This is a genomic window from Polaromonas sp. P1_E3 (assembly GCF_056405935.1).
Map to the genome: position 1 here is coordinate 56,901 of NZ_JBFUBD010000002.1, position 54,000 is coordinate 110,900.

59 protein-coding genes and 1 riboswitch (1 of these 60 cut by a window edge) are annotated in these 54,000 nt (G+C 64.4%); of the genes, 27 read left to right on the forward strand and 32 right to left on the reverse strand.

The features are described from left to right. A protein-coding gene (locus AC1D0Z_RS00810; RefSeq protein ID WP_477656345.1) for a hypothetical protein crosses the window boundary here: on the reverse strand, positions 1 to 54 show its 5' portion. 297 nt of this gene lie to the left of the window's left edge; only the first 54 of its 351 coding nucleotides appear in the window; it begins with the start codon at positions 52 to 54; the stop codon falls past the left edge of the window. Between the two features lie 201 nt (positions 55 to 255). Beyond that, positions 256 to 1,560 (reverse strand): hypothetical protein, encoded by a 1,305-nt coding sequence (locus AC1D0Z_RS00815; RefSeq protein ID WP_477656346.1) that lies wholly within the window; start codon positions 1,558 to 1,560, stop codon positions 256 to 258. Between the two features lie 177 nt (positions 1,561 to 1,737). On the opposite strand from AC1D0Z_RS00815, the gene AC1D0Z_RS00820 reads away from it, so the two are divergent. After that, on the forward strand, positions 1,738 to 2,160 hold the full coding sequence (locus tag AC1D0Z_RS00820) for a hotdog fold thioesterase (RefSeq protein WP_477656347.1): 423 nt from the start codon (positions 1,738 to 1,740) through the stop codon (positions 2,158 to 2,160). A gap of 98 nt (positions 2,161 to 2,258) precedes the next feature. Here AC1D0Z_RS00820 and AC1D0Z_RS00825 read toward each other — a convergent pair whose 3' ends face one another. Beyond that, positions 2,259 to 2,828 carry a cob(I)yrinic acid a,c-diamide adenosyltransferase gene (locus tag AC1D0Z_RS00825; protein WP_477656348.1) on the reverse strand — a complete coding sequence of 190 codons (570 nt, stop codon included), beginning with the start codon at positions 2,826 to 2,828 and terminating at the stop codon, positions 2,259 to 2,261. Between the two features lie 178 nt (positions 2,829 to 3,006). Here AC1D0Z_RS00825 and AC1D0Z_RS00830 point away from each other — a divergent pair, with 178 nt between their 5' ends. Next, entirely contained in the window at positions 3,007 to 3,411 is a 405-nt protein-coding gene (locus AC1D0Z_RS00830) for an EF-hand domain-containing protein (RefSeq protein WP_477656349.1), read from the forward strand. Between the two features lie 126 nt (positions 3,412 to 3,537). Then, on the forward strand, positions 3,538 to 4,959 hold the full coding sequence (locus AC1D0Z_RS00835) for an FAD-binding oxidoreductase (RefSeq protein WP_477656350.1): 1,422 nt from the start codon (positions 3,538 to 3,540) through the stop codon (positions 4,957 to 4,959). Between the two features lie 330 nt (positions 4,960 to 5,289). On the opposite strand, the gene AC1D0Z_RS00840 is transcribed toward AC1D0Z_RS00835, so the two are convergent. The 9 genes from AC1D0Z_RS00840 to mnmG all read right to left on the reverse strand — a co-directional run bounded on the left by AC1D0Z_RS00840 (position 5,290) and on the right by mnmG (position 13,923). Next, a complete protein-coding gene (locus AC1D0Z_RS00840; RefSeq protein ID WP_477656351.1) occupies positions 5,290 to 5,802 on the reverse strand; it encodes a hypothetical protein in 513 nt (170 codons plus the stop codon). Positions 5,803 to 5,865: 63 nt separating this feature from the next. Next, a complete protein-coding gene (locus tag AC1D0Z_RS00845; protein WP_477656352.1) occupies positions 5,866 to 6,420 on the reverse strand; it encodes a hypothetical protein in 555 nt (184 codons plus the stop codon). 305 nt (positions 6,421 to 6,725) lie between these two features. Continuing rightward, positions 6,726 to 7,664 carry a ParB/RepB/Spo0J family partition protein gene (locus AC1D0Z_RS00850; RefSeq protein WP_477656353.1) on the reverse strand — a complete coding sequence of 313 codons (939 nt, stop codon included), beginning with the start codon at positions 7,662 to 7,664 and terminating at the stop codon, positions 6,726 to 6,728. Between the two features lie 22 nt (positions 7,665 to 7,686). Beyond that, entirely contained in the window at positions 7,687 to 9,000 is a 1,314-nt protein-coding gene (locus AC1D0Z_RS00855; protein ID WP_477656354.1) for a serine hydrolase domain-containing protein, read from the reverse strand. Continuing rightward, complete coding sequence (locus AC1D0Z_RS00860) at positions 8,997 to 9,581, reverse strand: RBBP9/YdeN family alpha/beta hydrolase (RefSeq protein WP_477656355.1); 585 nt, start codon at positions 9,579 to 9,581, stop codon at positions 8,997 to 8,999. The genes AC1D0Z_RS00855 and AC1D0Z_RS00860 overlap by 4 nt, the downstream gene beginning before the upstream one ends. Positions 9,582 to 9,676: 95 nt before the next feature. Next, entirely contained in the window at positions 9,677 to 10,447 is a 771-nt protein-coding gene (locus tag AC1D0Z_RS00865; RefSeq protein WP_477656356.1) for a ParA family protein, read from the reverse strand. Positions 10,448 to 10,474: 27 nt separating this feature from the next. Next, complete coding sequence (locus AC1D0Z_RS00870) at positions 10,475 to 11,101, reverse strand: LysE family transporter (protein WP_477656357.1); 627 nt, start codon at positions 11,099 to 11,101, stop codon at positions 10,475 to 10,477. 156 nt (positions 11,102 to 11,257) lie between these two features. Next, positions 11,258 to 11,926 (reverse strand): 16S rRNA (guanine(527)-N(7))-methyltransferase RsmG, encoded by a 669-nt coding sequence (gene rsmG / locus AC1D0Z_RS00875; RefSeq protein ID WP_477656358.1) that lies wholly within the window; start codon positions 11,924 to 11,926, stop codon positions 11,258 to 11,260. After that, positions 11,926 to 13,923 (reverse strand): tRNA uridine-5-carboxymethylaminomethyl(34) synthesis enzyme MnmG, encoded by a 1,998-nt coding sequence (gene mnmG / locus AC1D0Z_RS00880; RefSeq protein ID WP_477656359.1) that lies wholly within the window; start codon positions 13,921 to 13,923, stop codon positions 11,926 to 11,928. The genes rsmG and mnmG overlap by 1 nt, the downstream gene beginning before the upstream one ends. Before the next feature lie 336 nt (positions 13,924 to 14,259). Here mnmG and AC1D0Z_RS00885 point away from each other — a divergent pair, with 336 nt between their 5' ends. Then, positions 14,260 to 14,838: an NADPH-dependent FMN reductase gene (locus tag AC1D0Z_RS00885; RefSeq protein WP_477656360.1), complete on the forward strand. Its 579-nt coding sequence runs from the start codon at positions 14,260 to 14,262 to the stop codon at positions 14,836 to 14,838. Here AC1D0Z_RS00885 and AC1D0Z_RS00890 read toward each other — a convergent pair whose 3' ends face one another. Together AC1D0Z_RS00890 and AC1D0Z_RS00895 are read right to left on the reverse strand one after the other, a co-directional pair. Further along, positions 14,839 to 15,468, reverse strand: a complete 630-nt coding sequence (locus tag AC1D0Z_RS00890) for an FMN-dependent NADH-azoreductase (protein ID WP_477656361.1) — start codon at positions 15,466 to 15,468, stop codon at positions 14,839 to 14,841. A 25-nt stretch (positions 15,469 to 15,493) separates the two neighbouring features. Beyond that, the gene (locus tag AC1D0Z_RS00895; protein ID WP_122954660.1) at positions 15,494 to 15,817 is read right to left on the reverse strand and encodes a DMT family transporter; all 324 of its coding nucleotides are present in this window, start codon (positions 15,815 to 15,817) and stop codon (positions 15,494 to 15,496) included. 105 nt (positions 15,818 to 15,922) lie between these two features. Here AC1D0Z_RS00895 and AC1D0Z_RS00900 point away from each other — a divergent pair, with 105 nt between their 5' ends. The 3 genes from AC1D0Z_RS00900 (at position 15,923) to AC1D0Z_RS00910 (ending at position 17,792) form a co-directional block, all read left to right on the forward strand. Then, the gene (locus AC1D0Z_RS00900; RefSeq protein ID WP_477656362.1) at positions 15,923 to 16,309 is read left to right on the forward strand and encodes a winged helix-turn-helix transcriptional regulator; all 387 of its coding nucleotides are present in this window, start codon (positions 15,923 to 15,925) and stop codon (positions 16,307 to 16,309) included. Positions 16,310 to 16,428: 119 nt separating this feature from the next. Continuing rightward, positions 16,429 to 17,430 (forward strand): Bug family tripartite tricarboxylate transporter substrate binding protein, encoded by a 1,002-nt coding sequence (locus AC1D0Z_RS00905; protein ID WP_477656363.1) that lies wholly within the window; start codon positions 16,429 to 16,431, stop codon positions 17,428 to 17,430. A gap of 101 nt (positions 17,431 to 17,531) precedes the next feature. Continuing rightward, positions 17,532 to 17,792 carry a YkgJ family cysteine cluster protein gene (locus AC1D0Z_RS00910; RefSeq protein WP_477656364.1) on the forward strand — a complete coding sequence of 87 codons (261 nt, stop codon included), beginning with the start codon at positions 17,532 to 17,534 and terminating at the stop codon, positions 17,790 to 17,792. A gap of 15 nt (positions 17,793 to 17,807) precedes the next feature. On the opposite strand, the gene AC1D0Z_RS00915 is transcribed toward AC1D0Z_RS00910, so the two are convergent. Continuing rightward, entirely contained in the window at positions 17,808 to 18,533 is a 726-nt protein-coding gene (locus AC1D0Z_RS00915; protein WP_477656365.1) for a Crp/Fnr family transcriptional regulator, read from the reverse strand. A 108-nt stretch (positions 18,534 to 18,641) separates the two neighbouring features. Between AC1D0Z_RS00915 and AC1D0Z_RS00920 the strand changes: the two genes are divergently transcribed. Both AC1D0Z_RS00920 and AC1D0Z_RS00925 read left to right on the forward strand, forming a co-directional pair. Beyond that, entirely contained in the window at positions 18,642 to 19,412 is a 771-nt protein-coding gene (locus AC1D0Z_RS00920) for a class II aldolase/adducin family protein (RefSeq protein WP_477656366.1), read from the forward strand. Further along, complete coding sequence (locus tag AC1D0Z_RS00925) at positions 19,409 to 20,296, forward strand: bile acid:sodium symporter family protein (protein ID WP_477656367.1); 888 nt, start codon at positions 19,409 to 19,411, stop codon at positions 20,294 to 20,296. The genes AC1D0Z_RS00920 and AC1D0Z_RS00925 overlap by 4 nt, the downstream gene beginning before the upstream one ends. A 17-nt stretch (positions 20,297 to 20,313) precedes the next feature. Here AC1D0Z_RS00925 and AC1D0Z_RS00930 read toward each other — a convergent pair whose 3' ends face one another. The 4 genes from AC1D0Z_RS00930 to AC1D0Z_RS00945 all read right to left on the reverse strand — a co-directional run bounded on the left by AC1D0Z_RS00930 (position 20,314) and on the right by AC1D0Z_RS00945 (position 23,414). After that, positions 20,314 to 21,159 carry a transglutaminase-like domain-containing protein gene (locus tag AC1D0Z_RS00930; RefSeq protein ID WP_477656368.1) on the reverse strand — a complete coding sequence of 282 codons (846 nt, stop codon included), beginning with the start codon at positions 21,157 to 21,159 and terminating at the stop codon, positions 20,314 to 20,316. Positions 21,160 to 21,257: 98 nt separating this feature from the next. Further along, positions 21,258 to 21,569, reverse strand: coding sequence for a hypothetical protein (locus tag AC1D0Z_RS00935; RefSeq protein ID WP_477656369.1), 312 nt, complete (start codon positions 21,567 to 21,569; stop codon positions 21,258 to 21,260). Next, positions 21,570 to 21,755: a DUF1328 family protein gene (locus AC1D0Z_RS00940; protein WP_477656370.1), complete on the reverse strand. Its 186-nt coding sequence runs from the start codon at positions 21,753 to 21,755 to the stop codon at positions 21,570 to 21,572. Between the two features lie 255 nt (positions 21,756 to 22,010). After that, positions 22,011 to 23,414, reverse strand: a complete 1,404-nt coding sequence (locus AC1D0Z_RS00945; protein WP_477656371.1) for an AsmA family protein — start codon at positions 23,412 to 23,414, stop codon at positions 22,011 to 22,013. 118 nt (positions 23,415 to 23,532) lie between these two features. Here AC1D0Z_RS00945 and gstA point away from each other — a divergent pair, with 118 nt between their 5' ends. The 8 genes from gstA (at position 23,533) to AC1D0Z_RS00985 (ending at position 33,066) form a co-directional block, all read left to right on the forward strand. Beyond that, the gene (gstA, locus tag AC1D0Z_RS00950; protein ID WP_477656372.1) at positions 23,533 to 24,141 is read left to right on the forward strand and encodes a glutathione transferase GstA; all 609 of its coding nucleotides are present in this window, start codon (positions 23,533 to 23,535) and stop codon (positions 24,139 to 24,141) included. Between the two features lie 381 nt (positions 24,142 to 24,522). Beyond that, on the forward strand, positions 24,523 to 25,629 hold the full coding sequence (locus AC1D0Z_RS00955) for an alkene reductase (protein WP_477656373.1): 1,107 nt from the start codon (positions 24,523 to 24,525) through the stop codon (positions 25,627 to 25,629). 111 nt (positions 25,630 to 25,740) lie between these two features. After that, positions 25,741 to 26,487, forward strand: coding sequence for a two-component system response regulator CreB (creB, locus tag AC1D0Z_RS00960; RefSeq protein WP_477656374.1), 747 nt, complete (start codon positions 25,741 to 25,743; stop codon positions 26,485 to 26,487). Positions 26,488 to 26,563: 76 nt separating this feature from the next. Continuing rightward, a complete protein-coding gene (creC, locus tag AC1D0Z_RS00965; RefSeq protein ID WP_477656375.1) occupies positions 26,564 to 28,000 on the forward strand; it encodes a two-component system sensor histidine kinase CreC in 1,437 nt (478 codons plus the stop codon). Between the two features lie 150 nt (positions 28,001 to 28,150). Next, complete coding sequence (locus AC1D0Z_RS00970; protein ID WP_477656376.1) at positions 28,151 to 30,250, forward strand: VIT and vWA domain-containing protein; 2,100 nt, start codon at positions 28,151 to 28,153, stop codon at positions 30,248 to 30,250. A gap of 32 nt (positions 30,251 to 30,282) precedes the next feature. Further along, a complete protein-coding gene (gene xrtQ / locus AC1D0Z_RS00975; RefSeq protein WP_477656377.1) occupies positions 30,283 to 31,182 on the forward strand; it encodes an exosortase Q in 900 nt (299 codons plus the stop codon). Beyond that, positions 31,175 to 31,801 (forward strand): hypothetical protein, encoded by a 627-nt coding sequence (locus AC1D0Z_RS00980; RefSeq protein WP_477656378.1) that lies wholly within the window; start codon positions 31,175 to 31,177, stop codon positions 31,799 to 31,801. Before xrtQ ends, AC1D0Z_RS00980 begins: the two co-directional genes overlap by 8 nt. After that, positions 31,798 to 33,066 carry a biosynthetic peptidoglycan transglycosylase gene (locus AC1D0Z_RS00985; RefSeq protein ID WP_477656379.1) on the forward strand — a complete coding sequence of 423 codons (1,269 nt, stop codon included), beginning with the start codon at positions 31,798 to 31,800 and terminating at the stop codon, positions 33,064 to 33,066. The genes AC1D0Z_RS00980 and AC1D0Z_RS00985 overlap by 4 nt, the downstream gene beginning before the upstream one ends. A 76-nt stretch (positions 33,067 to 33,142) precedes the next feature. On the opposite strand, the gene thiE is transcribed toward AC1D0Z_RS00985, so the two are convergent. The 6 genes from thiE to AC1D0Z_RS01015 all read right to left on the reverse strand — a co-directional run bounded on the left by thiE (position 33,143) and on the right by AC1D0Z_RS01015 (position 38,909). Continuing rightward, positions 33,143 to 33,793: a thiamine phosphate synthase gene (thiE, locus tag AC1D0Z_RS00990; RefSeq protein ID WP_477656380.1), complete on the reverse strand. Its 651-nt coding sequence runs from the start codon at positions 33,791 to 33,793 to the stop codon at positions 33,143 to 33,145. 11 nt (positions 33,794 to 33,804) lie between these two features. Then, positions 33,805 to 34,623 (reverse strand): thiazole synthase, encoded by an 819-nt coding sequence (locus tag AC1D0Z_RS00995; protein ID WP_477656381.1) that lies wholly within the window; start codon positions 34,621 to 34,623, stop codon positions 33,805 to 33,807. Positions 34,624 to 34,749: 126 nt separating this feature from the next. After that, the gene (gene thiS, locus AC1D0Z_RS01000) at positions 34,750 to 34,974 is read right to left on the reverse strand and encodes a sulfur carrier protein ThiS (RefSeq protein ID WP_477656382.1); all 225 of its coding nucleotides are present in this window, start codon (positions 34,972 to 34,974) and stop codon (positions 34,750 to 34,752) included. After that, positions 34,967 to 36,028, reverse strand: a complete 1,062-nt coding sequence (gene thiO / locus AC1D0Z_RS01005) for a glycine oxidase ThiO (protein WP_477656383.1) — start codon at positions 36,026 to 36,028, stop codon at positions 34,967 to 34,969. The genes thiS and thiO overlap by 8 nt, the downstream gene beginning before the upstream one ends. A 23-nt stretch (positions 36,029 to 36,051) precedes the next feature. Beyond that, complete coding sequence (gene thiC / locus AC1D0Z_RS01010) at positions 36,052 to 37,971, reverse strand: phosphomethylpyrimidine synthase ThiC (RefSeq protein ID WP_477656384.1); 1,920 nt, start codon at positions 37,969 to 37,971, stop codon at positions 36,052 to 36,054. 79 nt (positions 37,972 to 38,050) lie between these two features. Further along, positions 38,051 to 38,174: riboswitch (TPP riboswitch) on the reverse strand. Positions 38,175 to 38,258: 84 nt separating this feature from the next. Next, entirely contained in the window at positions 38,259 to 38,909 is a 651-nt protein-coding gene (locus tag AC1D0Z_RS01015) for a hypothetical protein (protein ID WP_477656385.1), read from the reverse strand. Positions 38,910 to 39,176: 267 nt separating this feature from the next. On the opposite strand from AC1D0Z_RS01015, the gene AC1D0Z_RS01020 reads away from it, so the two are divergent. Continuing rightward, on the forward strand, positions 39,177 to 39,731 hold the full coding sequence (locus AC1D0Z_RS01020) for a Spy/CpxP family protein refolding chaperone (RefSeq protein ID WP_477656386.1): 555 nt from the start codon (positions 39,177 to 39,179) through the stop codon (positions 39,729 to 39,731). A 246-nt stretch (positions 39,732 to 39,977) separates the two neighbouring features. Next, entirely contained in the window at positions 39,978 to 41,048 is a 1,071-nt protein-coding gene (locus AC1D0Z_RS01025) for a flavodoxin family protein (protein ID WP_477656387.1), read from the forward strand. 94 nt (positions 41,049 to 41,142) lie between these two features. Here AC1D0Z_RS01025 and AC1D0Z_RS01030 read toward each other — a convergent pair whose 3' ends face one another. Together AC1D0Z_RS01030 and AC1D0Z_RS01035 are read right to left on the reverse strand one after the other, a co-directional pair. Beyond that, positions 41,143 to 41,616: a hypothetical protein gene (locus AC1D0Z_RS01030; protein WP_477656388.1), complete on the reverse strand. Its 474-nt coding sequence runs from the start codon at positions 41,614 to 41,616 to the stop codon at positions 41,143 to 41,145. A gap of 135 nt (positions 41,617 to 41,751) precedes the next feature. Further along, positions 41,752 to 42,186 carry a hypothetical protein gene (locus AC1D0Z_RS01035; RefSeq protein WP_477656389.1) on the reverse strand — a complete coding sequence of 145 codons (435 nt, stop codon included), beginning with the start codon at positions 42,184 to 42,186 and terminating at the stop codon, positions 41,752 to 41,754. Positions 42,187 to 42,689: 503 nt separating this feature from the next. Here AC1D0Z_RS01035 and AC1D0Z_RS01040 point away from each other — a divergent pair. The 5 genes from AC1D0Z_RS01040 to AC1D0Z_RS01060 all read left to right on the forward strand — a co-directional run bounded on the left by AC1D0Z_RS01040 (position 42,690) and on the right by AC1D0Z_RS01060 (position 47,922). After that, complete coding sequence (locus AC1D0Z_RS01040) at positions 42,690 to 43,493, forward strand: endonuclease/exonuclease/phosphatase family protein (RefSeq protein ID WP_477656403.1); 804 nt, start codon at positions 42,690 to 42,692, stop codon at positions 43,491 to 43,493. A gap of 2 nt (positions 43,494 to 43,495) precedes the next feature. After that, on the forward strand, positions 43,496 to 44,776 hold the full coding sequence (clsB, locus tag AC1D0Z_RS01045; protein ID WP_477656390.1) for a cardiolipin synthase ClsB: 1,281 nt from the start codon (positions 43,496 to 43,498) through the stop codon (positions 44,774 to 44,776). A gap of 7 nt (positions 44,777 to 44,783) precedes the next feature. Beyond that, entirely contained in the window at positions 44,784 to 45,824 is a 1,041-nt protein-coding gene (locus AC1D0Z_RS01050; RefSeq protein WP_477656391.1) for a lysylphosphatidylglycerol synthase domain-containing protein, read from the forward strand. A 309-nt stretch (positions 45,825 to 46,133) separates the two neighbouring features. After that, positions 46,134 to 47,105: a TIGR03915 family putative DNA repair protein gene (locus AC1D0Z_RS01055; protein WP_477656392.1), complete on the forward strand. Its 972-nt coding sequence runs from the start codon at positions 46,134 to 46,136 to the stop codon at positions 47,103 to 47,105. Positions 47,106 to 47,208: 103 nt separating this feature from the next. Beyond that, a complete protein-coding gene (locus tag AC1D0Z_RS01060; RefSeq protein ID WP_477656393.1) occupies positions 47,209 to 47,922 on the forward strand; it encodes a UdgX family uracil-DNA binding protein in 714 nt (237 codons plus the stop codon). Between the two features lie 47 nt (positions 47,923 to 47,969). Here the strand turns inward: AC1D0Z_RS01060 and AC1D0Z_RS01065 are convergent, their stop codons facing one another. The 5 genes from AC1D0Z_RS01065 to AC1D0Z_RS01085 all read right to left on the reverse strand — a co-directional run bounded on the left by AC1D0Z_RS01065 (position 47,970) and on the right by AC1D0Z_RS01085 (position 51,665). Then, positions 47,970 to 48,641 carry a hypothetical protein gene (locus tag AC1D0Z_RS01065; RefSeq protein ID WP_477656394.1) on the reverse strand — a complete coding sequence of 224 codons (672 nt, stop codon included), beginning with the start codon at positions 48,639 to 48,641 and terminating at the stop codon, positions 47,970 to 47,972. Beyond that, entirely contained in the window at positions 48,638 to 48,799 is a 162-nt protein-coding gene (locus AC1D0Z_RS01070; protein ID WP_477656395.1) for a hypothetical protein, read from the reverse strand. The genes AC1D0Z_RS01065 and AC1D0Z_RS01070 overlap by 4 nt, the downstream gene beginning before the upstream one ends. 175 nt (positions 48,800 to 48,974) lie before the next feature. Then, complete coding sequence (locus tag AC1D0Z_RS01075; protein ID WP_477656396.1) at positions 48,975 to 49,322, reverse strand: hypothetical protein; 348 nt, start codon at positions 49,320 to 49,322, stop codon at positions 48,975 to 48,977. Positions 49,323 to 49,456: 134 nt separating this feature from the next. Continuing rightward, entirely contained in the window at positions 49,457 to 49,870 is a 414-nt protein-coding gene (locus tag AC1D0Z_RS01080) for a PPC domain-containing DNA-binding protein (protein WP_477656397.1), read from the reverse strand. Between the two features lie 634 nt (positions 49,871 to 50,504). Beyond that, the gene (locus AC1D0Z_RS01085) at positions 50,505 to 51,665 is read right to left on the reverse strand and encodes a metallophosphoesterase (RefSeq protein ID WP_477656398.1); all 1,161 of its coding nucleotides are present in this window, start codon (positions 51,663 to 51,665) and stop codon (positions 50,505 to 50,507) included. 225 nt (positions 51,666 to 51,890) lie between these two features. Here AC1D0Z_RS01085 and minC point away from each other — a divergent pair, with 225 nt between their 5' ends. The 3 genes from minC to minE are packed head-to-tail and all read left to right on the forward strand — an operon-like array spanning position 51,891 to position 53,826. Further along, on the forward strand, positions 51,891 to 52,691 hold the full coding sequence (gene minC / locus AC1D0Z_RS01090; RefSeq protein ID WP_477656399.1) for a septum site-determining protein MinC: 801 nt from the start codon (positions 51,891 to 51,893) through the stop codon (positions 52,689 to 52,691). Between the two features lie 51 nt (positions 52,692 to 52,742). Beyond that, complete coding sequence (gene minD / locus AC1D0Z_RS01095) at positions 52,743 to 53,561, forward strand: septum site-determining protein MinD (protein ID WP_477656400.1); 819 nt, start codon at positions 52,743 to 52,745, stop codon at positions 53,559 to 53,561. 4 nt (positions 53,562 to 53,565) lie between these two features. Continuing rightward, entirely contained in the window at positions 53,566 to 53,826 is a 261-nt protein-coding gene (minE, locus tag AC1D0Z_RS01100; protein WP_477656401.1) for a cell division topological specificity factor MinE, read from the forward strand. The last annotated feature ends 174 nt before the right edge of the window (positions 53,827 to 54,000 follow it).

Consider the following 54,000-nt stretch of genomic DNA (forward strand, 5'->3'; position numbering starts at 1 on the left):
GCGCTCCAGGGGAGTCGATGCGGAGGGGGAAACGGCAGACTGCTGCTGTGGCATATCGGTGGCCTTGTGGTCGGTTTTATGCGGAGTCCGGAACGCCATGTCCGCAAATGGGTGCTGGCTTGCGCTGCTCCAGCGGCGATTTTAACCACCCGCGGCGATTTCAGGAGGCCAGAAGCTCAGCGCCGGGCGGGGGTATTCACGTCGGCCATATCAGGCAACGTATCAGCCATGTCACGGTTTGCCGGGTTGGCTTCCTCAGCGCGATTTGGCCGGTGCCGCAGGTGCCTTGCCACCGCGCGCTGCGCTGGCAGGCTGGGCCGGCCCGGGGCTGAAAATCTTGCCCAGTGTGGAGCCGATGCGGGCGCCAATGGCCGTGCCCACACCCGGCAATACGGCGGTGCCCACTACCGCGCCCGCAATGGCGCCGCCCGGCACGGAAAATTTCACGTCGTTGAGCGGACCGCTGACTTTCAGCGGGACGCCCACGATGCCGTCCACCAGGTCCACGGCAAACTCGCCCGCAATCTGCCGGTTGGCGATTCTGGCGTCGCCCGAAGCGGTGAGCGCACCGGAGCTGGCTTTCACGCCGGTGTAGGTCACCACCATACCCTCGGGCGTATTTTGCGTGTCGAGCTGGCCCGAGATGGAGTCCAGCGGTGTCTGCCCGCTGTGTTCTTTGCCTGCCGTGCGCACGGCTTTTTCCAGGTCAAAGCGCAGCAGCGTGGACTTGCCCACCGTAAAGGGAGTTTTGGTGTGTAGCGACTGCGCCAGCTCGGCCACCGTGTCGCCATTGGCCGACAGCGTGGTTTCGCCGGAGGCCCGGCCCGCGACGATAGAGCGGCGGTTAAAGGCAGCCAATGCACTTTCAACCTCGATCTCGCGGGGCTGAAGGGTGCCTTCCAGGTGCATGCGGCCGTTGGCGCGGTATTCGAGCCGGACCTCTCCGTCCGCCGTGCCGCCCCCCGCGCGTATGCGCGTATCCCAGCGGTCCTCCTGGCCCTGGCGCACCAGGTTCAGCTGCGTGACGGGTTTGACACCGGGACGCCGCAGCTCGGCCTTGCGCGGGCGCCAGCCGGGGTCAAAGTCGAGTTCACCTTCATACACCAGGGCAATGCCGCGGCGAGAAATCCAGGTGACGTCGCGAAACACGAAGCGCGCCAGCGGCAGCTCATCACCGGCCATCTCTTCTTTTTCACGGTGCTTCCCCAGGCCGCGCAGCGACAGCTGGGGCACCACGGCACCCTCCAGGTCGGCGCGATCAATTTTCACGCGGCGTTGCCACAGCGCAAGGATGTCCGGGTAAAGCGTGAGTTTTTTGACCACAATGGGCTGGGGTTGCTCGGTGCTGGCATCTTCAATGACTACTGCGGGAGAAGGCAGCAGGCGCCAGTGCAGCGCACCGACGCGGACCTTGACGCCCAGCCGCGCTTCCAGTTCGGCAGAGGCGCGCTGCGCGAGCTCCTCGTCACTTGGCACCAGCCTGAGCGCTGCCAGCCACAGCAAGCCCAGCGCCAACGCGACTCCCAACAACCCCAACAGCCATTTATGGGAGCGTGTCATGGGCGCTGCGCGCCGCGGCGGCTCTGGTCCCGATAGTTCGCGTTCACGCTGCCGTTGGATTTCATGCATCTCATGCAGCCAAGCTTAAATCCGGGCCACCCCTCCAGCCAAGCGACAAGCTCCCCAAGCGCTGTAGGCCGCAACCTTATAGTGGGGGTATCAGCCCTAGGAGTTCTCATGCGCATCTGGAAACAGCCCATCTCCGTCGAATTGCTCACGCACCACAATGCCGACAGTGCGGTCACCCATCTGGGCATTGAATTCCTGGAAGTCGGGGACGACTTCATCCGTGCGCGCGTGCCGGTGGACCGCCGCACGGTGCAGCCTTATGGCTTGCTGCATGGCGGCGTGTCGGTGGTGCTGGCTGAAACGCTGGGCTCCTGCGGCGCCGCATTTGCCGCGCCCGAAGGACACCGCGCCGTCGGGCTGGACATCAATGCCAATCACCTCAAGGGCACGACGGGGGGCTGGGTCACGGGTATCACGCGGCCGGTGCACATAGGCCGCAGCACCCAGGTATGGCAGATCGAGCTCACCAATGACGCGGGCGAGTTGACCTGCGTCTCGCGGATCACGATGGCGATGCTGCGGCCGCAGTAATGGCGCATGGCCGTTGAGGGCCGCACTCAACACCGGGGTTGCTGATAGCAGCCATGCTGCAAGCCGCTATTGCGGAAACACCACGCGGGCCGTTGCTGTTATTTCGTACCGGCGGCCTGCGCCATGCGCTCACTCTTCCAGTACACATCGTCGCCGCCGTTCATGCGGTTGAGCACGCGCGACAGAACAAAGAGCAGATCGCTCAGGCGGTTGAGGTAGTGGCGCGGCGACTCCTTGACCGGCTCGGCGGCGCCCAGTGCCACCACAGCGCGCTCGGCGCGGCGCGCCACGGTGCGGCACACATGCGCCTGCGAGGCTGCGCGAGAGCCCGCCGGCAAAATGAATTCCGCCAGGCGCGGCAGCTTCGCATTGTGCTCGGCCAGCGCTTCATCGAGCAGCGCTACGGCTTCAGGCTTGAGCAATTCAAATCCGGGAATGGAGAGTTCACCGCCCAGGTTAAACAGCTGGTGCTGCACTTCCACCAGCAGGTCGCGCACGCCAGCGGGCAGCTCTTCACATAGCAGCAGGCCGATGTGGGAATTCAGCTCATCGACATCGCCCATGGCATGCACACGCAGGCTGTCCTTGGACACACGCGTGTTGTCGCCCAGGCCGGTGGTGCCGTTGTCGCCGGTGCGCGTTGCGATCTGGGAGAGTCTGTTGGCCATGGTGTAAAGGCGCGATGAAGCGCGGTGAGGTGCATAAAGCCCCGGGCGTTACGCCGGGCAAGGAAATGTGTCGTCGTACGCCATCATGTGAGTGAGGAAACACCCTGCAAAACCGCTGGCCGCAGCGGGCAGGCTGGGTTGCAATGGATGCTTGTTCACTCTTTGAAAGACTCTTCGCATGACCATGCACACGACAGCAACACAGCATTCAAAACATTCTATTCCCGGCTTCGAGTTGCGCAGCGTGATCCTGGTGGCCGCGCTGGCAGCAGGCGCTGCCGGCGCCGTACGGGCCCAGACCGCCCCGCCCTCACCCTCCAGCCCCAACAGCCCGCCGTCCCAGATGGCGCCTTCCGGCAGTGCAGGCAACGCAGGCGCCCAGGGCGCCGTGCCGCAAAACCGCACCACCAGCAAGGACGTCGAGGCAGCCTTTGGCCGCGCCGATACCAACAAGGACGGCAAGCTCGATCGCCAGGAAGCAGAACACCTGCCGGCCGTGGCACAGCGTTTCGAGCAGATCGACACCAACCACGACACCTTTATTTCGCTGGCCGAGCTCACCAAGGCGGCCACCGGCTCCTGACGGCTCTCTCGCAGGGGGTGACTTGCTGCCCCGCTTCATGCTCTTCCGGGTTCGTGAGCGCGGTCTCCGGCCCATTGGCGGAAACAACGCACACGTCGTAAACTGTGCCACCGATCCGGAGACACCATGAACGCCCCCCTGCCCACCCACCTGCTTCCTGAAATCTGCCAGCGTGAAACCCCTGCCGCGCTGATAGATGCCCTGAAAACCCGCTTTGCCGAGCGCTGTTCTACCGCACTCGTGGTGCGCGAACAGCATGGCCGCGACGAATCCTCGTTTGCCGCACCGCCGCCTTCCGCCGTGGTGTTCGCCGAAAGCACGCAGGATGTGGCCGATGCAGTCAAACTCGCCAGCCAGTTCAACGTGCCGGTGATTCCCTTTGGCGTGGGCACTTCGCTCGAAGGCCACCTGCTGGCCGTTCAGGGCGGCATCAGCATCGACGTGAGCCGCATGAACAAGGTGCTGGCCGTCAATGCCGAAGACCTCACGGTCACGGTGCAGCCGGGCGTGACACGCAAGCAGCTCAATGAAGAAGTCAAAAGCACCGGCCTCTTCTTCCCCATCGACCCGGGCGCCGATGCAACCCTGGGCGGCATGAGCGCCACACGCGCCAGCGGCACGAACGCCGTGCGCTACGGCACCATGCGCGAGAACGTGCTGGCGCTGGAAGTCGTCACGGCCGACGGCAGCGTCATCCGGACCGGAACACGCGCCAAGAAATCATCGGCGGGCTACGACCTTACACGCCTGATGGTGGGCAGCGAGGGCACGCTGGGCGTGATCACCGAAGTCACCGTGAGGCTGTATCCCCTGCCTGAAGCCATCTCCGCCGCGGTGTGCTCCTTCCCGAGCATCGAGGCGGCTGTACGCACCACCATCGAGATCATCCAGCTGGGGGTGCCGATTGCACGCGTGGAGTTGATTGACCACAACACCGTGCGCATGGTCAATGCGCACTCCAAGCTCACGCTGCGCGAAGAGCCCATGCTGCTGATGGAGTTTCACGGCTCACCTGCCAGTGTGAAGGAGCAGGCCGAACTCGTGCAGGAACTCGCCAGCGGCCACGGCGGCAACGCGTTTGAGTGGGCCAGCACACCGGAAGAGCGCACCCGCCTCTGGACCGCCCGCCACAACGCCTATTTCGCGGCCATCCAGTCGCGGCCGGGTTGCCGCGCAATTTCCACCGACACCTGCGTGCCGATTTCGCGCCTGGCCGATTGCCTGCTGGAGTCGGTGGCCGAAGTCGACGCCAGCGGCATTCCTTACTTCCTCGTCGGCCATGTCGGCGACGGCAACTTCCACTTCGGCTACCTGATCGATCCGACGATTCCGAAGGAGCGCGAAGTGGCCGAAGCGCTGAACCACAAGCTGGTCACCCGCGCGCTGGCGCTTGAAGGCACCTGCACCGGCGAGCATGGCGTGGGCCTGCACAAGATGGACTTCCTGGTAACCGAAGCGGGTGACGGGGCGGTCGGCATGATGCGCACCATCAAGCGCGCGCTCGACCCGAAGAACATCATGAACCCGGGCAAGATTTTCTCGCTGTGAAGCGAGCTCTACTGCGCGTTTGCAGTGGATGTGAAAAGCCCGCTAAAAGCGGGCTGTTGATCCAGGGCCCTCTTCACCAGCTCGGGCCGTGCGATCTGTAACCACCCCCGTCCGGGCTCACTTCGTGTAGCCCGTTCCCCCCTCGAGGGGGCGGCGCCTTGGGCCGGCGAAGCCGGACCCTCGGCCCCCACTGGTGGAATACCCCGTTAGTTACTCCCATGGAACTCTTCAACCCAGCATGAGCCGCGGAACCGGCTTTGCCGGGCCGCAGGGGGGCGGCCCCCTCGGGGGGCAGGGCGCCACACGCAGTGGGCAACCGTGGGGGCTCCATTACTTCTGGATATCACCCATCTTGCAGCCCTTGGCGAGGAACATGCCGGTGAGGTGTTCCTTGCGGCCCTGTGCCTGCTGGCCCTGCAGGGCAACGGCCTGTTGCTGCGCGGCCGCGGCTTGCTGCTGGGCGACGCCACTGTTGGCGGCCTGCTGGGCCGAATTGCCTGCCAGCTGCTGCACGATGCCGCCGAACATGCCGCCCAGGCCGCCACCGAATCCGCCAAAGCTGCCGGCGTTTTGCGCCGCGGCATTGACCGCTGCGGAGGCCAATGCAGTTTGCACCGCCGCTCCGGCCACCTGACTACCTGCATCTGCGGGGGCCGCAGCGGCCGGCGCCGCAGTGTACTGGGCGGCGCGTGTGACCACGCTGTCCATCTGGCCGATCTCGCCATAAATCTGTTGGCACGTGAGGTCGTTGTCTGTCATCTTTACGCGCTCAATGGTTTGCGCAGATGCGGCGGCAGCCACCAGGGAAAGCGCCAGCGCGGCGGCAAGGGAGTGTTGTTTCATGACCGGTCCTGCAATGGGTGGGGTTGATGGAGGTTGGGGGAACGCGAGTAAAAATTTCGGAGGTTACTTCTGCACTTCCGAGAGCTTGCAGCCCCTGGAGAGGAACAAGCCCGTCAGGTGGTCCTTGCGTGCCCTGGCCTGGGCTCCCAGACTGACGCCGGCTGCCTGCGCTGGCGCCGGTGCTGTGGAGGGCACGGCTGCCGGGGCATTGGTGCCCGCCAGCAAGGAGCCCAGCATTCCTGCGCCCAGCGCACCGGCCAGGCCGCTGGCCTGGGCGGGCGATGGCACAGCGGAATGGCGGCCGTTCTGCTGGGCCGCCGCCATGTTGTTGGCAATTTGCTGCTGGTACTGAGCCGAAAGCCCCTGCTGCGTGGCCAGCGCGGCCGTCGGTGCATGCATTTGCGCCAGCGTGAGCGCGCCACCGGGCACGACGGCGGCGGGCACGGCGGTGGCGGAGGGCGTTGCTCCCACAACCGGCAGGCCCGGGCCAGCCAGGGCCATGGTGGTGTCCATCTGCTGCGCCTCGGCGTACATCTGCTGGCAGCTGAGGTCGTTGTCCGTCAGCTTGACGCGCTCAATGGTTTGCTGCGCCTTGCTGGCCTGAGGCGCCAGTGCCATTACCGCGGCTAGGGCAGCGCCAGCACCAAGACCGGCAAATCCTTTTCGCCAGCCCGGCTTGATCTGGCCCATCGCGACGGGCGCGGTAACACCGGCCCTTGAATGGTGAGCGCTACGGAAAGAACGGTTCGCCGAGTATTTCATACGCAAACACACAAATAATTACATGTAGTAACAATAAGCATGTGGGCGCCAACCGTCACCCGCTTTTTAAAGAAAGCGGCGTAAGAGTCGAGAAAGTCGTGAATTAGTTCACATTTGAAACGCAGTCACTTCGTCTTGCCAGAAAAATTAACCCGAACAGGCTACTTGTTGCCGCGCAAGCGTTCGATCAATCCGTTGAGTTCGTCCATCGAAGCGAACTGGATGGCCACCTCGCCCATGTCTTCGCGCCGGCCATTGCGTTTGACCTGTTTTTTGATGCGCACTTCCACGTTGGCCATCAGCAGGTCGGCGAGCTCTTCTTCCACACGGCGGGTGTCGCGGGACTTTTCCTTGGTGGCTTTTTGCGGCTTCAGCGAAAACTCGGCGCTGAGTTTTTTAACCAGGCTTTCGGCCTCGCGCACTGACATTTTTTTGGCCGATATCTGGTTGGCCGCGGTGATCTGCGCCGCACGGTCCAGGCCCAGCAAGGCACGCGCATGGCCCATGTCCAGGTCGCCCGCCATCAGCATGGTCTGCACCGGGTCGGCCAGGTTCAACAGGCGCAGCAGGTTGGAAGCCGCACTGCGCGAGCGGCCCACGGCCTGCGCGGCCAGCTCGTGCGTGAGGCCGAATTCCTTGACCAGGCGCTGCAGGCCGTGGGCTTCTTCGAGCGGGTTGAGGTCTTCTCGCTGGATGTTTTCGATCAGCGACATCGCGGCGGCCGACTCGTCAGGCACGTCGCGCACCAGCACCGGCACCTCGTCCAGCCCGGCCAGCCTGGCCGCGCGGAAACGCCGCTCGCCGGCGATGATTTCGTACTTGCCGTCGTTGGCGCCGCTGGTCAGCCGGCGGACCAGGATAGGCTGCATGATGCCCTGCACCTTGATGGATTCGGCCAGCTCGTAGAGCGCGCCTTCGTCCATGCGTGTGCGCGGCTGGTACTGGCCGGCGACCATGTCACTGAGGCGCAGCGAGGCCGGCAGGCCCGGGCTGTTGGCCGTGCTGCTGGCGTTCTCCGCGTCCGTCGCGCTTTCGCTGACCTTGGGGCCGAGCAGTGCTTCGAGCCCGCGGCCGAGGCCCTTGGGTTTTTTCGTGACCATGGTTTTTCTTTCTTTCAATTCGTCATTGCGGGCCGGGCGTGAGGTCCCCGCCCAGTGATTGCAGCACGCCGCGCCAGAGGGCGTCGCGCTCTTCATAAGGTTGCACGTCCTGTTTGCCGCTGGCCTGGTCCCACACTGAAGTGAGCACCATCACCGTGCCGGTGGACGGCTGCACATACACCGTCTGGCCGTGGATGCCCTGCATGGCAAACGTGCGTGCCCGCAGCGGCATGAGCCAGAACTGGTAGCCATAGCCGAAGTACGGCGTGGCCACGCGCGGCTTGAAGGCGGGCGGCTGGCGTGCCGGATCGGTAGCGTCCAGCAGGTAGTCCAGCGGCAAGACCTGCAATACGCCGGGCTTGCCGGTCGCCGTGTCGATCGCGCGGCCGTCATTGGCCAGCAATTGGCCCAGCCGAGCCCAGTCGCGCAGGCTGGCGTTGAAGCCGCCGAATGACTGTTCCTGCCCATCGCTGGAAACGCGCCAGAAGGCATCGTGCTCAGCGCCCATCGGCTTCCACAGCCAATCAGTGGTGAGCTCGCCCATGTTCTTGCCGGTGGCGGCTGTCAACACGCGGCCCAGCACATCGGTCTCGGCGCTGGCGTAAACAAATTTTTCGCCGGCGGGGGAATGCCGGTCGGTGATGCTGCGCAACACGTCCACCGGCTTGCCCGCACCGGGCGTACCGGCGCTGGCGCGCGACAACCGGGAGATGTCGTCCTTGAAGTCGTAGCGCTCGGTAAACGTCAGGCCCGAGCTCATGCGCAGCAGCTGACGGATCGTGGTGGCGCCGTAAGGGCTGCCGGTGAGATCCCTGGCGTACTTCTCGGCGGGGTCGTCGAGCGAAGCGATCAACCCCATCGAAAGCGCCTTACCGACGAGCAGCGAAGTCACGCTCTTGGCCATCGAGAACGACAGGAAGCGTGCATCGTCCTTGCGGCCGTAACGGTAATGCTCGGCGACGATCTCGCCGTTCTTCAGAATCAGCAGGCCGGTGACGCGTTGGCGGTCCAGGTAGTCGGCGAGTGAGTAATTCGCGCCCTTGTAGCGGTAGGTGACGGGCACCGGCCTGGCTGCCTGCGGCAGGGGGCTGGCCTGGGCCGGCCGCGCCACCACACGAACCTGCACGCCCGGCACCTTGTCCAGCGCGGACCAGGAGCCGACGCGGTAAGGGTTGTTGTACCAGGTGGYGGATGTGCCGATGGGATAGCCATTGGCCTTGTTCAGCACGGCCTCATCCGGTTCAGCATGCAGCGCCGGGCCGGCCCATAAAGCCACCAGTGCCAGCCCGATGCGCAGATGCTGCGGGCGGAGGCGAAGAAATGAGAGTGCGGTCATGGTTTGGGCGTGATATCAGGCGAAGGCTGGATCGCCGGCGAGGTCAGGTCCTTGAGCTGCAGCAGCCGCAGGTAGGCTTCGGGCCAGTCACCCAGGCCGCTCTCGGCGTTGAGGTGGCCACGCGGCCCGGCGTCCACAAAGGCAGACCCCCAGGCGGCGGCGAACTGCCGCGCCCGCTGGATTGCGCAAAAGGGATCGTCGCTGCTGGCAAACACCGCGCTCTCAAACGGCAGTTTGTTCATGGGTACCGGCGACCAGCTGGGGAGCATTTCGCGCACGTCCTCGCGGTCGATGTCGGGCGGGGCCGCCAGCAGCGCGCCTTTGACGCGGTGGATGTTTTTCGAATGACTGGCCCAGGCCGCCACCAGCATGCAGCCCAGGCTGTGCGCCACCAGCACCGCAGGTTCATCGCAGGACAGCAACACCTCTTCCAGGCGCGCCGTCCAGTCGCCGCGCAGAGGATGCATCCAGCTGTGCTGCTCCACGCGCGTGTAGCCGTCGGCCGCCTCCCAGAGCGTTTGCCAATGGCCAGGGCCGCTGCTTTTCCAGCCGGGAAGAATGAGGACGTTGTCGGGTTTCATGGAAAGAACTATCGGCTTGCTATGATTTTAATAGCTGCTTGCGCCCGTCCCTATTGGGCTGCGGGCACTTTTATCTGTCAAACAGGCTTGGGCGGTCACATCGCCTTGATGCGGCCAACCATTTCCTCGGCAAAGGTGACGAACGCCTGCGCGCCCCTGGAGGACGGGTCAAACACCACACCGGGCAGGCCGTAGCTGGGCGCCTCGGCCAGGCGCACGTTGCGCGGGATCACGGTGTTGAACACCTTGTCGGCAAAATGTTCCTTGAGCTGGTCGCTGACTTGCTGCTGCAAGGTGATGCGTGGGTCAAACATCACGCGCAGGAGACCGATGATCTGCAGGTCCTTGTTGAGGTTGGCGTGCACCTGCTTGATGGTGTTGACCAGGTCGGTCAGGCCTTCGAGCGCGAAGTACTCACACTGCATGGGCACGATCACACCGTGCGCGCAGCACAGGCCGTTGAGCGTCAGCATGCTGAGCGACGGCGGGCAGTCGATCAGCACGAAGTCGTACTGGCTGTCGACCTCGGCGAGCGCCAGCTTGAGGCGCTTTTCGCGGCGCTCGACATCGACCAGTTCGACCTCTGCGCCCGCCAGTTCGCGGTTGGCCCCCAACACGTCGTAGCCGCACTTCTCGCTGTGCACGCGCGCTTCAGCCACCGAGGCTGATTCGAGCAGCACGTCGTACACCGTCATTTCCAGCTTGCGTTTGTCGACGCCCGAACCCATGGTGGCATTGCCCTGCGGATCCAGGTCAATCATCAGCACACGCTGACCGACTTTGGCCAGGCCCGCCGCCAGATTGACCGTCGTTGTTGTCTTCCCTACCCCACCCTTTTGGTTGGCTACGCAGAATATTTTGGCCATCAGTTTCTTTTAGTTGTTGGGAGCAATTTACTTCGAGACAGCCAGCTTGAGGCCAAAGCCGATCAGGAACACGCCAGCCAACTTATTCAGGATGGACGTGATTTTGGGGTTGGCGCGGATGCGTTCAGCCAAGTGGTAGGTGATCATCACAGAGGTCAGGCCATACAGGAAAGTCAGCCCGGCAATGGTGGCTGCCATCACGGCAAAAGTCTTCAACCCCTGGTGCTGGGCCGGGTCAACAAACAGCGGGAAGAAGGCCATGTAGAACACGATGGCCTTGGGGTTCAGCAAGGTGATCATCATCGCCTGCTGAAAGTAGTGGCGCGGCTTGATGTTGAGCAGCGGCGCATCGCCGGGCTTGGCCATCAGCATCTTGATGCCCAGCCAGGCCAGGTAAATCGCGCCCGCCCACTGGACGAGATGAAAAGCCGTCGGGTAAGCCGCCATGATGGCCGACACGCCAGCCACCGCCGCCCACAGCAAGACCTGGTCGCCCGCGATTACGCCGAAGGTTGCACCCAAGCCGCCCGCGATGCCGCCCTTGCTGGTCGAGGTGATCAGCGCCAGGTTGCCCGGGCCGGGAATCAGCAAAAACACAATGATGGCGACGACAAAAGCACCGTAGTCAGCGATGCCAACAAATGAGCCCAACATGGAGGTTCTCCAGAAAGTAGAGAAAAATGAGAGAACCTGAGTTTACGACAGGGGTGTGCGGCAGAAGCGCCAAACCAGGCCGATCAAGGTCGATTCAGCGTTCGCTTGGGATTCTTTTTGTGCCCGAACAACGGGCTCACGCTCCCAGCCTTGGTTTCAGGCCGGGCCGGCGGCAGTTTTCGCCCGCATCCAGACAATACAGCGCTCGGCATTCAGCCCCGGAACCTGCAGTTGTTCCACGTGAAACACTTCAGCGCTGGCCGGCAAGGCGGCGATTTCGTCAGCCGGGTGCTTGCCTTTCAGGGCCATCCAGGCACCCTGCGGCGCCAAAGCATCGGTCGACCAGTTGGTGAAATCAACCAGGGACGCAAAAGCCCGGGAGCAAATCACGTCGAAAGAGGTGGTGATCGTTTCGACCCGGGCGTGCAGACCAGAGAGGTTGGGCAGCTTCAAAGCCAGCGCCGCCTGCTTGATGAACGCGGCCTTTTTGGCCACGGTGTCCACGCAAGTCACCGCCACAGTTGGGCAGCAAATCGCAATAACAACACCCGGGAGGCCGGCACCGGAACCCACATCCAGCAATTTTGCACCCTGCTCCAGTCCGGCTTTTTTCAAATACCGCTGTAGCGGTGGCACCGCCGCCAGGCTGTCCAGCAAATGATGGGTCAGCATTTCCGCCGGATCACGCACGGCCGTGAGGTTGTAAACCTTGGTCCATTTACCGATCAAGTCCTGGTAATCCAGCAGCTGGCTGACTTGTGCATCGCCCAAGTCCAGTTGCAGCGCCTTGAGCCCGGCGCGCAAATCCTGTTCACCGCTCCGCATCAGGCCTGGGCTTTTTCGGTGGAAGCCCCTGCCGCCTGGAGTGGCGTCGTGTTTTTCCAGAGGTTTTTCTTCAGGTGCACCAGTAGCAGGGAGATGGTCGCGGGCGTGATGCCGGAGATCCGGGAGGCCAGACCCAGGGTCTCGGGCCGGTGTTTGGCCAAGGTCTGGCGCGCCTCAAAACTCAAAGCAGAGACCTGCAGGTAATCCAGGTCGGCGGGCAATTTGAGGTTTTCGTAATGCGACGCCCGTTCGACTTCGGTCTTTTGCAAGTCGATATAGCCGGCGTACTTGGCCGTAATCTCGATCTGCTCGATCACGCTTTTGGCCATGTCGTCGCTGGCCGCTGCTTCGGCGGCCAGTTCAGGGTTGGCGTACTTGCCCTCCTCCAGCGACATCAACCCGGCGTAGTTCACATCCGGGCGGCGCAGCAAGTCCAGCAGGTTGTATTCCCGCTCGATGGATTTACCCAGAACCCGCTCGGCTTCAGCCACCGGCAAGTTGTTCGGATTGACCCAGATTGTCCGAAGCCGGGCTGTTTCACGTGAAACAGTGTCGCGCTTGCGGTTGAAGGCATCCCAGCGGGCGTCGTCCACCAGGCCCAGTTCCCGGCCTTTTTCAGTCAGGCGCATATCGGCGTTGTCCTCGCGCAGCATCAGGCGAAACTCGGCCCGGCTGGTGAACATGCGGTAGGGCTCAGTCACACCCTTGGTGATCAGGTCGTCGACCAGTACGCCCAGATAGGCTTCGTCTCGCCGCGGCAACCAGGCTTCTTTTTCCTGGCATTGCAGTGCAGCGTTGATTCCGGCAAACATGCCTTGGGCCGCCGCCTCTTCGTATCCGGTCGTGCCATTGATCTGCCCGGCAAAAAACAGGCCGCCAATGGCGCGGGTTTCAAAGCTGGACTTCAGCGCCCGCGGGTCAAAGTAGTCGTATTCGATGGCGTAGCCGGGCCGCAGGATATGGGCGTTTTCCATGCCGGCCATGGAACGGACCAGGTCGTACTGAATGTCAAAGGGCAGGCTGGTCGAGATGCCGTTGGGGTAAATCTCGTGGGTGGTCAGGCCTTCCGGCTCCAGAAAAATCTGGTGGCTGTCCTTGTCGGCAAAGCGGTTGATCTTGTCTTCCACGCTCGGGCAATAGCGCGGCCCCACGCCGTCGATCTTGCCGGTGAACATGGGGCTGCGGTCAAAACCGGAGCGGATGATCTCGTGGGTGCGCTCGTTGGTGTGGGTGATCCAGCACGGCATTTGCCTGGGGTGGGCGATGCCGCCACCCATAAAACTGAACACCGGCACCGGGCCTTCGGCACCGCCCGGCATGCCGTCGCCGGGTTGTTCGGTGCATTTGCTGAAGTCAATCGTGCGGCCGTCGATGCGCGGAGGCGTACCGGTTTTGAGCCGGCCCTGCGGCAGCTTGAGTTCCTTGAGCCGGGCCGAAAGGGACACGGCCGGTGGGTCGCCCGCCCTGCCCGCCGAGTAGTTGTTGAGCCCGACATGGATCTTGCCGTCCAGGAAAGTCCCGGCCGTCAGCACCACGGTACGCGAACGGAACCGAATGCCGACCTGGGTCACGGCGCCCACCACGCGGTCGCCCTCGACCATCAGGTCGTCAACCGCCTGCTGGAACAGCCACAGGTTGGGCTGGTTCTCCAGCTTGCGGCGAATCGCCGCCTTGTACAGAATGCGGTCGGCCTGCGCGCGGGTGGCGCGCACGGCCGGTCCCTTGGAGCTGTTCAGGATGCGGAACTGGATGCCGCCCTCGTCGGTGGCCAGCGCCATCGCCCCGCCCATGGCGTCCACCTCTTTGACCAGGTGGCCCTTGCCGATCCCGCCGATCGACGGGTTGCAACTCATCTGGCCCAAGGTCTCGATGTTATGGGTCAGCAGCAAAGTCTTGCAGCCCATGCGTGCGGAAGCCAGCGCGGCCTCGGTGCCGGCATGGCCGCCACCGACCACGATCACGTCAAATTCTTGCGGGTAAACATAAGGCGAGTGCATCACGCCTCCTTCGGGTAAAGCGGCTTTCAGGCTGGGGCGCCTGCAGGCCATGGAGCGGTCCGGTGTCGATGGTGGCCAGGCTTGCCGCAACCACACGGTGCGCCATGCAATGCCCTGACCCATCGGTCCCCACAGGACGAAGGCGTAATTTTATCAGGCGAGGCCTGATTTGTGCGGCTCGCCGAAGGGCATGGCCTTGTGCGGCCTCAGGATTTAGCTATCAATTTAATAGCTGCTCGCGCTTGTTCCCATTGGGCTGGAGGCCTGAAAGCCTTGTAAACGGGGATTTGGGGGGTGCCCAGCCCAAGCCGGCCCGCAACAGCCACAATAGCGGCCATGAAACTTCTTATCTTCGCCGGCAGCACCCGCCAAAACTCCTTCAACCGCAAACTCGCCCAGGCGGCCGCCGCACTGGCGCGCGCCAGCGGCGCCGAAGTCACCCACATCGAGCTGGCTGATTTCGACATTCCCATGTACAACGCCGACCTTGAAGCCCAAGGCACGCCGCCCGACGTGATGAAGCTCAAGCAGCTCATGTTCGAGCACCCGGCCTGGATCATCTGCTCACCCGAATACAACGGCAGCTACACCGCCCTGCTCAAGAACACCATCGACTGGGTCTCCAGCCCCGTCAAGAGCGACCCGGCCTGGCACGAAGGCTTCAAGTCTTTCACCGGCAAAGTGGTCGGCGTGCTCAGCGCCTCGCCCGGCGCACTCGGCGGCCTGCGCTCGCAAAGCCACCTGGTGCCGCTTTTGCTCAACGCACAGTGCTGGGTCGCGCCCAAGGCTTTCGCCCTGGGCCGCGCCGGGAGCGCTTTTGACGAGGACGGCAAGCTGCTCGATGAGGCGCACCTCAAGAACGTGCAGGCGGTGATCGACCAGGTGCTGTTTGCCAGCGCCCGGCTTGCGCCTTAACTAGCGCGCAGAGGCCAAGGCCAGCGCGCGCTCGATCGCGGCAGCCCTGGTCACTGCCAATTCTTCAGGCGGCACCAACGTTGGTGCCGCGCTGATTTCCGCTGTCACCTCAATATCCAGAAAACGCAACCAGCGCCGCATATAAGGTTTCTGGAAATCCGACTCGTCTTCATCGGGTTGCAGCGGATACGCACCGGCGCTTGAATACACCAGCGTCGCGCTCTTGCCCGGCAGCAGCGCCCGGTAACCCGTCTGCCGTGACCAGGCCCAGTTCTGCCCCGGCAGCGTCACCACATCGATGAAATGCTTAAGGCGATACGGGATGCCGAAATTCCACATCGGCAAACTGAAGAGATACCGGTCCGCCGCATTGAAGCGCTGCGACACTGCGACCGCACGCGCCCACAATGCCCGCTGCGGCCCCGTCGCATTCTGCGCGCGCAGCACGGCGAACTTGGCGGCAATCATGTCGGCGTCAAAAGGCGGCAGGTCGATGTCCCACACATTGATCGTGTCCACGGTGTCCTCTGGATGCGCCTGGCGATAGGCGTCCAGCCAGGCGGTGGCGACGGTAGTTGAGGTCGATGCCGCCTGCATCGGCGAGGCCTCGATATAAAACAGATGCGTCATGCGTTTCTCCTTGCGATGCCCGGCATCACGCTGCGCCGTCCAGCAGGCGCAAGCCCACCATGCCGGCCACCACCAGCGCCACGCAGGTCAGGCGCAGTGCCGAGGCGCTTTCGCCCATCCAGAGAATGCCAATCAGCGTCACGCCGACCGAGCCGATGCCGGTCCAGATCGCGTAGGCCGTGCCCACCGGCAAGGTCTTCACGGCATGCGTCAAAAAGAAAATGCTGGCACCGGCCGCGGCCACCCCCAGCACGCTGGGCCACAGGCGCGTCCAGCCTTCGGAAGATTTCAGGAACAAGGCCATTGCGATTTCGACAATGCTTGCGGCGAGTAAATAGAGCCAGGCCATCGGGAGTCTTTCTTTCGGGAACAGGGTTAAGGATGAAGTGAGATTGAAGAGCCCCCAGCTTAGGTTTACGATTACCCATAGACAAGTACGCACCTTCTGGTAACCATGACAATTCCCGACGACCTACCCGCCGACTCTTCAACTGTGTTTAGCCAGGCCTGCCCATCGCGCCAGGCGCTGGAGCTGGTCGCCAGTAAATGGGCATTGCTGGTCATCCCGGCGCTGGCCGACGGCCCGGTGCGCAACAACGAGCTGATGCGCAAGATCGAAGGCATCTCCCAAAAAATGCTGACGCAAACGCTCAAGGAACTGGTGCGAAACGGCCTGGTGTTGCGCTTTGACCGCCAGACCGTGCCGCCGCATGTCGAATACCAGCTCAGCGCGCTGGGCCAGTCGCTCAGCGAAACCTTGATTCCGCTGGACAACTGGGCCGAGCGCAACCACCAGAACCTGAAGGCCGCGCGCGAACGTTTCGACGCGTCCTTCATGTAGCGCATGGGGGTTAGCCTCATTAGCGGAATCACGTAGCGCCGCACCTCATGTACGGTCCTATATTGGACCGACCCGCCGGCGATGAAAACCACGGCAGCCACAACATGGAGACACATCAGATGAAACACCTCAACACGCGCCGCGGCGCATTGCAACTCGGCCTCAAGGCTGGCGGCGCACTGGCAGCGGTTTCAGCCTTTCCCGGGCTGCTGCATGCGCAGGCCGGCTGGCCCAGCAAACCCATACGCCTGCTCGTGCCGTTCGCGCCCGGCGGCAGCTCGGAAATCGTTGCGCGCTCGGCGGCCAATGAACTCACCAAAAGCCTGGGCCAAACCGTGTTTGTGGAAAACAAGCCCGGTGCCAGCGGCAACATCGCCATGCAGGAATGCGCAGCCTCCACCGACGGCCACACCATCATCCTGGGCCACATCGGCACCATGGCGGTCAACCCCTTTATCTTTGACAAGCTGCCCTTCGACACCAACAAGGACTTCAAGCCGATCTCGCTGCTGGCCAAAGTGCCCAGCCTGTATGTCGTCAATTCCAGCGTGCCTGCGAACAACCTGAAAGAATTCATCGCGCTGGCCAAGGCCAAGCCCGGCCAGCTCAACTACGGCTCGGCCGGCAACGGCAGCGCCGGCCACCTGGCGTTTGAATACCTGAAGATGGCCACCGGTATTTTTGTGCTGCACGTGCCCTACCGCGGCACCGGCCCGCAGCTGACCGACCTGCTGGCCGGACGGCTTGAAGCGGCAAGTGTGGGTGCGCCGGCCATCCTGGCGCACATCAAGTCAGGCAAGCTGCGCTGCATTGCGACCGGCACCAAGGAGCGCCTGCCCCAGCTGCCCGACGTGCCCACCGTGGCGGAAAGCGGCTACCCCGGGTTTGAAATGACGCAGTGGTACGGCCTCAATGCGCCGGCCAACATGCCGCAGGCCAACATCGACCGCATCGCCGAAGCGTGCAATAAAGCCATGCGCAACCCGCAGGCCACCGAACGCCTGCGCGGCGACACCGCCCAGCCTGTGGGCGACAGCCCGGCCCAGTACGGCGCATTCATCAAGACCGAGCAGGTGCGCTGGAAAGAAGTCGCGGCACGGGCAAAGATCAAACCCGACTGACATCACGCCACTATGAGCCGCAGCGCTGTAGCATCAAATACGGCTGCAGGCCAATGGTGGCGTGCGCAAGCAGCTACGTATTTCATAGCAAGCATTCACCCATGAACTGCCGTCCCGGCTGCGGTGCCTGTTGCACCGCACCCTCCATCAGCTCCGCCATACCCGGCATGCCCCACGGCAAGCCGGCCGGTGTGCGCTGCGTGCAGCTGGACGATCAGCAGCGCTGCCTCATCTTTGGCCAACCCGAAAGGCCGGCCGTGTGCGGGCAACTGATGCCTTCGGCCGATATGTGCGGGGCCAGCGCGGACGCGGCCATGGTGTGGCTCACGCAACTGGAAAACGCCACGCGGCCCCGCGGCTGAACGCACCCATTCCCGTCAGGGCGACACGTTGCCGAGCGCCTCCAGCCGGGCAGGCGAAACAATTTCAATGCAGCGGTAACCGAGCGAGATGGCGCCCCGCTGCACCATCACCTTGAGCTCCACCGACAAGGTTTGCCGGCTGATACCCAGCATCATGGCCAGCGCCTCCTGCGAAACCCGCACCACCGGCCGCGCTTTCAATGCCATCGTGGCATCGCCGCGCGCCAGCAGCAGCAAGCGGCGCGCGACCCGGGCGCGTGTTGAACGCAGCGCGGCGTCTTCCACCATGCCGTAGAGCGAGCGAACGCGCGCGGCCAGCAACCCCGCGATGGCCCGCGCAAACGGCGCGCCCTGCATCAGCACCGCAAAGGCCGCTTGCGGCACCACCAGCACCTCCACCGCCGACAAGGCCGTGGCATCGTGCGTGCGCGGCTCGCCATCCATCAGCGAGATCTCGCCGATCCAGTTGCCCGCCTCCAGCACCACCAGGATGGCCTCGCGCCCGTCCTCACGCAGCGAGGAGATTTTCAGCAGGCCCTCCAGCAAGCCATAAAAGCCGCCGGGCGCATCGCCCTGGCGAAACAGCATTTCGCCGGGCCGCAGGCGCAGCACCTCGGACGACGCCAGCAGCGCCTGGCGGTCCACCGCCGGTAGCGCGCCGAACCACGGGTTGGCCGACATGCGGGCGAGCAAGGATGGCGGTGGCGAAAGTGGCGAAGGTGTCTTCGGAACGACAGGCATGCGGCCAATTGTCAAATTTTTGACAGTTCCCAGTCAAGCACCCACGTATCGTGGACAGTTCGTGCCGAAAGAGCACCTTTATTGATACAAACCACGGAGACAACCCCCATGCACATCCCCTCCCTCAAGGAAGTCGTCAGCGCCGAAGAATGGCAACTGCGCTGCGACCTCGCCGCCTGTTATCGCCTCGTCGCGTTCTACGGCTGGAGCGACCTGGTCTTCACCCACATCAGCGCCAAGCTGCCTGAGGCCATTTCCGGTGCCGGCAATCATCACTTTTTGATCAACCCCTACGGCCTGATGTTTGACGAGATCACGGCCTCCAGCCTGGTCAAGGTCGACGGCCAGTGCAACAAGGTCATTGACACGCCCTTCCCGGTGAACCCGGCCGGCTTTGTGATCCACAGCGCCGTGCATGAGGCGCGCGCCGATGCCGGCTGCGTGCTGCACACCCACACGCGCGCCGGCGTGGCCGTGAGCGCGCAAAAGTGCGGCGTGCTGCCCATCAGCCAGCAATCCACCTTTGTGCTGGCCTCGTTGGCGTATCACGCGTACGAAGGCGTGGCCTTCCGCGACGATGAAAAGCCACGGCTACAGGCCGACCTGGGCAACGCCAATTTCCTGATGCTGCGCAACCACGGCCTGCTCGTGGTGGGCAAGACGATTGCCGACGCATTCCTGAGCATGTACACCTTCGAGAACACCTGCCGCATCCAGCTGGACGCGCAGGCCGGTGGCGAACTCACGCAAGTGAACCCGTTGATCGTCAAGGGCGTGGCCGAAGCCATGCGCGTGCAAACCGGCGGCATGGGTGGCGCCTTCGTCTGGCCTTCGCTGATCCGCAAGCTCGACAAACTCGACGAAAGCTACAAGTCATGAGCGGCGGCTCACCTGTCGTCGCGCAGCTGCTGATCGCGGCGCTCGCGCTGGTCATGCTTGGCCTGGGCATGACCCTGAAGGTCGAGGACTTCACCCGCCTGCTCAAATACCCCAAGGCCGTGGCGGTGGCACTGGTGCTGCAGGTCATCGTGCTGCCAATGGCGTGCTACGCGATCATCGTGCTGCTGAAGGTGCCGCCGCTCTTTGCGGTGGGGCTGATGCTGCTCGCTGCTTCACCCGGCGGCATTTCGGCCAACCTGTTCAGCCACCTCTTCGGCGGCAATGTGGCGATGAACATCTCACTGACCGCCATCAACACCCTGCTGTCCATCGTCACCATGCCGGTGATCGCCAACTGGGCGATCGAGACCTTCGCCAAAACCGGCCAGGTCGTGCCGCTGCAGTTCGGCAAGGTGGTGGAGGTGATCGTCATCGTGCTGGTGCCGGTGGCGATCGGCATGTGGCTGCGCACACGCAAACCCGCCTGGGCCGCGCGCAGTGAGAACCCGACCAAGGTCTTCAGCATCATCGTGCTGGCCGTCGTGGCTATCGGCGCAGTCGTCAAGGAGTGGCAGGCGCTTGCCAGCACCTTTTCGGCTGTGGGCCCTGCGGTGCTGGCCTTCAACCTGGTGAGCCTGCTGGCGGGGTATTACGTGTCGCGTGCAACAGGGCTGGACAAGCCCATCTCCACTGCCATCAGCTACGAAATCGGCATCCACAACGCGACGCTGGCGATCTTCATCGCGCTGGCCGTGCTGAACAACTTCCAGCTGGCCCTTCCAGCGGCGATTTACTCCTTCAGCATGTACATCACGGCCACGCTGTTCGGGTTGCTGGTGCTCAAGCGCCGCACCGCGGCAGCCATGGCGGCGCCAGTGGGCTGATAAGCGGGGCCAGCGGACTAGACCGTGACCACGGTCAGCGCGGGGGAATGCACGCCCGTCGAAACCCCGGGCAGGATGTCCCCCTCGGTGATCGACAGCTCCTTGCGCAGCATCTGCACGTCGCCAAAGATGGTGGCAAAGGCCACGTCCTTGGCGTCGCGGCCCGTGCCTACGCGCACCAGGCGGTCGACAGGCGCCATGCGCGTCGGGTCAAAAATCACCCACCGTCCCTCCAGCCAGGCTTCAAACACGGCGTGAAAGTCCTGCGGCGGCTCCTCAAAATGCACATACCCCACCACGAGCCGCGCGGGAATGTTCAAGGCCCGGCACAGCGTGATACCCAGGTGTGCAAAGTCGCGGCACACCCCCGCGCGCTGCACAAACACCTCCTGCGCGGTCGTGGTCGAATTGCTGAAACCCGGAAGGTAGCCGATGGAATCGTGAATCCAGGCTTCGATGGCCCGAACCCTGCCAATGCCCGGGGGCAAATGGCCAAACAGCTGCTGCGCAGCACGGCTCATCACGTCGGATTCGCAATAGCGGCTGGGCATCAGGTAACGCAGCACATCGTCCGGAACCGCCGTGACAGGCGTTTCGTCCAGGTGCAGGGGTACAGGGGCTGGATTCAGTTCCACGCGTGCGTGGTAGTTCACGGACAGCACGCCCTTGGGAGCGTCCAGCCGGAGAAAGCGGTTGCCGCTGCGCTCATCCGAAAAGTTCCGGACTTTCATGCTGGGAGTGATGGTCAAGCGCTCCTCAAGGACCTGATGGCCCTCGTGAAACGCCGCCTCAATATGGAGCAGGAAATGGGCGGGATTGCTGACCTCGTATTCCAGCAGCAAATCAATCAATGTGGTKTGCATAAACCTGACCGGTAAAAAGAACCCTGGATGAAAAAAGCCCTGATGGCCGGGCGCGGCCACTGCACGGCTGAAATTGGTGCGAACGGGAAAGCCGCAGCTCAGAGGCGCGTGCGGTGGCGGACGTCACGGCTCTCGGCCGGTGCAAACCAGTTCTTGCACGTCACAAACACAATGCGGGCCGCGCGTTCCAGCACATCGGCCGAAGGTGCTGCCGGACGGCGCGCACGCAAACGGTTGATCAATAAAAACTCGGCAATACTGGCCTGGAAAGTCAGCTGGCGCCTGGGGGCCGTGCCAACGGGCGGCGCAGGCAGGCGCGCTGCTTCACTGCCCGGCTGCCTCCACGGCTGAAACAGCCGCTGCCGGAACCGCGCGGCCATGCTGGCCGGGACGTCGGCTCGCCCTGCCATCTACTTGAGCGCCTTCTTCGCCGCGCCCACGCCCAACGCGGCCAGCACGACAAAAATCACCGCCAGGATCAGGAACAGGCCGAACAGGATTTTGGCAATACCGGCAGCACCTGCTGCCACGCCGCCAAAACCGAGCGCACCGGCGATCAATGAAATCACCGCAAAAATAATCGCGTACTTGAGCATCATGGCCTCCAGAAAATTGGCCTCCTGCGCCAATGCGCAGCAGGAGGCGTTACGTCGTTACGCGTCATGGGCATCAAAGCAAGCCGCTGCATACCCATGCAGCCCATGACCACACGCCCTCATGCTAAAAGTTGGCGGCCCTATTCCGAATCAGCAGCGCCCGCATGGGGCTGTAGGACAGGACGCAGCAGTCCTGCTTAAAGGGCGTCCCCACTCGCGGAACTGGCGCACAAACCGGGCGTGCGGCCCGGCGGCTTATTTGCCAAAGAGGCCGCGCAGGCTCTGGCCGACCTTTTCGCCAACGCCGGCACCAGCCCCGGTTCCCACGCCAGGCAGCAATACCGTGCCGATGGCGGCGCCCAGCAGCGCTGCGCGCGACAGCGTGACTTCCGGGTTGTCCAGCGTGCCGCCCACCACCAGCGGCACCCCTACAGCGCCCCCGATGGCGCTGCCGATCTTGCTGTCGCCGGCCAGCGTCACACTGACCTGCCCGCTCAGGGCCTTGGCGGACGAGACCACCACATTGCCGGTGGCGCTCAAGGCGCCTGAACTGGCCACCAGGTTGGTCAGTTGTGCCGACCTCCCCAAGGTGGTGACCTGCCCGGCCAGCGTGTCAAGCCGTGTCTGGCCCCCGCGGCTCAGCCCCACGGTCTTGACCGCCTTGGCCAGGTCCAGGCCGTTCACCACCGCATCGCGCACGGTAAAGGTGGTATGGCTCTGCAGGGCATCCACCAGCGCAGAAGTGGTGGCGGCGCGCGCATTGAGCGTGGTCGTGGCGTCAAGCAGGCCGGTCAGTGCCTTGCTGGGCGCCGTCAGCGCGGCCACTTCGACACCGCTGGTCTTCAGCTGGCCCTGCAACATCAGCTCTTCCGCCGAGCGGGCCACCGGCGCCGCCTTGGCACCCGGCTTGGCGGCTGCCGCAGCGGCTGCCGGCACAAAACCACGCTGAAGGCCCAGGCGGCCTTCCAGCTTGCCGCCACCCACCTTCACAAGCAAGTCCCACTGTGCGGCACCGCCGGCCTCGCCGGCTTGCGCTTCCACGCGTTGCAGCGTTGCTTCCAGGCCCTGAAGGTTGCCTTCTGTCAATTTGAGCGAAGCGTTCTCCGGGAGTCCGTCGGCGCCCAGGCCGGCCTCGCCCTTGACCGTCGTTCGCGCACCGGTGGTGTTCACCCAGGTAACGTCGTCCAGCACCGTGCGGCGCGGCAACCAGTCAAGCCGGTTCATTTCCGGGCCTGTGTTGGCTGCGGACGCCGGCGCACCCGGCTTGACAGGCACCGCCTGCTTTTTCTTTTGCAGCAGCAGGAGCAACGCATCAATGCCTTGCTGCGGTAACACCGCGCGGCGTACCAGCAAGGTCGCCACTTCCAGGCGCCCCAGCAGCAGCGGACGCCATTCGGGCCGCACTTCAACGCGCTCGAGCGTGAGCGGCGGCTTGCTTTGCACGGAAATACCGCTCAGCGCCACGGCAGGCAGGGGCCAGATGTCCACCGCCACCCGGTCCAGCGTCATGGGAACCCCCAGCGCGGCGGAGGCTTCCCGCTCCACACGCTGGCGGAAATCGTCCGTGCTGACCCAGCGATGCAAGGTGTAGGCCACCCCGGCCAGAAGCACCATCAAGCCGAGGGCCAGGAACACCAGCCATTTGAAAAGTTTTGCCATGCGGCTATTGTGGCGCGCCGGCCAGCAATAAACCGCCGTTCCGGCTAGCATCAGGGGCTGTGCGACATTCCCGCCACACTCCCGCTGCACTCCGTTACCCCACAAAGGACAAGACACCATGAAACTCTACTACTCCCCCGGCGCCTGCTCCCTTTCACCCCACATCACGCTGCACGAGTCGGGCCTGAAGTTCGAGCATGTGCTGGCGCCCACCAAAACCCACCAGCTGGAAGACGGCACCGACTACTACACCATCAACCCGCTGGGGTATGTCCCGCTGCTGGAGCTGGACGACGGCACACGCATCGCCGAAGGCCCGGCCATCGTGCAGTACATCGCCGACCAGGTGCCGGAGAAGAAGCTCGCGCCCGCCAATGGCACGCTGGAGCGCTACAAGCTGCAGTCGTGGCTGACTTTTGTCGGCACCGAACTGCACAAGGGTTTCAGCCCGCTGTTCAATGCCGCCACACCGGCCGAGTACAAGACCATCGTCATCGACAAACTGATGTCGCGCTTCAAATGGGTGGACAGCCAGCTCGCCGGCAAGCAATACCTGATGGGCGATGCCTTCAGCGTGGCCGACCCCTACCTCTTCACTGTGACCAATTGGGCGGCGCGGGTGGGGGTGGATATTTCGGGGTTTGCGAACATTGCTGCGTTTCGTGAGCGTGTGGCGGCTCGGCCTGCCGTGCAAGCTGCCATGAAACATGAGGGATTGCTGAAATAACGTGGTATGCCAGGCACCGCGTTTGGTTTGCGTTCCGGGGCCGGGGGTTGCCCGGCATGCAACTCACTTTTCTTTGCTTCGCCAAAGAAAAGTAAGCAAAAGAAAGGCGACCCTGGTTCCTGCGTCCCTTCGCTGCGCTACGGGCAACCTGCGGTGCTCGGTCCAGCCGGGGTCAAAAACAACTCGCTTCGCTCAAACAAGTTTTTGCCCTGATCCGTCTGGCCCTCCGCTCCTCGGCGCATCCACAAGGGCAATCGGAAGCGGGGACGGGGACACCTATCAAATAGCATGAAACGAGCAACCCGTGTTGGGCAAGCCAATCGAAACAGGGCCAAACTGGCCCTGTTTTCATTTCCACAGCTTTGACCTTCAGGACCCACCATGCCCACCCTATTCGATTCCAACAAAGCCGGTGACCTGGCCCTTGCCAACCGCATCGTGATGGCGCCGCTCACGCGCAATCGCTCACCCAACGCCATCCCCACCGACATCGCGCAGATTTATTACGGCCAGCGCGCCAGCGCCGGGCTGCTGATCACCGAGGCCACCGCCGTCAGCCATCAGGGCCAGGGCTATGCCGACGTGCCGGGCCTGTACGGCACCGAGCAGCTCGATGCCTGGAAAAAGGTCACCCACGCCGTGCATGAAAAAGGCGGCAAGATCGTCGTGCAGCTCTGGCATGTCGGCCGGGTCTCACACACCAAACTCCAGCCTGACGGCGGCAAGCCGGTCGCGCCTTCGGCCATCACCGCCAAGACCAAGACCGTGCTGATCGAGGACGGCGTGCCGACCTTTGTCGAAACCTCCGAGCCGCGCGCACTCACGTCCGAAGAAATCCCGGGCATCGTGCACACCTTTGCCGCGGCAGCGCGCAATGCGGTGGAAACCGCCGGCTTTGACGGTGTGGAAATCCACGGCGCCAACGGCTACCTGCTGGACCAGTTCCTGAAAAACGGCAGCAACCAGCGCACCGACGACTACGGCGGCAGCATCGAAAACCGCGCCCGGCTCCTGCTGGAAATCACGCGCGCCGTGACAGACGCCGTGGGCGGCGGCCGCACCGGCATCCGCCTGTCACCCGTCACGCCCGCCAACGATGTACACGACACGGATCCCCAGCCCTTGTTCGAGTATGTGATCAAGCAGCTGGCCGCATTGAACCTCGCCTACATCCACATCATCGAGGGCGCGACCGGCGGCCCGCGCGAAATCGACGACCGCCCGTTCGACTATGCAGCCCTCAAGGCCGCCTACCGCAAAGCCGGCGGCAAGGGCGCATGGATGGTCAACAACGGCTACGACCAGGCCCTGGCTGAAAAAGCCGTCACCGACGGCGCCGACCTGATCGCCTTCGGCAAACCCTATATCGCCAACCCGGACCTCGTGGAACGGCTGCGCGCCGGCGCGCCGCTCAACATCCCCGACAAAGCCACGTTTTACGGCGGCCGCGAAAAAGGCTACACAGACTACCCGACGCTATCAAACTAATAGCTGCTTGCGCTTGCCATATAAGGGCTGCAGGGCTAAATGCCTTGCAGCCTTTCTTGTTTGGAACGCAACCGGAAAAGGCAGCGGCATGCAGGCGCTACCATAGCGCCCATGCTCAACAAGCCGCGCATCCTTGTGGTCGAAGACGAGTCCGGCATTGCGGACACGATCCAGTATGTGCTGGCCACAGACGGCTTCGCGCCCGTGTGGTGCAGCACGGCGCACCAGGCGCTGCAGGAATTTGCCGCCGAAACACCAGCCCTTGCAATACTTGACGTGGGCCTGCCCGACCTCAACGGCTTTGAGCTGTTCAAGCGCCTTCAGGCGCTGCCCGGCGGCGCCCAGGTGCCCATGCTGTTCCTCACGGCACGCAGCGACGAGATCGACCGGGTGGTCGGCCTGGAACTGGGCGCCGACGACTACATCGCCAAACCCTTTTCGCCGCGTGAGCTGGTAGCCAGGGTACGCGGCATCCTGCGCCGAAGCGTACGCCCGCCAGCATCGGCGCCGCAAGTGGGCACGCCGCCCGCCATGGCATCCAGCGCCTCTGCGGCACCTTTCGTGCTCGACGAGGAGCGCCGCCAGATCCGCTTTTATGGCCGCGCCCTGGAGTTGTCGCGCTATGAGTACGGCATCCTGCGCCTGCTGGTGCTCAAGCCCGGCCGGGTCTACACACGGGATGAGCTGCTCGACAAGGTCTGGGAAGACGGCAGCGGCAGCTTTGACCGCACCGTGGACGCGCACATCAAGACACTGCGCGCCAAACTCAAGGCGGTGGCACCGCATACCGAGCCCATCCGCACCTCACGCGGCTCGGGCTACGCGCTGGCTGAAGACCTGCCCCAGGAGCAGCGTTGAGCACACGGGCGCCGCGAAGGGCCGCTTCTGACCAGAGCGCGCGTCTTGCACCCATGAGAAAAAGCGCGGAGACCCAATGACCAAAAGAAACCGCATCTTCATCGGCATCCTGCTGATTTATGCGGTCGGCATTGCCTTCATGCTGTACCGCCTGCTGGCGGAGCTCGACCCGCGCTACCGCGAGTCGGCCGAGGAGTCCCTGGTCGAAACGTCCCACCTGCTGGCCAGCCTGGTTGAACAGGATGTTCGCGCCGGCGCCATCGACACCGACCGGCTGGAGCCGCTGTTCAAGTCGCTCTACGCGCGGCAGTTTCTTTCGCAGATCTATTCGGTCACCAAAACCCGCGTGGAGTTGCGCGCTTACGTCACCGACCGGTCGGGCCGGCTGCTGTTCGATTCGCTCGGCCAGCCGCCCGGCGCCGATTTCTCGCAGTGGCGCGATGTCAGCTACACGCTGCGCGGCGACTACGGCGCGCGCACCACACCCGACGTCGAGAACGATCCGCGCAGCTCGGTCATGTACGTGGGCGCACCGATCCGCTGGAACAACGAAATCATCGGTGTCGCCACCGTCGGCAAGCCCGTCACCAGCTTTGGCCAGTTCGTCTCTGCGGCGCGCGAGAAAACCCTTTACGTCGGCCTGGTGTCGGTGCTCGCGGTGCTGCTGCTGGCCGTCATCGTTTCCGTCTGGCTGGTGCGGCCCTTCGGCCTGATTGCCGACTACGTGCGCTATGTGCGGGCCCAGCGCTCGCTCAACCTGCCCCGGCTGGGCCGGCGCGCGCTCGGCGTAATCGGCGCAGCCTATGACGAAATGCGCGACGCCCTGGCCGGGCGCAATTACGTGGCCGACTATGTGCAGACCCTGACCCACGAAGTCAAGAGCCCCCTCTCCGCCATCCGCGGAGCGGCCGAACTGCTGCAAGAGCAGGGCATGCCGCAGGCCGAACGCCAGCGCTTCCTGGCCAACATCACCCGCGAGGCCGGCCGCATCCAGGAGATGGTGGACCGGATGATGGAGCTCACCGCACTGGAAACCCGCCGCTCCCTGGACAACGTGGTCCCCGTGGCGCTCAAGCCGCTGCTGGAAGAGCTGGCCGGCGCCGCCCAGGGCGCTGCCGCGGTGCGCGGCGTTCGCCTCAAGGTCGACGCACCGGAAGATGCGGCCGTGGAAGGCGATGCGTTCTTGCTGCGGCGCGCCGTCAGCAACCTGCTCGACAACGCCATCGACTTCTCGCCCGAGGGCGGCGAGGTGGCCGTGTCGCTCTACGGCAGCGCGCGCGTGGTGCGCATCCAGGTGCAGGACCAGGGGCCGGGCATCCCCGAATACGCCCAGGACAAGGTCTTTGAAAAGTTCTACTCACTGGCCCGGCCCCACTCCCGCAAAAAAAGCACCGGCCTGGGCCTGGCCTTTGTGAAAGAGATTGCCTCGCTTCACCACGGCCGCATCGAGCTGGCCAATGCAGCGGCCGGCGGGGCGCTGGCTACGCTGTCGCTGCCGCGCGCGGCCATGTAGCCGCCGCGGCAACATCCCGGCACGCCGTACACACGCTCACGGCCCTTCACACCGACTTCACACAGGCTTCCCGAAAGCTTCAAACCGGCTTCCCGGCTGCGTCCGATGCTTGGCTCCGTGCACTGTCGCACGCCTGCCAAGGAGCTTTTTATGGAACCCACCCTGTCCCCCCACGCCGCTGCGGCGCGCTGGCTATGGGCTGCCACGGCCACTGTCGCCACCGCCGCCTGCTTCATCACCCTGGCAATGCGGCCGGCATGCGCCCAGGAAGCCAGGGACAGCGCAGCGCCGCGGCAAAAAACCGAAAGCCCCTACTTCTTCGTCAAGAGCGATGAGCCCGGCCTGGACCAGCTCCCGCTGAAATCCACCCAGGTGGACGTGCGGATTTCGGGCGTCATTGCCGACGTCACCGTGACGCAGCACTACAAAAATGAAGGCCAGCGCGCCATTGAGGCCCGCTACGTGTTCCCCGGCTCGACGCGCGCCGCCGTCTACGGCATGAACGTGCGCCTGGCCGACCGGCTGATTACCGCCAACATCCGCGAAAAGCAGCAGGCCCGCATCGAATACGACACCGCCCAAAAGGAAGGCAAGACCGCCGCGCTGCTGGAGCAGCACCTCCCCAATGTGTTCCAGATGAATGTCGCCAACATCCTGCCGGGCGACGACATCAAGGTCGAGCTGCGCTACACCGAGCTGCTGGTGCCGCAGTCGGGCAATTACCAGTTCGTCTTTCCCACGGTGGTGGGCCCGCGCTACAACAGCCCGCAGTCGGAGCAGGCCCAGGCGAAGTGGGTGGCCAAGCCTTACCTGCCGGCCGGCCAGCCGTCGGCAACCGCTTTTAATATCAAGGTGCAGATCGCCACGCCGATCGGCCTGAAAGAAGTGCGCTCCACATCCCACACCGTTGACGTGAAAAAAGACGGCGAAGGCGACCGCCATGCGAGCGTATCGCTGCGCCCGGGCGGCAAGAGCGACAACAACCGCGACTTCATCCTCGACTACCGGTTGGCCGGCGAGCATATCGAATCGGGCGTGATGCTCTACCAGGGCGACAAGGCCAACGATGAGAACTTTTTCCTGGCCATGGTCGAGCCGCCCAAGCAGGTCGCAGCACAAACCATCAATCCGCGTGACTACATTTTTGTCGTCGACATCTCGGGCTCCATGCACGGCTTTCCGCTGGACACGGCCAAGGCATTGCTGCGCGAACTGATCGGCAACCTGCGGCCCAGCGACACCTTCAACGTGCTGCTGTTCTCGGGCAGCAACCGCTTCCTCAGCCCCAAATCCGTGCCCGCCACCCAGGCCAATATTGAACAGGCGATCCGAACCATCCAGGAAATGGGCGGCGGCGGCAGCACCGAACTGATTCCGGCCCTCAAGCGCGTCTACGCCGAGCCCAAGGCCGCCGACGTCTCGCGTACCGTGGTGGTCGTCACCGACGGCTATGTGAGCGTGGAGCGCGAAGCCTTCGAGCTGGTGCGCCGCAATCTCTCGCAAGCCAACCTGTTTTCCTTCGGCATCGGCTCATCGGTCAACCGCCACCTGATGGAAGGCCTGGCCCGCGCCGGTATGGGCGAGCCTTTCATCATCACGCAGCCGTCAGAAGCGCAAGCCGAAGCCAGGCGCTTTCGCCGGATGATCGAGTCGCCGGTGCTCACCAGCGTCAAGGCCCGCTTCGAAGGCATGGACGTCTATGACGTCGAGCCGGCCCAATTGCCCGACGTGCTGGGAGAACGCCCCGTCGTGGTGTTCGGCAAATGGCGCGGCAAACTGAACGCTGGCAGCCAGGTCGTCATCGAAGGCCAAAGCGCCAGCGGCCCTTACCGCAATGCCGTGCCCGTCACCGGTGCCGCGGGTCAGGACGCCGCCGCACTGCGCTACCTCTGGGCGCGCCAGCGCATCGCCGGCCTGTCGGACCAGGAGGCACTCGAAGGAGGCGATGCGCACCGCCAGCGCATCACTGAACTCGGCCTGCAATACAACCTCCTGACCCAATACACCAGCTTCCTGGCCGTGGACCAGGTGGTGCGCAACACCCAGCCCCAGGACACCACTGCGGTGAACCAGCCCTCGCCCATGCCCCAGGGCGTGAGCAACCTGGCCATAGGCGCCGAAGTTCCCGGAACGCCCGAGCCGGCCACCTGGGGCGCCGTGATCGTGCTGCTGTCGGTGCTGGCCCTGATGGCGCGCCGCGAACGGCAGCAAAGGGCCTGCCGCGGTGACACCGTCCGCTTCACCCGCTGAACGTGCCCAAACCCTCACCCAAGAGAACTGCCATGGCACTGCTGCACTTGTTTCGTTTTCCCGGCTGGCCCCTTTTCCCCCGCATGCCTCGGGTGCACCGCCTGGTCGGCGTGCCCGCCTTCGTGCGCTGGGGCATCCGCATCGACACCGCGCCGGCCGGGGTCTGGCTGGCACTGCTGGCTGCCGCCCTCTGGCCCGCCTGGCTCTGGATGGGCCGGCGCATGCTCGACCGGTCGGACGACCCACTCGGCTTGCTGGCGCTGGCCGCGCTGGGCTGGCTGGCCTGGCGCAGCCGCCGCAGGCTGCGCGCCGCACCGCCCCTGGGCTGGCTCACGGTGGCGCTGGCCGGCGCCGTGCTGGCCACAGCCGCGCAGGGCGTATTGCCCGCGTTGGCCGTGGCTTTGCTGGCCGTGCTGGCGCTGGCGGCAGGCCTGGCGGCCTACCTGCCGGCAACGGTGGCCACTGCGCCCATGTTTGGCCTGTCGGTGCTGGCGCTGCCCCTGCTGGCGTCGTTGCAGTTTTACGCGGGCTTTCCGCTGCGCGTGATCACTGCCGAAGCCAGCCGCTGGCTGCTGGCGGCAGGCTATGCCGTCGAGCGCAGCGGTGCCAGCCTGCGTGTGGATGGCCACCTGGTCATCGTCGATGCGCCCTGCTCGGGCGTGCAGATGGCCTGGTTCGGTTACTTCACAGCCTGCGCAGTCACGCTCTACCTGGCACGTGGCAACCGCGCTTTTTTCACCCGCCTGCCTGCGGTCAGCGTGCTGGTGCTGGGCGGCAACATCGTGCGCAACACCCTTTTGGTGGCCGCTGAAGCCTCGGGCCGGCACCTGCCCGGCTGGGCGCATGAAGGTGTCGGTCTCCTGGTGCTGGCCGCGGTGTGCGGTGCCATTGCCTGGGTCATGGGCCGCCCCGAAAGGAGCCGTCATGTTTGAAAACAGTTTCGTCAACCGCGTGCTGCACAAAACGCTGTGGATCCTGCTGCTGCCGGCCTGCATCGTGTGGAGCGCATTTGCCATGCTCTCGCAGCCGGCAGGCATGGCGCAGCCGCAGCCGCGCGCGGGCCTTGAACTCCCCGCGCAGTGGCGGGGCGCACCGCTCAGGCCGCTGGCGCTGAGCGACGTCGAACAGCGCTTTGCCCGGCATTTTCCCGGCACCCTGGCGCGCTTCGCCATCGAGCCGCACGCCCATGAAGCAGCGGCATCGCCAGGCAGCGCGGCCAGCCCATCGATGGCTGCAGGAGGCTGGCAGGTGCTGGTGCTGCGCGGCGTCGACAAACCCACCCGCATGCTCCACCCTGCGGCCGACTGCTACCAGGGGCTGGGCTACCGCATCGCCGCCCAGCAGCTGGAACTGGACCGCGAGCGGCAACTGTGGCGCTGCTTCGAGGCCACGCGCGGCCAACCCGGCAATGGCCAGGCCCTGCGCGTATGCGAGCGCATCGTCGACGCGAACGGCCGCGGCTTCACCGACACCTCGGCCTGGTACTGGGCCGCGGCGATGGGCCAGTCGCAAGGCCCATGGCAGGCCATCACTGTCGCAAGGCCGCTGTGAAACCGCGGCGGGCAAATCTGTGGGTCTGGGTGCCGCTGGGTGCGCTGGTGTTGCTGCTGTCGGCGCTTCTCGCGCTCTACGGTGCGGCAAGGGCGGTGCTCGCCCCGCTTCCCGCCGAATGGTCGGTGCCGCTGCGCGCCGGCCCGCTGCACCTGCAGGCGGGCGTCCCGTCGCTGATCCGGCTTGCCACCGCATCATGGGTCGGCCCCTTGCTGGAAGGCCGGCGCTTTTCAACACGCGCCGGGCCCGTTCACGCGGCATGGCTGGCCCACAGCCAGGTCCTGGTGCTGCGCTGCGCACCTTGCAAGGTGCAGGCGCCGGGCCTGGGCAGCGACCCCCTCAACTTCGAGGAAGTGCAGCTCACCGTGCGCCGCCGCGGGGACCAGCTCGACGGCGAACTGTCATCCGGCAAGGTGCGCGGGGTTTGGCACGGCAACCTGGCGCGCGAGCAGTTGCGGCTGCGCCTGCAGTTGCCGATGACGCCTGTTACCGACGGCTACGCGCTCTTCAGCGCCGCCATCCCGGAAGTTGCGCAGGCGCATATCGAAGGCCGCTTTGCGCTGCAGGCTGCGCTGGTATTGCCCGGCGGAAGCCTGAGCATCGTCCCGCAGGTGGAGGGCTTGCAGGTCAGCGGCCTGGGCACCGAAGCGTTGGTCGCCGCGCGCTCGGGCTGCAGCAAGCATGGCAGCCGCCTCACGAACAACAGCTGGCTGGCACGCGCCGTGGTGGCCGCCGAAGACCAGCGGTTTTACGAGCATGGCGGCTTTGACCTGGCCGAGCTCAGCGCCGCGCTCGCCCGCAACCAGGGCGCCGGCCAGGACGGCCGCATCGAGCGCGGCGGCAGCACGCTCTCACAGCAGCTGGCCAAATTGCTGATCACCGGCGGCGAGCGCAGCCCCGTGCGCAAGCTGCGCGAGCTGCTCTATGCGGCCGAGATGGAGCAAACGCTGGGCAAGCCCCGCATCCTGCAGCTTTACCTGGCGCATGCGCCCTGGGGCCCGGGTCTTTGCGGTGCAGAGGCTGCCTCCAGGCGCTACTTCGGCCGCCCGGCCCATGAGCTCAGTCCGACGCAGGCGGCCTGGCTGGCTGCCATGCTGCATAACCCGGGGCTGGAAGCGCGGCGCTGGGCGGAGACCGGCCACATCAATGTAGCGCGCACGCAATGGGTGCTCTTGGGAATGCGGCCCATGCCGCGCAAGCTGCGGGCCAAACTGGCCGAAGAAGCCGGGCAACTGACATGGCAGGCGCCAGCCGCTGCACACTGACACTGCCGTCATCGCTATCAAATTAATAGCTGCTTGCGCTTGCCCTGATTGCCTTCGGGGCCTTTTTGATGCTCAATCAGACAGGCTTTCTGCCCGGAGCCGCCAAACGCAGGCCGTGCAAAGCGGCTTCCTGCGGGTCGGCGGCCAGCGTCACGGCGCTCACCACCGCCACGCCGCTGACGCCGCAGTTCATCACACCGGCGATGCGGTCCAGCGAGATGCCGCCAATCGCGACCACCGGGTAGGGCGACGCCCGCAAGGCCCAGTCGCGCAGCTGCTCCAGCCCCACCGGCTCATAAGGCATGACCTTGAGCGTCGTCGGGTAGACCGGGCCGATCGCCAGATAAGACGGCTGCGCCGCATGCGCGCGTGCCAGTTCGGCTGGTGTGTGGGTGCTCAGGCCCAGACGCACACCCCCTGTGCGCAACGCGTCCAGGTTGGCCGTGTCCAGGTCTTCCTGGCCCAGGTGCACCCCGTAGGCGCCAAAATCCAGCGCCAGCTTCCAGTGGTCATTGATAAAAACCTGCGCGCCCTTGACGCCGCGCCCGGCATCAATTGCCGCCCGCACTTCGGCAGAAATTTCCGCAGGCGTGTGGTCCGCCGCCTTGATGCGAAGCTGGACCGTACGCACGCCCCAGCCCAGCAGGCGCTTGACCCAGGTGGCATCGGGCACCACGGGATAAAAACCAATCGGTCCGGTCAGTGGGGCAAATGCGGATGTGTTCATGGGGAGTCCAGTCAGGGCGCGTGCCAGAAGGGTACGCCAACCGTCGGCGTGGATGCCTGCGCGGCAGCCCGCTCCGGCATGGGCGTCGACTCATACGCGGCGCGGCCGGCGGCCACGCCGTCGGCAAACGCCCGCGCCATGCGCACCGGGTCGCCGGCCTGCGCCACCGCGGTGTTCAGCAGCACCGCATCAAAGCCCAGCTCCATCACGGCCGCGGCATGCGAAGGCCGGCCGATGCCGGCATCCACCACCAGCACCGCATCGGGCAGGCGGCGGCGCATGGTCTCCAGCGCATAAGGGTTCAGCGGCCCGCGGCCGGTGCCGATGGGTGCGGCCCAGGGCATCACGGCGGCGCAGCCCGCGTCACGCAGGCGCTGGGCGATCACCAGGTCATCCGTCGTGTAGGCAAACACGGCAAAGCCCTCTTTGGCCAGCACGGTTGCGGCGTGCAGGGTGGCGTGCGTGTCGGGCTGCAAGGTGTAGTCGTCGCCGATCACTTCCAGCTTGATCCAGGTCGTGCCAAAAATCTCGCGCGCCATCTGCGCCAGCGTGATCGCTTCTTCGGCGCTGTGGCAGCCCGCCGTGTTGGGGAGGATGTGGCAACCCAGCGCCTGGATGCGCTGCCAGAAACTGTTGCCGCCACCGCTCTCGGGCTGCAGGCGGCGCAGTCCCACCGTCAGCACCTCGCACCCGCTGGCACGCACCGCATCGCTCATCACCTGCGGCGAAGGGTAATGTGAGGTGCCAAGAAAGAAGCGGCTGGACAACGTCTTGCCACCGACCGTCAGGGGCTGGCCGTGGGCAATAGAAGGTAATGCAGGTGTTGTCATATCAAGCGTTCCACGAAGCAATACAAGCAGACGCCGCGGAACTGGCTTCGCCAGGCCGCTGGTGTCGCCCCCTGCAAGGGGGGAAGGTGCTACACGCAGTGAGCATCCGAAGGGGGTGTGCCATTTCTATCCCCCTGTAATCGGGGTCACCACATCGATGCGATCACCATCCTGTAGCGCGCGCTCCGGCCACTGCGGCCGCGGCACAAACCCATTGTTGATGGCGCAGGCAAAGGCGCTCTTGAAGTCGTAGCCCCGCGCCTGCAACAAGGCCTGCAGGGTTGACGCATCGGTTTCCATCCGTTCGCCATTCAAAGAGATCTGCAATGTTGTCGTCGTCATGTCATTCATTCTCCGTACCCAGGAGTTTATGGACAAGCCCGTCCACCAGCGCGGGCGCACACAGATAACCATGCCGGTACAGGCCATTGATATGCCAGACACCGCCGCGCTGCGCGATGGCCGGCCGGTGGTCGTCCAGCGCAGGCCGCAGCGCAGCCGCCAGGCGCAGCACCCGCGCCTCGCCAAACGCCGGGTGCAGGCTGTGCAATGCGCTGGCGAGTTCAAGTGTGGAGCGAAGCGTCACCGGCCCGCTGTCTTCCGATTCCAGCTCGGTCGCGCCCACCACAAAACGGTGGCCGGGCCGCGGCGCCACATACAACTGGTAACGCGGGTGCATCAGGCGCACCGGGCGCTGCAACGTCACGCCGGCGCATTCCACCGTGAGCACTTCACCGCGCACGCCGCGCAGCTGCGGCCAGCCTTCCTTTGCACCGACGCCGCGTGCGTCCACCGCAACATCCACGCTATGAATCTGTCCGGCACAGACGATACGTCCCTCTTCTACAGCCTTGACGGCCTGTCCTTCGAGCCATGTGCCGCCCAGCCTGTCGATTTCCACCGCCAGCGCGGCCATCCACTGGTCGTTGGCCAGCTGGCCTTCGCCTTCCAGCAACAGGCCGCCGCCAAAGCGCCCGGCCAGGGCCGGCTCGGCACGGCCCAGCGCAGCGGCATCCAGCGCCTGTACCTGCGCGCGGGAGGCATCCGGCAGCTTGTGCAGCAGCAGGCGGGTGAAGTGTTCCAGCGAACTCTGGTCCGGCGCATGGGCCACCACCAGCGTGCCTTCGCGCCGGAAATACACGGGCAAGCCACTCGACTCCAGCTCGGCGATCCATTGCGGCCACAGCTGCATGGAACGCTGGCCCAGCGCAAACACGGCCTCGTCGGCCACCGCCAGCTCCGCCAGCGGCGACAGCATGGCCGCCGCCGTCATCGAGGCTGTGGCCAGGTCGTCGCGCACCCGCGCATCGAACAGGCTGACGCGGCAGCCGGCACGCAGCAGGCGCCAGGCCAGCGTGCGGCCGGCCAGGCCCGCGCCCGCAATGCCGATGTGCAAAGTGCTCATGTCAGGAACAACTCCGAAACCACTCAGGAATAAATCTCGCTTCCGCCTTCGCGGAACTCCTTGGCCTTTTCCTCAAAGCCGGTGGCGATCTGCTTGATGGGGATTGTCGTCGCTGCCGGCGCCAGTGTCGTGGTGGCCGGGTTGAGCCGCGCAAACTCGCGCACCTCCTGCGAGATTTTCATCGAGCAGAACTTCGGCCCGCACATCGAGCAGAAATGCGCCACCTTGGCGTTCTCTTTGGGCAGGGTCTCGTCGTGGTACGCCATCGCCGTGTCCGGGTCGATCGCCAGGCGGAACTGGTCTTCCCAGCGGAACTCGAAGCGCGCTTTGGACACCGCGTTGTCCCACATCTGTGCGCCGGGGTAACCCTTGGCCAGGTCGCCCGCGTGCGCGGCGATCTTGTAGGCAATCAGGCCCTGCTTCACGTCATCGCGGTTCGGCAAACCCAAATGCTCTTTCGGCGTCACGTAGCAGAGCATGGCCGTGCCGTACCAGCCGATGTTGGCGGCACCCATGGCGGAAGAGATGTGGTCGTAACCCGGCGAGATGTCGGTGATCAGCGGGCCCAGCGTGTAAAAGGGCGCCTCAAAGCAGGCCTCGAGCTGCTTGTCGACGTTTTCCTTCACCAGTTGCAGCGGCACATGGCCGGGGCCTTCGATCATCACCTGCACGTCGTGCTTCCAGGCAATCTGCGTCAGCTCGCCCAAGGTGTGCAGTTCGGCAAACTGCGCTTCGTCGTTCGCGTCGGCAATCGAGCCGGGGCGCAGGCCGTCGCCCAGCGAGAAGCACACGTCATACGCCTTCATGATTTCGCAGATTTCGTCAAAGCGCTCGTACAAGAAGCTTTCCTTGTGGTGCGACAAGCACCACTTGGCCATGATGGAGCCGCCGCGCGAGACGATGCCCGTCAGGCGGTTCGCCGTGAGCGGCACATAGGCCAGGCGCACACCGGCGTGGATGGTGAAGTAGTCCACGCCCTGCTCGGCCTGCTCGATCAGCGTGTCGCGGAAGATTTCCCAGGTCAGGTCTTCGGCCTTGCCGTTGACTTTTTCCAGCGCCTGGTAAATCGGCACCGTGCCGATGGGCACCGGCGAGTTGCGCAAGATCCATTCGCGTGTTTCATGGATGTTCTCGCCCGTCGACAGGTCCATCACGGTGTCTGCACCCCAGCGGATCGACCAGACCAGCTTGTCGACTTCTTCCTCGATGCTCGAGGTGACCGCCGAGTTGCCGATGTTGGCGTTGACCTTGATGAGGAAGTTGCGGCCGATGATCATCGGCTCGCTCTCGGGGTGATTGATGTTGTTCGGAATCACGGCGCGGCCGCGCGCCACTTCATCGCGCACGAACTCGGCGGTGATCTGCTCGGGAATCGCCGCGTTGAAGGAGTGACCCTTCTTCGGCATGCGTTCAGTGGCCAGCCGCTCTGCCAGCTGCGCGCGCACCAGGTTTTCGCGCACCGCGATGTATTCCATCTCGGGGGTGATGATGCCTTTGCGCGCGTAATGCATTTGCGACACATTGGCGCCGGCCTTGGCGCGGCGCGGCACGGGTGCATGCGCCATGCGCAGCGCGGCCAGCGCCGGGTCGTTCAGGCGCTCACGGCCGTAGGCGCTGCTGATGCCGGGCAGGGCTTCGGTGTCCTGGCGCTCGTTGATCCACGCGCCGCGCAGCGGCGGCAGGCCGCGCGTGATGTCGATGGGAGAGGCCGGGTCGGTGTAGACGCCTGAAGCGTCATACAGGCGCAGCGGCGGATTGGCCTCGCGGCGCGGCTCACCGGCGCCTTCATGCACCAGCGTGTCCGTCAGCGTGACTTCACGGAAAGGCACGCGAATGTCGGGGCGCGAACCTTCGAGGTAAATCTTGGCGGAGCCGGGAAAAGGCGCGCGCGTGATGCGGCTGGTGAGGTCTTGGGTGTCAACGGTGAGTCGGGTTTTGGCCATGGGGTTCTCCAGAAGGTGGGGTGCCTGCTGGGGAGCCGGGGGTCCATCGGTGGCACGGGGTGTGCCGCTGCGGAGTTCCGGAGCCAATTGCGTTGTTCCCTACGCGGGGATGATCCCGATCAGGTTCAGCGGGTCTCGCATACTGCGATCTCAGCCTCGAAAGCCTCCTTACGGAAACATCCTTGGCACCCCGACAAGCTGAGGCCATTGTAGGCAGGCCGGGCGGCAATGGCAATTGACCGGGGTCAATTGCGTATTAACACCGAAGGAGACCCAAACCAGGTCAGCTACCCAAAGCGGCTCGCCTGCCCCACGAGTTTTTTGGCCAATTCGTCCATCAGGCCTGGCGTAACCTGCGTCGCGGGGTAGGTCGTGTTTTCCACGCCAAAGCCGCCCACATTGCTGATCCGGAACGCAATTTCGCCGCGATCGTGATCCGGCGTGATCGTGACAAAGCCCCGCGCCTGGGTTTCATACTCGAACACATAGGCCAGCAGCTTGCTGGTTTCGGGATGGCGCTGCTCCTTGCGCTCATGCTGTACCTTGCCGACCGACAGCCGGCTCGTCACACGCTCAAGGTCCGGCGGAAAGTTCACCGTCACGCTATGAACGGCCACATTTCCTTTGGCTGGGAGCAAGTCCCATCCCATGCCGATGTAGTCAATCGCTTCCGCGTTTCTCAGCATCTTGGTACGCGCGTCACACTGAAAGTTTGCCAGCGCAAGCGGCGGGAACGGCTGTTTCCCATTCAGGCTGTAGTCAGAGCCCGCCGGCGGCCTGATCACATTGAGCTGCACGCACAGCTCCTGCAGGTATTTACGCGCCATCTTGCATGCGAATTCGCAGTTTTGTGTGTTGGCCCCAAGATCTTGCTGCACACCGAGTTGCTGGCTTTGCAATGCGGTGGCGTGCTTCTTCAGTTCAGACAAAAAACTCATTTTGATCGGCGGGCGAATGGGCGTTAAGGCACACAGCATACCCGCAAGCCCCGGCAGCAAGGCACGGCCAGACGCAAAAGGCCTCCGGCAATATTTACGCCCTTGTCCCGTAACCACCACCAGGCTTTCACCAAACTTTACATACCGTCATCGCGCGGCAACGGCGGGGAAACAGACGGCCCGCACACTTGCTTTCAACCTGAAGCCAAAAGCCGTATGTCACGACTCGATGGAACTCAGGCATCTTCTCCTGAAAGGAAGTTCCTCATGAAATTCGCATTCAACCGCCCCGCTTCCCTCAACAGCCTCGTCCTCGCCGGCCTGCTGGCAACCGTCGGCGCCAGCGCCATGGCACAAACGCCCGCTGCGCCACCCGCCGGTTCTCCGCCTGTTGCCGGCAAGCCCGCCGGCCCCCATGGTGATCGCATGGGCCGCCACGACCCCGCCAAGATGCAGGCCATGATCGCCAAGCACCAGGCCGAGCTGAAAGCCAAGCTCAAGCTCACGTCCGCCCAGGAAGGCGCATGGAGTGCCTACACAGCAGCCATGCAACCGCCCGCCCGCGGCGCGCGCCCCACGCCTGAACAGCGTGCGGAGTTCGACAAGCTGACCACGCCCCAGCGCATCGACAAGATGAAAGAACTGCGCACCCAGCGCATGGCCGAAATGAACGCGGCCATGGACAAGCGCGGTGAAGCCACCAAGACCTTCTATGCGGCGCTCACACCCGAGCAGCAAAAAACCTTTGATGCCGAGCACAAAAAGCACGGCATGCGCCATGGCGGCCCTCGCGGCCACGGCCCGGCCCCGCAAAAGGGTTGAGCATAAAGCGAGCCGCTGACTGAAGCGGCGCCAGGCCCGCACGGCAGCCAACGGCTGCGTGTGGGCTTTTTTGCGTCCAGTCCATATATGCCTACGCTATCGTTTTAATAGCTGCTTGCACCCGTCGCATATGACCCAGAGACCATTTGTATCAAAAATGGCAGCTCGACAGACAGCGCCGAAAGCCCGCGTAGGACGGCATCGAAACCCGCTGTTCAGGCCATGAAGCGTCACTAGACTCGGCGGATGACCACGGTACGCAAAGGCCAGGCGCCGGCCACCCTCTCACGCGAGGCCTTCCACGAACGTTTCATGCAATCGTTTGTCGACCCGGCATTCCGCCGCGAAGACGAAGCCCTGGCCCGTCTCGAAAGCATGGCCTGGGAGGCCTACCAGGAAGGCCGCAAGGCGCCCCACACGCGCAAGGCCGGCGAGGAATTTGCCGACCCCGGCTACGACCTGTCCATCGAATGGCTGCAAACCCGTGAACGGCTTGCCAAAGCGCAGGCCGCCTGGCAAGACCCGGCCACGCCTTCGCGCGTGCTGCTCGTCTGCGGTTCTTCCCGCAACGACGGCACCTGCCCCGGTGAAATCTCCAAGACCTGGCGGCTGCTCAACACCGCGAAGGCCACGCTCGAGAAAGCGGGCATGAACCCCGACGTTCTGGACCTGAGCCTGCTCACCTCCAGCTACAACCTTCACATCCACCCCTGCAAGGGCTGCGTCTCTACCGCCATGCCGCTGTGCCACTGGCCCTGCAGCTGCTACCCCAACCATTCACTGGGGCAAACCAGCGACTGGATGGCCGAGATTTACGAACGCTGGACAGCCGCGCACGCCGTCATCCTCCTCACGCCGGTGTACTGGTACCAATCCCCCAGCCCGCTCAAGCTCATGATCGACCGCCTGGTGTGCGCCGACGGCGGCAACCCCGACCCCACCACCACCCACGGCAAAAAACCCGAAGAAGCCAAGGCACTGGAGATGAAAGGCTGGGACTACCCCAAGCATCTGGCAGGCCGCGCCTATGGTGTGGTGGTGCACGGCGATGTCGCCGGAATTGAGGGCACACGCCGTGGCCTGTGCGACTGGCTGGACTGGATGGGCCTGATCGATGCCGGCGGCCAGGCACGGCTGGACCGCTACATCGGCTACTACGAGCCCTATGCCACCAGCCACGACGCGCTTGACGCAGACAAGGCCTTGATGGAAGAAGTGCGCAATGTCGCCGGGGCCGTGGCCGCAGCCGTGACTGAACTTCGCGCGGGCCGGCTGTCCCAACCCGACAAGGGCTTGCCCCCGCCCCGGCCCAAATAAACGAGAGGCATAAAAAAAGCCGGGCGATAACCGGGCCCGGCTTTATGCATGAAATCAGCGGGCCGGCTACATGCGGCCCCGCTTGCAATCAGGCTTACCTGCTGCTGCCGCCGACGGCCGCGTCACCCTGGACACTGCCCTGGACACGGGCGCTGCCGGCCGCGTTGTCCAGCTTGTTGTAGGTGCGCTTGGCGCCGCTCTTCACGGCATTGCCGGTGCGGGCTACCGCCCGGCCTGTGCTGCGGGCGGTGTTGTCCACTGCGGCCGCAGCACGGCTGCCTGCAGAGCTGTCACCCTGGACAGAGCCCGAGACATTGGCATTGGTACCAACTCCCGCCCTGCTGCCGGAAGACGTGGATGAAGGCCCGCTGGAGTCCGAAACGCCGGCTGCCGCATTCGCGCGGACACCGGCATCAATGTTGGTGTTCTGGCCGGCCGAGACGCCGACGCCCACACCCGTGCCTACGCCCACTCCGAGACCCTGCGCAAAGGCACCGGCGGAGCCGAACAACGCAGCTGCCGTCAACGCAGCGGCCGCAGGAATGGAACGCATAAAGTACTTGGACATATCAAACTCCTTTTTTAGGCGAGGGCCACGCGAAGCGGCCCTCAAACCAGGCTGCATGAGGCCAGGCTGGCCTCTTCGCTGCAGTTGAAGAACGGCGCAAAAAAACATCACACCGTTCTTTGCATCGCCCGGAAATTACCGGGACGTACCCGTGGTGCCGGCACCGCCGGCCGTACCTGCGGCGCCGGTACCGGCACCCACAGAACCGGACGAACCAGCCGAGCCGGCCGTTGTGCCCGAGTTACCGCCGGTGTTGTTGGCCGATGGGCCGCCAGCCGTTCCATTCGCGTCGCTTGACGAGCTGTTCGTGCTGCTGCTATTGCTCTTGCGTGCAGCACGTTTTGCAGCCTTGGCCTGCTTCTTGTCAGCCTTGGCGGCCTGCTTGTCGGCCTTGGCGGCGTCACGCTGCTCAGGGGTTTTAGCCATTGCACCTGTGGGCACCGAGCCCGAGCTGTCGCTGGGTTTCCCCGTTGGGTCGGTCTGCGCATGCGCGGCAGCGCCAAACATCAGGGCAGCCGTCATGGCTGCTGCCAGTGAAATGCTTTTCATGGAGGAGGGTTTGTTGAACATGGGAATGGTTCCTTGGGTTGAGCTCGTAGGCTGGGTTGAAAAAAACACGCCTGCCGCTTCATGAAGCATGAGGGCCAGCGTTGAATTCAATCTAAGGCGCCTGGTTCAACTGCTTTATCGGAGAGGCCCCCCGTGCCATGTAGGACACTGCGCCCGCGGGCTGTGGCCAAAGGCACGCCCAAAGCCTGCACCGGGGCCATTGGCTGCGCGAGTTCGCGCGTCTTTATTCTTATGTGTCCTCAAGCGTCCTTTGTGCGCCGCGCCCTGCCGCAAATAAGTTACTGTCCTACAGTCACACCCCGGGCGCAGAATAACAATGGGTGCCAAGGCCTGTCCTGCGCCCTTTCCGCCTGCCTGTCTGGGCCTACTCGCTTATCTCTCCTATGCCCACTTCCATATCCGAATTCACTTCGCCATCGCCTTCTTCAGCTTCGCGCCGCGGGCCCGACGCCCTGTCTGTCGCGGTACCCACCCGCGTTCCCGAGGCTACGAATCCGATCGACATGGACGCCGTCGAGGCCGATACGCAGGCGGCGCTTGCAGCGGTCAGCGCCGAATCGTCGTTCTCGTTCAAGGTGCTCACGGTCAACATCCACAAGGGCTTTACGTTTTTCAACCGCAAATTCATCCTGCCCGAGCTGCGCGAAGCGGTGCGCGGCGTCGGTGCCGACGTGGTGTTCCTGCAGGAAGTGACAGGCAACCACGTCAAGCACCAGGACAAGTTCGACAACTACCCCGAAACCCCGCACTACGAATTCCTGGCCGACACCATCTGGCCGCAGTTTGCTTACGGCCGCAACGCCGTTTACACCAACGGTCACCACGGCAATGCCGTGCTGTCCAAGTTCCCCATCGTGCGCTTTGAAAACCTCGACGTGTCCATCAGCGGGCCCGAGCGCCGCGGCCTGCTGCATTGCGAACTGCAGATGCCTGGCCGCAGCGTGAACGTACATGCCATCTGTGTGCACCTGGGCCTCATGGAGGCGCACCGGGAGCAGCAGATGGACATGCTCTGCGACCTGGTGCGCAACAACAKTCCGGCGCATGCACCCGTCGTGGTGGCTGGCGACTTCAACGACTGGCGGCACCGTGCCCATGCCCGGCTTGAAAAAGGCGCCGAACTGCGTGAAGTGTTTGTCCAGGCCAACGGCAAGGCGGCGCGCACCTTCCCCGCCCGCCTGCCCCTGCTGCGGCTGGACCGCATCTATGTGCGCAACGCCATCGGCCACGCGCCGGTCGTGCTGCCCCTGCGGCCCTGGTCGCATTTGTCAGATCACGCGCCCCTGGCGGCAGAAATCGAGCTCTGAACATGAGTCGTTGGGTAAGCGGCAACCAGTTCCACCTGCTTGAAAACGGCGAGGAATTTTTCCCGCGCGTCTTTGAGTGCATTGCTGCCGCCAAGCGCGAGGTGGTGGTGGAAACCTTCATCCTGTTTGAAGACAAAGTGGGTGAGGAGCTGCACGCAGCCCTGCACCAGGCGGCGCGGCGCGGCGTGCAGATTGACCTGACGATTGACGGCTACGGCTCGCCGRACCYGTCGCCGGAATTCATTTCGACGCTGACACGCGCCGGTGTGCGGGTGCACGTGTTTGACCCGGGGCCCAGGCTGTGGGGCTGGCGTACCAACCTGTTTCGCCGCATGCACCGCAAGATCGTGGTGGTTGACGGCGAACGTGCGTTTGTCGGCGGCATCAATTATTCGGCCGACCACCTGGCCGACTTCGGCCCGCAGGCCAAGCAGGACTATGCCGTCGAGATTGAAGGCCCGATCGTGGCCGACATCCACCGCTTTGTGCGCAAGGCACTGGCGGCGGGCCAGCGCAATGCCGGCGCCAGCGGCGAGCCGCCTCCCGGACTGCGCGAACGGTTTTCCGAGCGCGCCCGTTCCATGGCCGGCTCGTGGCGCCAGGACGATGTGCCGCCGCCGGCCGGCAACGCCGCGGCGCTTTTTGTCACGCGCGACAACCGCAAGCACACCAACGACATCGAGCGCCACTACCGGGCCGCCATTCGCACGGCGCGCCACCGCGTCGTGATCGCCAACGCCTATTTCTTCCCCGGCTACCGGCTGATCCAGGAAATGCGCAGGGCAGCGCGGCGCGGCGTGGCGGTGCAGCTCATCCTGCAGGGTGAGCCTGACATGGCGATTGTCAAGACCGCCGCCAGCATGCTGTACCACCACCTGCTGGATGCGGGGGTGCAGATCTTCGAATACTGCGAACGGCCGCTGCACGGCAAGGTCGCGGTGGTGGACGATGAGTGGGCCACTGTAGGCTCCAGCAACCTCGACCCGCTGAGCCTGTCGCTCAACCTGGAGGCCAACGTCGTCATTCGCGACCGCGCCTTCAACGAAGACCTGGCCGCGCGGCTGGACCACCTGATCCAGAACCACTGCAAACGGATTGAGCGCCACGACCTGGTCGAGTCCACCTGGTGGCGCAGCGTGCGCAGCTACTTTGTCTTTCACCTGCTCCGCCGCTACCCGGCCTGGGCCGGCTGGCTGCCGGCACACGCACCGCGCATAACGCCCGCCGAAGCAGGCGTGCCCCCGGACCGCGAGCCGCCGCCGGGCCAGGCCAAACCTGTGTGAGTACGTGATGGCCGAAAGCCGCACCTTGCCCACGCCTCATGCCACCCGACCGCCGGGCGAAGCGCGCCGGGGAAAACCCCAAACAGCCCAAACCGCCACACCGGCAAAAAAAGCCTGGTGGCCATGGCTCCGGCGCGGTGCCACCATTGCATTTTTTGGGCTCATCGCCAGCCTGCTCGTCTCGCAGGCCCGCAACATCGAATGGTCCGAAGTCCTTACCGCGCTGGAGGATTACCCCCTGACCGCCGCCTGGGGCGCCGTGCTGCTGGCCGCGGCCAGCTTCACGCTTTACAGCACATTCGACCTGCTGGGCCGGCACTACACCCGCCACCCGCTGCGCGCTCCCACCGTGATGGCGGTGACCTTCGTCAGCTACGCCTTCAACCTCAACCTCGGATCTTTGGTAGGGGGTGTGGCTTTCCGCTACCGCCTTTACTCCCGGCTGGGCCTGGGCAACGGGGCCATCACCCGCATCATGTCGCTGAGCATGCTGACCAACTGGATGGGCTACCTGCTGCTGGCCGGCGCCGTGTTTGCGTTGCAGCCGCCCACCCTGCCGCAGGACTGGCCCCTCACCACCACGTCGCTGCGCCTGATCGGCGCGGTGCTGCTGGTGGTTGTCGCCGGCTACCTCGGCATTTGCGCGTTTTCCCGCCGGCGCGTGCTGCGGCTGCGCGGCCATGAGGTGGTGTTGCCCTCCGTGCGGCTGGCCGGCTTGCAGCTGCTGATGGGCGCCAGCAACTGGCTCATCATGTCGGGTATTATTTTTATCCTGTTTCAGCATCGCATCGAGTTTTCCGCCGTCGTCAGCGTGCTGCTGCTGGCGGCCGTGGCCGGCGTGATCACCCACGTGCCGGCCGGCCTCGGCGTGCTGGAGGCCGTGTTTGTCGCCCTGCTGTCGCACGAGATGCCGCAGTACGAGCTGCTGGCCGCGCTGGTGGCTTACCGCGTGATCTATTACCTGGTGCCGCTGACTGTGGCTGTTGTGGCCTATCTCGTCATGGAAACCCACGCCAAAAAGCTGCGCCGGGCCCACAAAAAGCGCTGAACAGCACTTCATTCAGGTCAAAAACCCGGCGCCGCGGCACGTTTGCCGCTGTTGCCGTCCGCCGCGCTCTTTTGGGCTGTTTTCTGGCCGGTTTAGGCGACAAAGCCACAAAGAGCCACAAAGGGCCGGGAATTTAAACCCTTCCTTCACACCTGAATCACCAAAACACTGTATATTAATACAGTGATTTCAGGCTTTCTGTCCTGGCAATGCGCCGCCCGCACCCAGGAAGTCGGCTCGTTTACCTACACCCGCAGCGGTGGCCGCCGCCGCACCATGGGTGCTTGAACGTGAAGAAAGGATGTGTCCATGGGCGTGATGAATGACCTGCTGACGAACGACCTCTTTCCACAAGCCATGCTGCCTGTCACGCTGCAGGGCCAGACAGACCTGGAAGGCTTTCGCCGTGCCGCGCGCGGCATGCTGGCACAGAACATCCTGCCCGGCCAGGTCAGCTGGCATTGCAGCGCCAAGCCCGCTGAAGGCCTGCCACCCGCCGGCACAGCGCAGGGGCCCGCACCCAGCGACGCGCCCACCGTCGCTGTCCCACCCGAATTTCTTGCGCTGTGCCAGGCCGTCATCCTGCACAGCAACCCGCAGCGCTTCAGCCTGCTCTACCGCCTGCTGTGGCGCCTGGTGCACGAGCCCGAACTGCGGCACAACCAGCTCGACGCCGACATGGCGCTGGCCCGGCAGATGGCCGAAGAGGTGCGCCATGACATGCAGAAAATGAAAGCCCAGCTGCGCTTTCATTCGGTACAGGACGACACCTTCAAAACCCGCCCGCAAGGCGGCCCGCTGCATGTGGCCTGGTTCAAGCCCGAGCACCACATTGTTGAAGCGGTGGCGCCGCTGTTTGCCCGCCGCTTCGCCCACATGCGCTGGGCCATCCTCACACCCGAATGCAGCGTCGAAGCCGATTACCTGGGCCCGCAAAACGCCAGCCATGGCCGGCATGCCGGCCAGGCCGACGCAGGGCCCGCCACGGTAAAACCCCACGAGGCTTTGGCCGCGGTGCGCTTTCGCCCCGGCGCCGGCAAAATCGCCGCGCCGCCCGAAGATGCCGGTGAGCAGCACTGGCTCACGTTCTATGAGCAGGTCTTTCACCCCGACCGCCTGCGCCGCCGCATGATGCAAAAAGAGCAGCCCAGGCACAACCGCAAAAGCCGGCCACGGGGCACACCAGGCGCTTCCGCAGGGGCACGCAAAAGCCATGCAGGCAGGGGCGCGGCAGGCGCATCAGGCCCCGGCCAGCCTCCGAAGCAATCGCTGTCAATTTAGCAGCCGCATAAGTCGCGTAAGCCACATACGCCGCTTTTGACCGTGTTGATGGAGCGATTGAAGGGCCATTTCGCAGGACACCCTTGAACTCAGGTTTTTGAAGATGAGAGGCACAACGTTTCGGCGTGATGAACGCTTCCTCCCGGCCACGGCGCAAATCAGCAAGTCCCCCCATGCCGCCAGGCCCACCGGGCCCGATGAATCCGTAGAGCCCGCACCTCAGGTCGTTGCCGAAGCGGTGCGCTCACACACAGCACTCAAGCGCGCCACCAACCGCTGCCGCGAGTGTCCCATCGGCGAGCACGCCACGCAGTCCGTTTGCGGCGAAGGTCCGCGCAAGGCGCAGGTCATGCTGGTGGGTGAACAGCCGGGCGACCAGGAAGACCTGGCCGGCAAGCCCTTTGTGGGGCCAGCGGGCCACTTGCTGGACCGCGCGCTGTCTGAACTCGGCATCGCCCGCGACAAGGTATTTGTATCCAACGCCGTCAAGCACTTCAAATTCGAGCTGCGCGGCAAAAGGCGCATTCACAAAAGCCCGACCCAGCGCGAGATCGCCGCCTGCTCGCACTGGCTGGAAGACGAGATCGCCATGGTGCAGCCCCAGTTGCTGGTCGCCCTGGGCGCCACGGCAGCCCGCTCCCTGATGGGCAAAGCCGTGCCGGTGATGGCCAACCGCGGCCAGATCCTCGCGCGCGAAGACGGCCGCAAGGTGCTGATCACCCTGCACCCCTCCGCGCTGCTGCGTGTGTTGCCACCGGACCGCGAAGGCGCCTGGCGCGCGTGGCTGCACGACCTTTCGCGCATCAACCCCCAGTGAGCCCGGTACTTGGGTTACGGCCCCACCGCGTGCCCCACCGAGTGTCTTTATCGCGTGCTGTCGCGCGGGTCCGGCGTGCCCGGCACAGTGGCCGGCCGGATGGTCGAATCCCGCGGGTCGGCCGGCGTGGGCTGCTGTGCAGGCCCGCTGATGATGCCGCGGCGCGCCGGGTTGCGGTTCAACGGGTTGTCCAGCGGTGTTGCGGCATTCGTGCCGCTCCCATCGGTGCCCAGGGCCGCCCCGGTTCCGCTTCCGGTATTGGTGTTGGTCCCGCCGGTTCCGGTGCCCGTGTTGGTGTTGGTGACACCCGTGCCGGTATTGCTGCCGTTGATATTGGTGCCGCCGGTGCCCGTCCCCGTGTTGGTATTGGTCGTGGTGGTACCGGTGCCGTTGGCATTGCCGGTGGTCGTACCTATGGTGCCCGTCCCCGTGCCGCCGCCTGTGCCGGTGATGCCCGTTCCGGTGTTGTTGCCGTTGATGCTGGTGGCTCCGGTACCGGTGCCCGTGTTGGTGTTCGTGCCCGTGGTGCCGGTAATACCGGTATTGCCTGTTGCACCCATGGTGCCGCTTGCGCCGGTTCCGGCGGTGGCGCCCGTGCCGCTGCCCATGGTCTGCGCAGCCACAGTCGAAAGGCCCAGCACGGCCACCAGCAAAGCAGACAGATACACCTGAGGCGCCGGCGAACCACGGCGGTGTGATGAAGTGGTTAAAGCTTTCATGAGAACTCTCCTGCGTTGGGGCTGAACACCGCGCGTGCATGCTGCTGCGGCAGCAGTGTCAGCCGTGGTTTGAAATCACCGGTGGAAGGCGTGGCGCTACCGCAGCGCCCGCACCCAGAACCGGTATCGACTTCATTCCAATCTACGCGTGGCAGCATGTCCCCATCGCCGCCCTTAGGCCCATACCGCTGTGCGAAGAAACCTACACGGAGGCCCGCACGGGAGCTGGCAAAAGCACGTCTACTATTAATTTAATAGCTGCTTGCGCGCGCCGTTATTGGGCTGCAGCGCTTTTATACGAAGCAACACGCCGCAACAAAAACCCGGCGGGATTCAAGGCGCGGCAGGCACCGGGCGCGTTGCCGTGGCACCCCGTGGCTGGGTGGCACCCGGCGACGGCAATACCGTGTCGCGGCTGTCGCCGCCCGGCGGCGTTACCGGCCGCACGGTCGAGTCACGCGGATCCGCAGGCGGGGGCGGCGCCTCGGGTGCGGATGCGCGGCGGGCCGGGTTGCGGTTCAGCGGATTCCGCAAAGGCGCCGCCGGTGCTGCGTCGGGTACTGCAGCCGGCTGCGTGATTTGGGAGGTCTGGGCCACAGCCGGAACGCCCGCGAGAACCGCCAGGGCCACCGCAAGCGCAATGCCCGGCAGGGCGGGAATGAATGGTTGCTGTTGTTGCATGACAAGTGCCTCCTTGTTCAGGGTGATGTTGCGTTGCCGTTGCGGCTGTGCTGCTGAGCTATAGCCTGCACGGCGTTCACACCACTCTACGCCTGTCCTTCACGTCCGTCATCGCCGGGCGCCAACGCCACCGTTCAGAGAGCGGGCCGCGCCACCAGCTCCTTGAACCCGGTCCCGGCGTCATGCTCACGCGCAAACATCCAGCCCTGCAACGGCATCAGCACAATCTCAGCCGTGGTCCGCACCACACAGCCCGGCATCACATGGCCGCCACACATCTCTCCCTGCGCATTCGCCACACTGGCATGCAGGTGCGCGCCGTCCGGGCTCAACGTGCCCGACAGCGTGATCAGCTCCAGCGGCTCTACCAGCACGGTTCCCTTCGGCTCGGCTGCGTAGCGCAACACGGCGCGGGAGAGGCTTCCCACGGCGGAGATGACGCAGGCTGCGGTGGTGTTGTGTTGGGCCTGCAACTGGGCGAATGCTGCGTCCAGGGCGGTTCGCAGGTCGTCGCCCGGGTTGAGGCGGAGGGTTAGGGTTTGGGGCATGGTTTAGGGTAGACGATGTGGGGGTTGTTGTTCAAGTGGTGTGCTTTTTGCKGAGTKYTGCTGGCCGGGGGTTGCCCGGCATGCAACTCACTTTCTTTTGCTTCGCCAAAAGAAAGTAAGCAAAGAAAAGGCGACCCTGGTTCCTGCGTCCCTACGCTTCGCTGCGGGCAACCTGCGGTGCTCGGTCCAGCCGGGGTCAAAAACAACTCGCCTGCGGCTCAAACAAGTTTTTGCCCTGATCCGTCTGGCCCTGCGCTCCTCGGCGCATCCACAAGGGGGTGGGGAGGGAATACCAAAACCGAACACCGAAGAATCCAGGACACGCCGTGGCGTGTCCTTGTTGGGTATTGGTCTTGGTACCCGAATTCGGACTTCCCCGTCCTGGCTGGGCCGAGCAGCGCAGACGGAGGCGGAAGGCCGGGCCGCAGTTGTTTGAGCCGAAGGCGAGTTCTGCGGACCGCCGCCGGAGTCGAGCAGCGCAGGTTGCCCCGTAGCGCAGCGAAGGGGACCCAGACTGCGGGTCGCCTTTTCTTTGGTGACTTTCTTTTGGCGAAGCAAAAGAAAGTTACTTGCCGCCGGGCAACCCCCGGCCAACAACCCTCAGCAAAGTGCGCTCCCATCAAATCAACACAGCCTACCCCCCAACCAACCTCAAAAAAGTAATCTCCGAAGGCGCCCCAAACCGTTTGGGCGGCCCCCAGTACCCCGTCCCGCGGCTCGTATAAACCCACAGGTTCTGCAGCTTGTGCAAGCCCGCCGTAAACGGCTGCTGAAACCGCACAAACAAATTCCACGGATAAAACTGCCCGCCATGCGTATGGCCCGACAGCTGCAGGTCAAACCCCGCCTTGGCCGCAGCGGCCGCGCTGCGCGGCTGGTGCGCCAGCAGCACGCGCACAGCCTCCAGCGGGGCGCCGCGAAGGGCAAGCTCCGGGTCACTGCGATGGGCCACGTCGAAATGGCCTGCGCTGTAGTCGGTCACCCCCGCCAGCACCAGCGGCGTGGCGTCCTGGCCCGCAGCAAGAAGCGGCGGGCGGATCACCACATGCTGGTTCAGCAGCACCGTCAGGCCCAGGCGCCGCAGCTCATCGATCCACGCATGCGCGCCCGAGTAGTACTCGTGGTTGCCCGTCACAAAATACGTGCCGTGACGCGACTGCAGCTCCGCCAGCGGCGCCACATGCGAGGCCAGCTCGCTCACTTTGCCGTCCACCAGGTCGCCGGTGATGGCCACCACATCGGCGTTCAGCGCATTGACCTTGGCGACAATGCGGCGCAAATACGCCTGCTTGATGGTCGGCCCCACATGGATGTCGCTGATCTGTGCCAACGTAAACCCCTGCAGCGCGGCGGGCAGGCCCTTGATGGGCACATCCACCTTCACCACGGCCGCCGTGCGGCGTGCATTCAGAAAACCCAGCACGGTGACCAGTACGCCCAGCAGCGGCACCGCCTCGGCCGACACCGTGCGCAGCCACGCCATCGGCAGGTGGCCGGGCGCCACCGCATCGGCCAACCACAGCAACAGCAGGGCCACATCACGCGCCAGCGTCAACACCAGCAGCGATGAAAAGAGGCCCATGAACAGCAGGCCCACCCAGGTCAGCACGTCGGCCAAAGGCTGTTTGGCGACCCGGCCGGCCATCAGCCCCAGCGGCATGGCCAGGGCCGACACCAACAGCACCGCGGCAAACAGCCATTGCCCTGCGGGATACGCCCCCAGCCCGGGTAGAAGGCGTGCACCAATGTAAACATGGAGCAGCGCGGTTACAAGCGCCAGGGGCAGGAAGTTCATGAAATGTCCAGGGTAATGACGAAGGCAAGGGCGGGTAATGAGCCCTGCACATGGGTACGCGCCGCGCGCATTCAATGCCAGGGGCCGCCACAAATCGCCGGCCCGCGTTTCATACGCTCACAAGTGCGACAAAGCGTGCGGGCGAATCAGCCGCTTCGCACGCTACCCTCGGCCATCTTTCTTCGCCCTCATTTTCCGCACCGGTCGCCCGTTGTCCTTTCGCCCATGACTGTTGCCCTACAGGCCACCACCCCCGCCACCTTCGAAATCAAAAGCGCCAACCTGCCCCTGGTGGCTTTGCTGCTCAAGTCCACCGACCTCGTCGCCCTGGCGCAAGAGCTGCAGGCCCGGTTTGGCGACATCCCGGATTTTTTTGACCAGGACGCGCTGATGATCGACCTCTCGCCGCTGCAGTCCGCCGCCGTGCGCAGCGGCCGCGCGGTGGGCGACATCGACTTCCCCGCCCTCATCACCCTGCTGGGTAGCTACCAGCTGGTGCCGATTTCTGTGAAAGGCGGCAACCCCGCGCAAATGGCCGCGGCGCTGCAGGCCGGGCTGCTGCCCGTGCCCGATGCGCACCTGCTGCCTGACCGCCCCGCTGCGGCAGCGCCGGCGCAGCAACAACAGCCACCACAGCCCGCCATCGTGGCAGCACCCCCCGCCGCGCCGCTGGGCGCCCTCGTGGTCGACAAGCCCCTGCGCTCAGGCCAGCAGGTGTATGCGCGCGGCCGCGACCTGGTGGTGCTGGCCATGGTCAACGCCGGCGCCGAAGTCATTGCCGACGGCCACATCCATGTGTATGCGCCGCTGCGCGGCAAGGCCATGGCCGGCGCGCGCGGCAATATCGAGGCACGCATCTTTTCGCTGGCGCTGGAGGCCGAACTGATTTCAATTGCCGGCGTGTACCGCACCGCGGAGCACCCGCTGCCCGAGGGCCTGGCGGGCCAGCCCACACAGGTGCGGCTGGTGCCCGGCGAAGAGGGCCAGGAAGGTGACCGGCTCGTCATGAATGTCTTGGCCGCTTAGCAATATGGCCCCCGCTGAAATATCTCTCGCATTCAAAAGGACTTTTATCTGATGGCAAAAATCATTGTGGTCACCTCCGGCAAGGGCGGCGTGGGCAAAACCACCACCAGTGCCAGCTTTGCAACCGGCCTCGCCTTGCGCGGGCATAAAACTGCGGTTATCGACTTCGACGTCGGCCTGCGCAACCTCGACCTCATCATGGGCTGCGAACGCCGCGTGGTGTATGACCTCATCAACGTCATCCAGGGCGAAGCCACGCTCAACCAGGCGCTCATTAAAGACAAGCAGTGCCACAACCTTTTTGTGCTGGCCGCCTCGCAAACCCGCGACAAGGACGCCCTCACCAAAGCCGGGGTGGAGAAAGTGCTCAAAGATCTGGGCGAGATGGACTTCGAATACATCGTCTGCGACTCCCCCGCCGGCATTGAAACCGGCGCGCTCATGGCCATGCACTTTGCCGACGAAGCCCTCATCGTCACCAACCCTGAAGTGTCTTCGGTACGCGACTCCGACCGCATCCTCGGCATGCTCTCCAGCAAGACCAAACGCGCCATCGACGGCGGCGACCCGATCAAGGAACATCTGCTCATCACGCGCTACAACCCCGGCCGCGTCGACCAGGGGCAGATGCTCTCGCTCGAAGACATCAAGGACATCCTGCGCATCAAGCTCATCGGCGTGATTCCCGAATCCGAATCGGTGCTGCAGGCTTCCAATCAGGGCGTGCCGGCGGTGCACATGCAGGGCAGCGACGTGTCGGAAGCCTACAAGGACGTGGTCGACCGCTTCCTCGGCGACAAGGACAAACCCATGCGTTTCATCGACGCACAAAAACCAGGCCTCTTCAAACGCTGGTTCGGGGGGAAATAAGACGATGGCGTCCTTTTTGTCCTTCCTGCTCGGCGAGAAGAAAAAAACCGCCAATGTCGCCAAGGAGCGGCTGCAGATCATCCTGGCGCACGAGCGCACCGACCGAAGCCCCAAGCCCAACTATTTGCCGGCGCTGCAGCGCGACCTGATCGCGGTGATCGCGAAATACATTCCCATCAATCCTGAGCACATCAAGCTGCACCTGGAGCGGCAGGACAACCTGGATGTGTTGGAGGTGAAGATTGAGTTGCCTGACAAGAAGTGAGGCTGCCGGTGTTTTTAGGGTGTGATCTTTGCTGAGGTTGCTGGCCGGGGGTTGCCCGGCGGCAAGTAACTTTCTTTTGCTTCGCCAAAAGAAAGTCACCAAAGAAAAGGCGACCCGCAGTCTGGGTCCCTGCGCTTCGCTTCGGGCAACCTGCGCTGCTCGACTCCGGCGGCG

Bases quoted from the DNA above. Each gene is read 5' to 3' on its own strand.
- AC1D0Z_RS00925 (WP_477656367.1), top strand. From the start codon at position 19,409: ATGAGCGGCGGCTCACCTGTCGTCGCGCAGCTGCTGATCGCGGCGCTC.
- AC1D0Z_RS00825 (WP_477656348.1), bottom strand. From the start codon at position 2,828: ATGGCCAACAGACTCTCCCAGATCGCAACGCGCACCGGCGACAACGGC.
- AC1D0Z_RS00890 (WP_477656361.1), bottom strand. From the start codon at position 15,468: ATGACGCATCTGTTTTATATCGAGGCCTCGCCGATGCAGGCGGCATCG.
- mnmG (WP_477656359.1), bottom strand. From the start codon at position 13,923: ATGCACTCGCCTTATGTTTACCCGCAAGAATTTGACGTGATCGTGGTC.
- rsmG (WP_477656358.1), bottom strand. From the start codon at position 11,926: ATGCGGAGCGGTGAACAGGATTTGCGCGCCGGGCTCAAGGCGCTGCAA.
- thiO (WP_477656383.1), bottom strand. From the start codon at position 36,028: ATGAGCACTTTGCACATCGGCATTGCGGGCGCGGGCCTGGCCGGCCGC.
- AC1D0Z_RS00885 (WP_477656360.1), top strand. From the start codon at position 14,260: ATGAAACTTCTTATCTTCGCCGGCAGCACCCGCCAAAACTCCTTCAAC.
- AC1D0Z_RS00915 (WP_477656365.1), bottom strand. From the start codon at position 18,533: ATGCCTGTCGTTCCGAAGACACCTTCGCCACTTTCGCCACCGCCATCC.
- minC (WP_477656399.1), top strand. From the start codon at position 51,891: ATGACTGTTGCCCTACAGGCCACCACCCCCGCCACCTTCGAAATCAAA.
- AC1D0Z_RS00935 (WP_477656369.1), bottom strand. From the start codon at position 21,569: ATGGCAGGGCGAGCCGACGTCCCGGCCAGCATGGCCGCGCGGTTCCGG.
- minD (WP_477656400.1), top strand. From the start codon at position 52,743: ATGGCAAAAATCATTGTGGTCACCTCCGGCAAGGGCGGCGTGGGCAAA.
- AC1D0Z_RS00945 (WP_477656371.1), bottom strand. From the start codon at position 23,414: ATGGCAAAACTTTTCAAATGGCTGGTGTTCCTGGCCCTCGGCTTGATG.
- AC1D0Z_RS00905 (WP_477656363.1), top strand. From the start codon at position 16,429: ATGAAACACCTCAACACGCGCCGCGGCGCATTGCAACTCGGCCTCAAG.
- AC1D0Z_RS00895 (WP_122954660.1), bottom strand. From the start codon at position 15,817: ATGGCCTGGCTCTATTTACTCGCCGCAAGCATTGTCGAAATCGCAATG.
- AC1D0Z_RS01070 (WP_477656395.1), bottom strand. From the start codon at position 48,799: ATGCTGCCACGCGTAGATTGGAATGAAGTCGATACCGGTTCTGGGTGC.
- minE (WP_477656401.1), top strand. From the start codon at position 53,566: ATGGCGTCCTTTTTGTCCTTCCTGCTCGGCGAGAAGAAAAAAACCGCC.
- AC1D0Z_RS01025 (WP_477656387.1), top strand. From the start codon at position 39,978: ATGACCACGGTACGCAAAGGCCAGGCGCCGGCCACCCTCTCACGCGAG.
- thiC (WP_477656384.1), bottom strand. From the start codon at position 37,971: ATGGCCAAAACCCGACTCACCGTTGACACCCAAGACCTCACCAGCCGC.
- AC1D0Z_RS00820 (WP_477656347.1), top strand. From the start codon at position 1,738: ATGCGCATCTGGAAACAGCCCATCTCCGTCGAATTGCTCACGCACCAC.
- AC1D0Z_RS01055 (WP_477656392.1), top strand. From the start codon at position 46,134: ATGGGCGTGATGAATGACCTGCTGACGAACGACCTCTTTCCACAAGCC.
- AC1D0Z_RS01030 (WP_477656388.1), bottom strand. From the start codon at position 41,616: ATGTCCAAGTACTTTATGCGTTCCATTCCTGCGGCCGCTGCGTTGACG.
- AC1D0Z_RS00815 (WP_477656346.1), bottom strand. From the start codon at position 1,560: ATGACACGCTCCCATAAATGGCTGTTGGGGTTGTTGGGAGTCGCGTTG.
- AC1D0Z_RS00865 (WP_477656356.1), bottom strand. From the start codon at position 10,447: ATGGCCAAAATATTCTGCGTAGCCAACCAAAAGGGTGGGGTAGGGAAG.
- AC1D0Z_RS01075 (WP_477656396.1), bottom strand. From the start codon at position 49,322: ATGCAACAACAGCAACCATTCATTCCCGCCCTGCCGGGCATTGCGCTT.
- creC (WP_477656375.1), top strand. From the start codon at position 26,564: ATGACCAAAAGAAACCGCATCTTCATCGGCATCCTGCTGATTTATGCG.
- AC1D0Z_RS00955 (WP_477656373.1), top strand. From the start codon at position 24,523: ATGCCCACCCTATTCGATTCCAACAAAGCCGGTGACCTGGCCCTTGCC.
- AC1D0Z_RS01065 (WP_477656394.1), bottom strand. From the start codon at position 48,641: ATGAAAGCTTTAACCACTTCATCACACCGCCGTGGTTCGCCGGCGCCT.
- AC1D0Z_RS01060 (WP_477656393.1), top strand. From the start codon at position 47,209: ATGAGAGGCACAACGTTTCGGCGTGATGAACGCTTCCTCCCGGCCACG.
- AC1D0Z_RS00830 (WP_477656349.1), top strand. From the start codon at position 3,007: ATGACCATGCACACGACAGCAACACAGCATTCAAAACATTCTATTCCC.
- AC1D0Z_RS00870 (WP_477656357.1), bottom strand. From the start codon at position 11,101: ATGTTGGGCTCATTTGTTGGCATCGCTGACTACGGTGCTTTTGTCGTC.
- thiS (WP_477656382.1), bottom strand. From the start codon at position 34,974: ATGAATGACATGACGACGACAACATTGCAGATCTCTTTGAATGGCGAA.
- AC1D0Z_RS00850 (WP_477656353.1), bottom strand. From the start codon at position 7,664: ATGGTCACGAAAAAACCCAAGGGCCTCGGCCGCGGGCTCGAAGCACTG.
- AC1D0Z_RS00940 (WP_477656370.1), bottom strand. From the start codon at position 21,755: ATGCTCAAGTACGCGATTATTTTTGCGGTGATTTCATTGATCGCCGGT.
- AC1D0Z_RS01020 (WP_477656386.1), top strand. From the start codon at position 39,177: ATGAAATTCGCATTCAACCGCCCCGCTTCCCTCAACAGCCTCGTCCTC.
- AC1D0Z_RS01050 (WP_477656391.1), top strand. From the start codon at position 44,784: ATGGCCGAAAGCCGCACCTTGCCCACGCCTCATGCCACCCGACCGCCG.
- thiE (WP_477656380.1), bottom strand. From the start codon at position 33,793: ATGAACACATCCGCATTTGCCCCACTGACCGGACCGATTGGTTTTTAT.
- AC1D0Z_RS01015 (WP_477656385.1), bottom strand. From the start codon at position 38,909: ATGAGTTTTTTGTCTGAACTGAAGAAGCACGCCACCGCATTGCAAAGC.
- AC1D0Z_RS00995 (WP_477656381.1), bottom strand. From the start codon at position 34,623: ATGACAACACCTGCATTACCTTCTATTGCCCACGGCCAGCCCCTGACG.
- AC1D0Z_RS00860 (WP_477656355.1), bottom strand. From the start codon at position 9,581: ATGAAACCCGACAACGTCCTCATTCTTCCCGGCTGGAAAAGCAGCGGC.
- AC1D0Z_RS00845 (WP_477656352.1), bottom strand. From the start codon at position 6,420: ATGGCACTGGCGCCTCAGGCCAGCAAGGCGCAGCAAACCATTGAGCGC.
- AC1D0Z_RS01085 (WP_477656398.1), bottom strand. From the start codon at position 51,665: ATGAACTTCCTGCCCCTGGCGCTTGTAACCGCGCTGCTCCATGTTTAC.
- AC1D0Z_RS00980 (WP_477656378.1), top strand. From the start codon at position 31,175: ATGTTTGAAAACAGTTTCGTCAACCGCGTGCTGCACAAAACGCTGTGG.
- gstA (WP_477656372.1), top strand. From the start codon at position 23,533: ATGAAACTCTACTACTCCCCCGGCGCCTGCTCCCTTTCACCCCACATC.
- xrtQ (WP_477656377.1), top strand. From the start codon at position 30,283: ATGGCACTGCTGCACTTGTTTCGTTTTCCCGGCTGGCCCCTTTTCCCC.
- AC1D0Z_RS01035 (WP_477656389.1), bottom strand. From the start codon at position 42,186: ATGTTCAACAAACCCTCCTCCATGAAAAGCATTTCACTGGCAGCAGCC.
- creB (WP_477656374.1), top strand. From the start codon at position 25,741: ATGCTCAACAAGCCGCGCATCCTTGTGGTCGAAGACGAGTCCGGCATT.
- AC1D0Z_RS00840 (WP_477656351.1), bottom strand. From the start codon at position 5,802: ATGAAACAACACTCCCTTGCCGCCGCGCTGGCGCTTTCCCTGGTGGCT.
- AC1D0Z_RS00910 (WP_477656364.1), top strand. From the start codon at position 17,532: ATGAACTGCCGTCCCGGCTGCGGTGCCTGTTGCACCGCACCCTCCATC.
- AC1D0Z_RS01080 (WP_477656397.1), bottom strand. From the start codon at position 49,870: ATGCCCCAAACCCTAACCCTCCGCCTCAACCCGGGCGACGACCTGCGA.
- AC1D0Z_RS00835 (WP_477656350.1), top strand. From the start codon at position 3,538: ATGAACGCCCCCCTGCCCACCCACCTGCTTCCTGAAATCTGCCAGCGT.
- AC1D0Z_RS00970 (WP_477656376.1), top strand. From the start codon at position 28,151: ATGGAACCCACCCTGTCCCCCCACGCCGCTGCGGCGCGCTGGCTATGG.
- AC1D0Z_RS00920 (WP_477656366.1), top strand. From the start codon at position 18,642: ATGCACATCCCCTCCCTCAAGGAAGTCGTCAGCGCCGAAGAATGGCAA.
- AC1D0Z_RS00900 (WP_477656362.1), top strand. From the start codon at position 15,923: ATGACAATTCCCGACGACCTACCCGCCGACTCTTCAACTGTGTTTAGC.